Genomic DNA, 54580 nt, shown 5'->3' with positions numbered 1-54580 from the left:
GTGTAGGCTCTGGTGTAGGCTCTGGTGTAGGCTCTGGTGTAGGCTCTGGTGTAGGCTCTGGTGTAGGATTTGAAGAATTTATAAGCTGAAAATCAAATTTGTAATTTCCTGTAGCATTGAATGACAAACGACTTTCATTATTGTTATCTAAAATTAACGTGTAGGTTCCGCTTGTTTCTAACAGAGCCTGAAGTCCTAATGATCGGAGATTTTCTTCGGATTCAACAAAGGTTCCATTAGGGTCGAATAAATGTGCTTCGAGTCGAAAAGGAAATCCCGAGTCAGATCCATTTAGGACAAATAAGTCTCCGGCTTGTGCTTCAAACGTATAAGTATCAATCTCCCCAAACAGATCAATACTCGCAAAATAGTCTTCATTGGGATTGATGGGAATCGCACCGATAGGATCGGGAATACGCTGAGTCATCAATCCATAGCCACCAGTCACCGAGCGATGATCTTGTCCAACTAGAATTGTATATGTACCTCCACTCAGATTAAAAATCGGAAAGCTTTTTCCTTCTTGTTTACCTACAAAATTATTCTCCAATCCTTCACTTATTAAAGTTCCATCAGGTCTAAATATTTCTAGATCTGGATAGATTGAAGGATCTCCAAAGCCAGAGGTATTCAGAAAAATTGTGTCCCCTTGCTGCAATTCCAGAGTGTATGTATCTTCTTCTCCGGAAATACCCAGATTACCGGGTACATAAATACCTACATCAATGGGAGTTGAATTAACTGGGTTATTGGTACGTTGAGCAAAAACAGCATAATCTCCAGTATCGTTATTATCTCTAAAATTGCTGTCTCTAACTAGAAGTTCAATAGTTGTATCTTCTGATGCCGAAATCTGATATTCAGTTTTGTCGTCAATAGATGTAGTAGTACCTTCAGTGCGTTCTAGGGTTGTAGTGGTTGGGTCGAAAAAAACCACAGTTTTGGGTAAGAGGTCATCAGTCTTTCTTGAGTCGGAAACAGCCAAATAAACTTGATCTCCCGCAGCTAGATCTAGTGTGTAAGTATCTTCCTCTCCAGGAACGCTGATTTCTCCAATAATTGGCACACCAAACGAGATTGAAGTCATAAGATTCTCCTGATGTAATTATTTGCAATTGTCAAGTCTAAGTAGATAGTTAACGGTGTTTGAGTAACAAGTTGTGACAAAGTGTTTCTGTATCTCTATCTATGGTGAAAGTTGCTGCTACTGCACCAACTTCATTAGGGGTTCCGGTTTGACTGATTTTAACAGTGGACATAAGCTTTTATCGTTTTTCATTTGAGCGATCGCTACTCCTAATAATAGTCATATTTCTCCCAAAGTTATGCACTTTAGCTATACCACAAATTAAGTCAACTACAACACATATATATCAGGATTTTCTCTATTAAAATATGTGGCTTTTAGGACTTAATATCATGTCCGGATAATCAGTGATAAAAAAGTACATGGTTTGTAGTATTGCTCTAGCCCTACTACGAGCTATAATTATAACTACAGGACTTACACAACACAACGTATTTCCGTCATTGCGACCGATAGGGAAGCAATCTCAAATCCCTGTTTTTCGTACCTTATGCGTAAGTCCTGTCTTTATAGCTTTTCGTTTTTCAAAAAAACCGGGATTTCACCTACTAGCGCGTCCAGACTAAAATTGTGGGTATAATCTCTCCCCTCTCCTTGCAGGAGAGGGGTTGGGGGAGAGGTCTTCATTAACTCGCTCTTTACCGAATTATTAATTATTAATTGTTAATTAAATAATTGTGGTTTAAAGCCTCCCCTTGGATAGGGAAAAAAGCGGTCGAGGGATGGCGAGGTTTCCTCGCCATATCCAATCGACCAAGAGAAAAGTGCTCTTGAATTTCGGGATCTTCAATTCCCGAGCGGTTTTAACCTTCTTGTAATTATCAAGTTCGCCATTATCAATTATCAATTAATGAACCACATTTTAAAGCTAGAGGCGCTACTACCACAAATTGAAGGAGAAATTAAACCTCCAGACTTAAATCGCGGGTAGCGACTCGCCTCAACTCATCCGGTTGTTGCAAACCAATACAACCGGGATATTGCACTCCAGGCAAAACTGTCACATCGTACAACTCAGTAATAATTCCTTCTATCCGCAACCAATGAACAATATCCCCAGTCTGCAAATCAATAATCTGCAATCCACAAAAAGCTTCAGCTCCCTTTTGTGCCAACCTTTCTTCCAGAGCTAAACCAGAAAAAGTCTGTTCTCTGGGTTTAGACAAACCCACCAAAGCATATTTTTGCCAGAAAGTCAACCCCCGCAAATATCCACCACAAAAAGCAACTGGTTGAAATTGCCCTGTTTTTACATCTAAATAGCCAAATTCTCCCATGCCGGAATTTAGCAACCAGAGTTTATCCTGGTAAAAACGGGGAGAGTGAGGCATCGAAAGTCCTGTAGCAATAATTTCTTTACTAGGCACATGGATAATACAGCCTCCATCGTGCCGTTTGTCTCTCCATCCATCCACCACATCCGACTGCCCACAAGCACTAACATAACCAGGTTCTCCGTCAATTATAGCCAACCCATTCAAATGACATCGGTCTTCCGCAGCAAGTTTAGATATAAAAGGAGGTTTCCACAGAGGAGCAAAACTATAGCGATCGCTCAAAGTAGCCAAACAACTAAACAGAGAATTGACAAAAATAATTTTTCTCTCTTTGCTACCCCATCCAGCAACCACAATATCGTGGACATCTATTTGGCCAGTCAGCCAACTGCGACGAGGAACATACATTTTGTCATGGTCTTGAAAAACTTGACCTTTTTCCACCATATTCTCCAACTGCCATACCTGGTAGCGAGTGGCGAGAGTTAGGGTATCGGTGGTGCTATAAAGTCCCATGGGGCGATCGAAAGTCCGCATAGTAGCAGATAAACTACCGTCAGGTTTAATCCCGATTAAAAATAGTCGATTAGATTGATAAGTAGTAAATGCTAAACTTACTTTCTCTACATTCAACCATTGGATAAACTGTTGAGAACCGAGAATTTCAAATGATGATGTTTTTGACATGAGATTTAATAGTCGTATTCCTGCTCTCTTCCTAAAACCTCGTATTAGGCTAAGTTATAGATATTTCTAGGGCTAAAGCCCTACTACAAACAAAAACTTTTTTATCACTTATTATCTGGATATCATATTAGACCTCTGGTGGAAAAGAGGTCGGAGGGAGTAGTAGGGACGTTGCATGCAAGGTCCCTACAGAGTAGGGGGAAATAATTGATGGTTTATACGTATGGGATTGATTTAATTTTTGATTATCACGCCTATGTCTATTAGTCTAGAAAATTCCTAATAAATGTAGTAGCGCGTCTGGCTTTAAAGTTTCAGCAACCCGGAAGACCTCTCCCCCGACCCCTCTCCTGCTTTTGAGAGCGCAGAGATGCTCCCCCTTCCCTACAAGGGAAGGGTGGGGGGTTAGGTTTTACCCACAATTTTAGTCTAGACGCTCTAGTAGTTTGAGCAAATTTCCTGACTCCTGACTCCTGACTCCTTAGACACAGCATCACAGTCAGCTAAATACCAACGCCACGGTAACTCCGTTCCTTTTGTAATACCAATACGAGTTGTTTGTACTATTCGCAAATTTTCTTGAAATTGGGGAGTGCGATGTTCTAACCACATTGGTTGCCCCACTTCTAACGGCAAACCATTCAAACTCAGGTCTATATTAAGTAGACGACAAAGTTTACCAGGTCCGGCAGCTAAATGAGAAATTTTAGATTTTGATTTTTGTTTTGGGATATGCTCCCACAACCAATCTGGCACAGACTCCAATTGTAAAGCTCTAATTAAGACAACACTAGGCACCCCATCTGCATCTGTCACAATATTCAGACAGTGATACATCCCGTAAATGAGAAAAACATAGCTTCTACCTGGAGGGCCAAACATCACCGTATTTCGTGGAGTACGACTACGATAACCGTGACAAGCTGGGTCTCCTGGTGCATAAGCTTCGGTTTCTACTATTGTGCTGCGGATAATTTGGTCATCAGATATTCGTCGCACCAAGGTACAACCTATTAATTCTGGGGCAACTTCGGGGGACGGGCGTTTTAGCCAAGTATTGTCTATAATCTCATTTGTTTGAGTAAAATTCATATAAAGGAGTTTGCAATTATGGATATCAAATTAATTCTAGTGGGATTAACTGTTTTGTTTACTATTGGTTGTCTGTTCTTTGGTACACAAAATGGGTTCTATGATACCGATGATTATCATGGAAATGGTTCCGCTCACTAAGTAGGTTAGGACTTACGCATAGACCATATATGTAGAGTTCAAAAACTATAGCGTTATAGTTTTTTGCACTATATGTAGTACCCATGGGTAAGTTCTGTAGGTATTCACTAAAGCGATGCAGAGCATTCTTGCTCAAATCTTTTACCTTTTCAATTTTTGATAATTTAGTTCTTGGATAGAACACTTGTCTATCCAAGAATTTTTTTTTAAATTAAATCATATAGTATTACCCATTAAAATTAGGACATTTTTCTATTCCCTATTCCCTATATTTGTCAATCAGGTAAATATTCAAAATCGAGACTTTCTGCAAAAGTAAAGGGAGATTGTTCTGGAAAAACATCAATTTTAATTCCTATTTCGTTAGCTGCTTTAAGCCTACTTCTTTGATAGGATTTATCAAATATTTCTGGCAAAAGTGGTTTAAGACTAGGGCTATCTTCCAGGAGTAATTATAGATAAATTCGCTGTTCAATAATGGTATTTTTCCAGCTTTCAGTTCTTTTTTATGGCTGATATTTCCACTTTTTAAGGTGCATTAATACAATAATTAAACGATTTTTTAGCTCTCGTTTTTGACTCCTACCGATACTTTCTATTTCTTGGATTAAATTAGGAATATCTATTTCTGTAAATTTTTCTGCTCTTAATAAATTGGCGGTTGTTTCTACCCACAGGAAAAAATCTTGATCGTAAAGATTTGGGGATGTTGTTTCTGTTAATTTAGTCATAATTATCTCACCAGGTAAAAGGTATAATATTATGTTCGGATAATCACTTATAATAAAGTTTTTGTTTGTAGTATAGCTCTCAGCCCCAACTTTAGATAGGGCTGAGAGCTATACTACGAGCTTTAATTATAATAACTATTTAACCGAAAATAATATAAAGTGTTATTAGGTTTGAGCAAATAATTAACTATGAATATATGTTCTAGAGTATTCATTCTTCTTCATCACTTCTAATACTCCCATCTAGCATAGTTGTATTATCAAAGATTGCGCCATCTAAGTTAGCATTATTGAGGTTAGCATTAGTAAAATTAGCATTAGTTAAATCTGCATCACTCAAGTCAGTATTTTCTAAATTTGCGTTAGTGAAATTTGCATCACTCAAATCTGCAACACTTAAATCTGCACCACTTAAATTAGCATTGCTAAAATTAGCTGAATATAATTCAGATTCAGATAAATCTATATTTCTTAAATCTTTACCACTTAAATCGGTTTCAGGACCAACAAACATTAATCCTGCTTCGTCAGGGTCAATATCTGATGGCAAATCTTCTGGATCTAAATAAAGAGCATCTTGAAAATTTACATCAGTATAGTTGGCGTCGCTCCAACCAGACATGGCTTTAATATGAGCATTACTAAAGTCAGCATTACTAAAATTTGAACCCTGAATATAAACATCATAAAAAGTAGTGTGACTGAGATTAACATTACTCAAATTACAATTGTCAAAATTAACTTCACTTAATTGAGCATGACTAATATTTGCATCAGTCAAATTACAATTATAGAAAGTTGATTGAAATCCACCCATTTGAGTTAAGTTAGCATTAGTCAAATTGGAATTGTCTATGATGCTATGGTCATAACTTGTATCTGTTAAATCTGCATTGCTTAAATCTAGATTTTGCCAGTTTATTCCTTCTAAATTGACCTGACTGAGATTAGCATTTATGAAAGTGGTATTTTCTACTTCTGTACTAACTAACTGAGCATTACTTAAATTAGTATTATTTAAGTTGACATTGTGTAATTTTGCTCCGCTCAGGTTGCAGTCGCTCAGGTTAATTTCTTCTAGAGAAATATTGCTTAATTCAATATATCTGAATTCCACACCAGAAAAATCTCTTTCTCCAACTTGATAACGTTGAATTAATTCATTGGTATCCATATTTTTTTCTCCAAAAGTAACTGATAAAATCATATCATATAGCATTCCTATTTTGGTTGTGAAAAAAAACTTTTGGAATTAGGCAATAGCCATAATAATTTCAGAGTTGTTATGTATTTTTAGATTTTTTACCGAATAATTAAGGTTTAAATCCTCTCCTTTAAAGGAGAAACAAGCGGTCGTTTGCGGAGCATGACCTAGGATGGGATGGCGTTTAGCTAACGCACAACGCGCGTTAACGCTTCGCGACATGAAAAGCCGAGCGGCTCTGCAAGAGTGGGAGACCTCGCCATATCCAATCGACGTTTTGTGGTGGTACAGAATACTGAATTATATCAACAGTAACTGAGTCATCCGTAAAGGAAATATTGGAAATTAGACTTGGATTACCAGATTCTTAGGAATAAATAGAAGAAATATCTAAAACATAAGAGATTGCTTCCTTCAACGATTTCCAGTCGCTGCGGACTTTACAGTTAGTGTTTATTCAGACATAATATAATATTACACAAACGATACAAAAGCACAGGATCTAATCACCTCATAAAAAAATATAGAAATACTAGAAATATTCCTTTAATTTTTAGTATTTATACTAATTTTTGCCAGAATATTTAGGGTATTGTTTTGATAAAAAAAGCATTTGTAGGAATCATTATTCTACTGAACAGCGATGAATTCATGCTATCTGATTCAAAAAGAAAAAACCGTCCGTAATGTACCTGTAAAAATCGTACCATTACTCTTTTGATTACTAGAATCAAAAACGGCTTGGAATACAGGAGAAATCTGAATATTATCATTCACAGCATAATTATAAAAAACTTCTAAATTTGTCTGAGTAGAATTGCCAATTTCATTGACAACAAAAGGCTGCCCAACTGCTACCCCAAAGCGATCGCCTCCTTGCAAAACATCCCACCCAGAAATACCAGCCATCCAATAATTAGGATTAATATCACCAAAATCTGTATCCTGATAACTACTATAACCATAGCGACCAAAGACAGCAAACTTGGAAGCAAAACCCCACTCAAAATTCACTCCTACCGCATCAAAACGGCGAGCAAAAACTCTGCCTCCACTGTAAATCAAACGTAGACTAAACCTAGACGAAGGATTATATTCAAACTCCACCATTCCTTGATGAAAACCGCCAAATATTCCCCGCGATCCCTTCCCGTCAGAATAAAGTAATGGTGTAAACCGAGAGACTGGCAAAGGACCTTGACCATTTTGAGAGGGGTTAGCTGCATCTGGGGCAATATACAAGGCACGAAGGTTAAAATCACTGCCTCCAGGATTCCATTCTAATACTGCCCCACCGCCAATGCCATCGACAGCAAATAAGACGTAGTTATAAATTAGGTTTCCTGTGGAAAAGTCGCGAAAGCTTAGATCGGAGTAGTTGTTATTATCTATATAATCCAAAGCTTCAATTAAAGGTCCTATAGATAGGGATAAATTTTCCACTACCTGAAAGCTGTAGAAGGCTCTGCCAATACCAATCTCATCATCTCGTGGAGGACGTTTGGAGAAGTCTATAATACTACCGAAAGTCGGTTCAAGTACGCCTGTAGCATTATCAAGAATGCCATTACTACCCGTATCGACTCGGACTTTTAATAAATCTGTGCCCCTAAAACTGGTATCAAAATCTAAAGCTACTCGATATAAAAATGTGGCTTGCGGGTTTTCATCTGCCAACTCTATTCCTTTAGGATTAATAATACGATCGCCATCAAACCCTCCAGCATTTACCGCAAAAATTGTCTGACCGTTTAATTTGGTGGTAGTGGAAAACTGCTGTGCTTCCAAAGCATCAACTCGGTTTTCTAACCCATCCGTGCGTGATTTGAGGTTAGCTATTTCTACCTGAAAGTCTTGTATAAGTTTTTCGATAACTATCAAATCGTCTTGTTGAATTAATTCTGCTTGACTTTCTGCCAGAAAACTTTCCAGAGTTTGCCAACAAGCATTTAAAGCTGCTGCAAATTCATATCTAGTTATGGCGCGGTTGCCTCGATAAGTATTGTCAGGATAACCAGATAGACAGTCATAGCGATCGCGCAAACTCAGCAATGCGGAATAGGCCCAATCAGTAGGTGAAACATCATCTAGTTGATAGACAGGTATTTGTTGGGTAATGGGGTCATTTGGTTTCGTCTCACTAAATTCTTCAGCATAGTTTTGAATTTGCCCCATCAACTCCTGGTTATCTTCTGTGGCCAGAGTTTTTCCACTGTTTAAAGATAATAGATTGATTAGTGTCAAACTGATGAGGATGAAACTTTTTTTCCTACCATGACTTTTGAATAATTGCAAGCTATTTCCCCCCTAAAATAGTTGATTCTGAAGTCAGATTTTATCAGAGGAGGAGTAAATTAGATCAAATCCGGTAGCATTGGTGTAATTAGATAAAGAGTGTGGGGAGGGTGGGGAGATTCGGAGATGGGGAGATGGGGAGATCTAGAAAGATTTGGTAATAGCTGAAGATGGAACATTTTTTTGTGGTGGTGCATTGTAATGGTGGTCTCTTGTAATTATTTTGGTCAAGAAACAGTGGGAGCATCCTGCTCCCTTGCTTAGAGTAAGCCATGCTCATATCTGCATCACCCCATCCAAATTTACCATTACTATGCAGGACTACCCATTTTTTTATGCTGAATTAAGCGGATTTCATATTAGACAGGACTTACGCAGTACAACGTATTTTTGTCATTGCGACCGACAGGGAAGCAATCTCAAATCCTAGTTTTTCGTATCTCATGCGTAAGTCCTGTTAGAGAAAAAAAATATAGTTTATCGAACCGAAATTGATATTAGAGAAATATGAAAAAAAGTAGCGACATATATTTTACTATATATTAGGAGTTAAGACTAGCAGAGAAATATTAGTTCTATTGCGTACTTGTTCGTAGGCAATTATTCCTTCCGTAAGTGGGTAAGTAGCGATCGCGACAGCGGACTGGAAGTCTATCGCTTCTGATGGGAGAATACCATTTGTTTCAAACAAGGGAGTTAGTGCTGCCAAAATTTCCCCACATTAAGTCACGTTAAAAGTTTGACTATCTACTCCAAACAAGCGCAACTCCCAGTGATAAAAATCCCGGAGGTCAAAAGAAACTTTCGCTTCTTTTGGTGGGGCACTAATAGCGACTAAACGACCTCTATGACCGAGAGTCCACATACTATTTTCTAACATAGAACCCCCCACTGTATCCAATACCACATCCACACCTTTACCTCCAGTAGCAGCTAATACAGCAGAATTAAGATTTTCCGTCGCCAAATTAATAACGATATCAACACCAGATGTTTCAACTATTGGATAATCTGATTCCCGTCGCACCGTACCTAAAACTTTAGCTCCCTTCCATTTTGCTATTTGAATTGCAGCTTTGCCAACCCCACCTGTTGCTCCCACTACCAAAATAGTTTCTCCTGGTTGTAAATTTGCTGCTTCAATCAAAGATAACCAAGCGGTAATATATCTGACTCCGATAGTTGCTGCTTGTATCATTGATATATTTTTCGGTTTGGGTTGTATTGCTGCCACAGGTAATATAGCGCTACGCATTAAGGTTAGGACATTTATAAATCCTCAAATCCTTTGATAGTCTCCTGTTCCCAGTTAAGTGTTCCCTATTCCCGATTCAAGTAGCGCTATACCAAATGAGAAGCATGAGAACCATCACGGATAAATCCAATATCGCCTCCTGTTCCCCAAACTTCAGTACCAATTAGATTTGGCGCACCCGGGACGACAACTCCTACAAAATCTCGACCGGGTGTGCGTGGGAGAGTTGTGTTTTCCATAACTCCCAAAATATTTTTCACATCACTGGGATTAATAGATGCTGCATGAATTTCAACCAGCACTTCACCAGGTTGCAAAACGGGAGTGGGAAGTTATTCAAGTTTAAGTTGAGTCGTCGGAGATCCGAAATTGTCAAAGCGAAGCGCACGCATAATTAAAATTCCTGTTTATTTTGTTGTATAAAAGTGTAGGTTTAGGGTAGGAGCAAAAATTCCAGAAAATTAACAAAGTAAATCCTCTAAAGAAAAGAAATCTATCACATGGGGACAGGTTTCTTTTTTGATCTGTACATAATTCCGCCACAAATTCAGCTCACTATCACTCAAATAATTTTTCCAATCTCCTACAATTCCTTTGCGTATATGTGCCTTAGATGGAGTATTTTTATCACCAACTTCTTGAGAAACTAAAACATCAGATAAGCTTCCATTTTTCTCAATGTGTCCCTGATTAGATTTTTCTTTCATCTTTGTAAAATTAGTAGCTCTAGATATTTTTTCAGCATCATAGGATTCAACTCCAATAAACTTAGCAAGTTCATGTATAGCGGAAATAGCATTATCTTTTTTCATGTCTTCATACCTTAAAAATAATGCCTCAATTTCTCCTTCTTTAGAAGCTTTCAGAAATTCTTCGTGATAGTCAAACCAATCACCGCACTCAAATTTTCCTTCTAGCGCTACTTTAGAAAAGAAATGATGCCAAGATCCGTTATATTCAAAAACTCCTTTTCCTCTAACATGATGCCATGCAGAAACAAACGTATCTAGAGGATGTCTTAAAGATTGAATTATTCTTGCTGGTTGTTTGATTAAACCTACACTAGCATGGGATTTAAAAAATCGTGGGGATGTCGCCCCCTCAAACTTTGAAAATATTGAACGCCAGTTTTCTGTACTTGCTGCCATATCTAACCAAGGACAAAAAATTTCTGCACAAAAACCTAGTGAAATACCTTTTTCACAAACTTTTTTTACTAAATGTCCAAGTATTGATATAGTCCAAGTTGTACCAGACTTTGGATAAGTTGCTACATAAATATCACCATCTCTAGGCAAAAAATGATTAAATACATTTTCCATCCCACTCTTTGTAATAATAGTGCAGGTATAAAAATTTTCTATTGCATTTACATCAAATGAACGGGGTATACAGTTCATTTTTGGGTCAGAAGCTTGAGATAAATTTGCCGAAATCTGTAGTTCAGAAGTTTGAGATAAATTTACAGACATAGTCAATCGGGATAAGTGAACTTAGTAACTTATATCATGTCCGGTTAAATATTTAGGGTTTGCGCTCAAAAGTCTTTTATAGCACTACTTGAATCGGGAATAGGGAACACTTAACTGGGAACGCTTAACTGGGGAAAGGGAATAGGGAGTAGGGAGTAGTAATTCTCGTTCCGTAGGAATAGATAAAGAAGAAAAACAACTGTACCTCACTAATTTGAGAAACGCTATACCTATTATTACTTCTTTACCACTAGGGAAAAATTATGTTGATAATTAACTACTTTTCTCCAAAAAATGCAGGATAAACAAAAGCAAAAGCAGTGGAACTAGGAATAGTCGTACTATCAAGTTCTTCAACAATAACAGTTTCCATTTGACTATCCCATTTAGCACGAATTTCTCGCCCATTAAACTCTACAACTTTTTCCCCTAGTTGCTTCATTTCTGAATGTAAAAATTGAACACTAATACCAGAGAAATAATTTTGAGGTATTTCTCGATCTGATTCCCAAACATAGCTAATAATAGACTTAGGATGTTCTCTAAGTTGGCGTTGATTTCTCACAGGAAAAATTAACATCTTATCGGTATAGTAGCTACCGTAAGGATAATTAAAATAGTCACGTTTATAACCTGTATCTGTAGAGAGAATTTTACTATTAGGATGTGCTGCTAACCAAGCACTAAGAGTAGTTTTTATAGCAGGAATTCTCTTTAAACTACGATTAACATCTTGACCAATAATACCAATAGCCCAAGGTTGAGCATAAAGAGTATCATTGGCACGGTCATACATTACCAAACAACTTTGATAAAGTTTGCCAGAAACTCCATAAGTTTTACTGCCACGTTCAAATGTTACTATAGTGTCACAGAGAGGGCAATAAGAAACAGTAATATTAACTCCTCCTACTCTATCGTTAACAATTTCGTGCCAGTTCATAATGCCAAAAGGATAAGCAACTGCCTCACCATTTATTTCGATGCCAATCACTGTTTCATTAGCAGAAAAAGCTGTTGTTTTAGCAGTATCAAATTTGGGATTATCAATAGAAGGTATACCATTTTTTGGCGGTCCACCATCTAAAAGTTGAGCTAAATTAATGCGACTATATTTCTGAGGGTCAAGATCGAGATTTTGTGCTTGAACATATTGGTGTTCTCTATTTTGATTATTGAGATATTGTGTGAGATGAAAATATTGAAATTTAAAGTTATCTAAATTACCAGCTTTGGCTAGCATAGCACTCAAACCCAAGCTGGCAAATAAAGCAGTATTAATGATGATTTTAGTTAGTGTTTTCATAAGCTATTTAAATCAGTAATAAACAAGGAAAAATTAGCTATAAATTATGCTATACTTGCAGAATAATTCCGACTTTATGAGTCAGTCTTGGATAGTTAGTAGACACAAATATATTACTCTAAAAATCATGGAAAATATAGCAGATTTAAACTTGATAAAGTAGATAAAGTAAATTAGGGTAGTTGTCCTGGTAATTTAGTTATTAATTATTTATTAAATCAATTCTCTATGAAGTGGTACTTAATGTTTAGATATTCCCAAACCGTGGGTCCGGAAAAAGTATATTTAATACTAAATCAGTTCATAAAATTGACATCCTCCCCTGGTCAAAATACCTGATGGTGTGAAATTCTCATCAATCAATCAAATAAACTAAGCTGCTTGGAATAACTTGAACAGGTTGATACTTCCATCGAGCATGATCTAATAGCAATTTTAAAAAAGAATGTTACGAATAATAAGCACTATTAAAAGACTTTATTGGAAATGTCTATTTGACGAAAAATATAAGTTACAACATAAAAAATGGTATCAAACCTATTCATTCTGAGTCATGACTCCTAACTTATAAGAAATAGCCTAGCTATTTTTAGCCAACATTTATCAATTTGGTATAACTTAATCTGCAAACTGCTATATAGCAATTTCCATCCTGGTGAGGTACAAAATTCCTTTGTTTTAGGGAACAGGGAACACTTAACTGGGAACAGGGAATAGGGAATAGGGAATAGAAAAGAAATAAAAATAGGTGTACCTCAATTAGCCTGAGAAACGCTATATTAAGAAGTTTGATATTTTAACTAGCTATCAGCTAAAAGCATTTCCGTACTGGAATGCTCCGTAAACAGCTAGCCTCCTGGGTCGTAACTTCGGCCTTCAGCTTTTTGAGCGATTGTTAAGATCCCCTGCTTCTATCAGCAGGATTGTTGAGTCGGGGTTTAAATCCCCTTAATAACTGATTAAAAATAATCTTGCTGACTGCTGATTGCTGAGTCCTAACCGCTATTTTAAGCGTGGTCTACATACCTTAAATTAAACTGAGTTCAACATTAACTTAAGATAAATAATTACTATAAAAAAACTGAAACTTTTACCCTTATTTCCTTTTTATAGAATCTTTTATACACAACCAAAATATAAATGCTATAGCGTTTATAAACAAGGATGAAATACACTTTTTTTTCTTATTTATTAGAACTGACTTACCTAATAACGATTTGATTAATGTTTGTTGCAAATGGTAGAAGTAAGGAAGAATAACGAAGGCTTTAGTTATATAGGAGAGAAGGGGAAAATGATAGATATAGCTATCTAAAATGAACTGGAGCAGCTATTTTTCAGCATATATAGCAATCCGCGCATAGGTTGCGGGTAATCAAAAAGTAAATAAAAAAACTGAAGCTTTTACCTGTTAAGAGTTAAGTGTTCCCTGTTCCCTAAAAAGCAGTAAGATTTTTAACACGAATAAAATAGGATTGCTATATGATCGAGATGTACCTTTTTGTAGCATTCTTTTTTCAAAGTAGTATAATCACTTTTTTCAACCGGGGTTAAATCCCCAATTGCTAAAAGTTGGATGGTTAGTATAATACCAATTTGACAAAAGAATGTTATGAATAATTAAGTGTGATTAAAAGACTTTATAAGAGATGTCCCTTTGACAAAACGGTGCGACCCCGCGCCGTCTCACCGCGCAAACGAACCCTCTCTTGGTCAATTGGAGGCTAGCGTTTCGCTGCGCGACATGAAACGCGAAGCGTCCCGGAGGGAACGGAGACCTCGGCATCCCATCCTTCGGAATGCTCCGCAAATGACCGCTTTTTCCCTTTTATTGGGGAGGCTTTAAAGGGTGAATTATTTAATTAATAACTATTAATTATTAATTATTCGGTAAGGATATTGGTTGCTAAATCAATTTCATAGTCAGGAGGTAAAGTGAAAAAATCATTACTTGTTTACCACTAACTAATTTTCTACCTCACCAGTATGATAATTGCTATATATATTCAATGATTAACTTTTTATTTCAAAATAAATTATCTAATCAACTCCCATCCATCTAAACATAGAAGCAATTGCTTTATCAAAGAAATTATTGGGTCTTTCTTGGAGCAATTTATGTTGTGCTAAATCTCTTTCTAACTCCAATTCAGCAATTAATTTTTCTCCTTCCTGTTCCCTAATTAATGGAATTAAATAATCATGGGCTAATTGATAATTATTTTCTGGTAAATCTGGCAGTAGTAAAACAAGTCCCTGGGCAACTAATACATCTAAAACTAAATCTATTTTACTGGTTTGTGTTGACAAATATGATGCTAATTCAACAGAAGTTTTGAGAGGACGAGTACCATTTTCATTGGTTAACAAGTATAAGACGAGTGTGGCTGTTTTTTCATTGAGAAAACCACAATCTTTAATGGCTGTATCTAAAAATTTTTGCCTCAATTTTTGCAGTGGATTATCTCCTAGCTTCTGGTATTTTTTAATATTTAAAATTTCTTCTGTTTGAAGTTGACTACCTACTACTTGTAATTCAATTGGACGTACTGTATTTTCTGTCGCACTCAAATCTTTTACCACTCGCTCAATTAAATCTGATTCCCAATTTAATTGAGTGATTTCAGTTAATTTTTTGATTATTTCTTGAGTATGATTGGCTGGAAAATTATTTATGTAGTAAAGAGTTTCCTTGGATAAAATTTCATGGTTAATTATTACTTCTAAGTTGGTCAGGCGTTCCCACTCTAATAAATAATGTAAATAATCTGTTTGAATGGATAAAATTACTTTGACAGAATTTAAACTTAAACAATTACGCAAAAATTGATAAAGTGGCAATCTTTGAGTTATTTTTGGACAAACAGTAAATAACTCTTCAAACTGGTCTAAAATTAATACTTTTAAATTATTTTTTTGATTGTTTTTAACCAATGTCTCTAGTACATATTCCAGATTCCAAGTTGTGGGGTCAGGATTTCTAATCCAATCAGTATTAACTCGCAGTGGTATGGGTATAATTAGTTGATTATCGTCTAATTTTTCTTGGAGTAAAGCAGGTATTAAGCCCCCATTAAGTAAAGAACTCTTACCCACACCAGATGCACCATATATTACTATTAGTTGATGCTCTTTACTTTTGATTCTTGCTACTAATTTATTGACATCTTCTAAGCGACCGGAAGCTTCAATTTCTCTAGCAACTATGGCGCTACCATTAGAATCTTGTTGTGCTTGTAATGGATTTATACCTACAAAAGTTCTTAACCCATACTCATACTCAATTTTTAATTGTTCTTCTTTAATTCTGGCAGATTTTCCATATTTATCTTGTTCAAAATAAAGCTTTCTTAATGCTTTTAATATGGAAAGATAAGATTGCAAATCATGGTATGGGTTGGTTTGCCGTCGCGCTTTTTCTAGTTGATTAATAGTAGCTTGCCACTCATTCAAATTCTGCTGAGATTCAGTTAAAATTGAGAGGTAAGAATTTTGATCTTGCCCAATTTCTAGAGGGTCTCCCAAAGACTGATTTTGAATGGCAACTGCTAACTCTGCTAATTGACTAGCATGTGCCCATTTTGATTCATGCATTGCAGCTTCAGCTAAAAATCCGTAATCTTGAGCAATTTGCTCTTCTTTACCATAAGTTAGATGTAAATCTAAAGCCTGTTGAGCAAGGTTATATAAATCGCTCCATGCTTCTAATTTTTGTAGAACTTCTCCTTTTTTACCAATAAATTTAGCTACTACCTCTTGCCGATCTATTTGACTAAATAAGTCTAAGCTTTGCTGGAAATTATCTTGTGCTTGCTGCCAATAATAATTTTTTTGTTTTGACTCGGTATTTACAGTGCCTAAATGATAGTAACATAATCCTATATGGAACTGGACTGCACCTAATTTTTCTAGCTGATTATTCCTTTGTTGAGTTGCTATTTCTCCGGGTAAAATTTTTGTACCATTTTGCCATATTGCTTGACTATTTTTAAAATTTGTTAATGCTGGCTCTATTTGACTATTAGCATAATTATATCGACCAAGAATAAAATCTATATTCGCTGTTTGAAGAGGTAATAATTTCTGTCTTTTGTAGTTAATCTGTAAATCTTCAATAGCTGTTGCCAGTAGTTGACTTTCTCTGACACTCAGAATATCTGAGTTATTTTGAAACTGAATAATATTAGGGTCGAAAATATGAGCCAATATTTTATTGGTACAATCTTCAATTATATTAATAGCTGTAAGAGAATTAGATGAAGTTAAATTTTCTGATTTTTCTTGATATGTCATATCTTAAATTATTAATTTTTAGTAATAAGTAAAAGAGTCTCGATCGCTCTACTCCTCCGTCAGACATAGGAAGTCATCCCTCAGAAGTTTTTCAGAAAATTGAAAAGAAAATTTTACTTTCTATTTCCTAGGCGTTGAAATAGAGTTTAAGACCCCTAAAAGCCAAGTCAGAAGGCGCAAAGTTTTCCTAAATGTTCAGTTTTCGGAGTCACTAATTTTCTAACTAATTCTTAATTAGTTCCGACTTTCCTGCGGAATGCGGAGCTAACACACTTCAAACTTCTAACTTCATCTTTCCCCCACTATAAATTTCATTTGAGCGGATTAAAATTAGTGGGAGGTTGAAACTCCCACTAATTTTTATTTCTGACTTCTGAGTGCTGACTTGATCAATCCTCTTTGTCAATTCTGGGAGTTACTTTCAACCTTAATTCATTTTAGCACTTGTGAGCATTATAAGTAAATGTCAAGATTTTTTAAGGGGTTATACAAATCCAATAGTATCAGTTAAATTATAGAAAATTAAACTTGTTGGGTTTCGTTACCTCAACTCAACTTAAAAAATAGTAATATTGTAATTAGGAGTCATATAGAATCCAGTTATATAATATATGTTTATAATTCTATCTATACAATATTTAATCCCCCTACCTCCCTACCTCCCCATCTCCCCATCTCTCCCAACCATATAATAAGTATTCAACCAGATTTGATATTATTCCCTATTGTCAAATCAAATATGAGCTAAAGGTAACAGTAACCGACTTTCTACTAAACCACCTTCGCCCAACTCTAGCTCAAAATTGCCTCCCATTTGTTGCATGACTCGCCGACAGATAATCAAATGTTTGCCTGGGGGTGTAACTAGAGGAGAAGATTCTAATATATCAGGTATAGAACCAGCATTAAATTCAGCAATTAATTGGGGATTAATATTTCCTTCATCAAGAATAGAAATTTCTAGCCATTCTTCATCTAAAGTCTGGCATTTAATATCGATTTTTCCTCCTGTTGTAGAACGACGACAAGCACTAATCAAAAGCTCATATACAACCAATTCTAATTTAATACTATCTCCATAAATAGTTAAATTTCCTTCCCGATGAACTTCTAATTGTAATTGTCTTTTTTTGAGTTGAGAATCAATGCGAGTCAGCGATCGCCTCAACAAATTAGCCACAGATACAACGTCATAATTTGCCTGTAAACGCCATTTTTCTTCTTTCAATAATGAGGTAGTAGATGATAAAACATTTCCAATTTGCCGTAGTAATTGCTGATAACGTAGATTGGCTAGCATATCTTTTTGTTGAGTAGAATTTTCAGCCGGAATATTATTTAGTTCAGTTAACTGTTTAAAACCAGAACCAACAGTACGGTAAAGTTCTTCTAAACGCCTTTGTTTATACCAATTCAACCACTCTAATTCTTCTCGCTGAGATTCCAAAGTAGTCTTGACAATTAAATAGCGACGTGACCAGGCAAACTGAGAAACCAAAGTAGTTAGTAAATTTTTCAAAGTTTTAGCAGGAGAATTTTCTAACTGCAAAACTTCTGTTTTTTGCCATAAAATTCTGTGGGGATCGCCCAATAATAATATACCTGTTGGCTGATGTTCAGCAGCAGTACGCAAAGCAGTTACTACAACCTGACCACTATCAAAAATATTTAGCCACCGCAAAGTTTTAGCTGGCACTTCACTTACATTCAAATGCAACCAATCATTGCTAGAAAGTATTTGTTGAATCCAAACATCGGTGCGAACAGGAATGGAAATTTTGCCAGTGCTAGTAATATTAGAGTCGGCATAACTATAACTCATAATTCTGCCTGTTTGCGACGCAGGATACCAAGCAAGCAAAGCAACTAGGGGAACAGTTTGCGGATTGATCTCTCCTATTTCCATAATTGCTTGAGCAATAAATTGGATAAAACTACGTTCGAGATGATCTAGGGATAAATTTTCTAATACACTTTGTTCTCCGACTGGTGCCAAATTTTTAATTTCTTGCAAAAATGAGGAGTTGGAAGAGTTAATCAATACTTTTGTGGGATTTCCGAGTATTGTGGTGGGTTGCAAAGCAGTTAAACCAGACTGCAAATATTGGATATATTGCTGTTGCTGATTAATTCGCTGATTCATGTCTCTTTGATGCAAAATAAAACCTAACTGTTGACTAGCAATTTGCACCAATTCTCGCTCATTGCGATTCCAACTGCGAGGAGCATCATAACCAATAATTACGATTCCTTCGGGTCGATCGTACTCATTGTCTTGATAGTCTATAGCAGATTCTTCTTCCTCCTGTTTCCTAGTTCCTCTTGTGCTGCACAATAGCAGAGAGCGTACTCCTAGTTTCTCAAAATTTTCCTGCCAAGCAACCAATATATGATTCTCTGACCAATTTTCAATTCCTACTACTTCGGTGTGTCGATCTATCAACGTCATATCTTCTTTGCTAAGAGAGGGTAGAGGAGTTGTAATTATTCGACTTTGAATAGAATGATTTTGATAAATAACTTCAAACTGGTCTTTCTTGCGAATAGCTAACATAAAATATTTGGCACCTAAACGTTGAGATAGTTTTTCCGCCGTTGTTCGGATAGTTTTGTGCCAGCCATCATCACAATAAATAGCCCGAGTTATCCCTGCAGTTAAAGTCTGATCTATTTTGGCTTGGGAAATTTTGTCTTTCATTTCTGATAGGGGAGAAGTTAAAGCTACCAGTTGACCTATTCCATGCAAATAGTTTTTTTCATCATCTTGCCACGGACGGTTGTGTTGTTCTTCTATAGTGATAAACCCTAATAGTTCGTCTTCTAAGATAATAGGTGCTACTAATACACAACGAGCTTTGATTTGTCGGAGCAGTAGTTGAGTAATCTCGTTGTCTACAGAGCTGTAATATTCTCCGACACAAACAATTTTCCCTTTTACTAATATCTGATATAACTCACCTAAATCTTGCAGTGTAATACCAGAAGCAGGACGTTTGAAGTCACTCCATTCTACGATTACTTGGCGATTACTTGCACGACGCCAGAAGTAGCGACCATTTGGATAATACCAGTAAATATTTGTGCGGGATGGCTGCAAAAATTTATGAGTGATTTCTACAACTGCTTCCAGACGTTGGTCTAGGGTTGTTAATTCTCCTAATTGAGAAAGTAATGAGAGTATGGGTTCATCGGGTCGTTTAGTTTGCTTCTGTTGCCATTCTTTTTGTATTTTGTCTAATGTGTACCCCAATTCTCCCCAGATTAAAGATAGTAGTGCTTTTTCTCCTGAGTCTAGAGATATGCCCCTATTTTGTGAAGCCATTAAAACAACGCCAAAAGATGTTTCTTTGTAAGATATGGGAAATAAAATCGTTCCTTTAACGTGATAGGTTTGAGCTATTTTAACCCATCCCCCTACTTGCTTTTCAGCGCTTAAGTCAGCTATTTTAAGTGCTTTACCTTCCATTAATACTTGTTCTAATACATCTCCCTCACTAATTGTAAATTTTTGTTTGAGAATAGAAATTTCACCATTAGGAGTGATTCCTCCTTTGCCAACTATTTTATTTCCTAATCTGTCATATAAACCCACCCAAATCAAACAAAATTCCAACTCTGACTGTAGATAAATGATAATTTTTTTGATGGCAAAATCAATGTCTTCTTCTTCTCTTATTGTCCTAATTATACTTTCTATATCAATCAGATTATTGTCTTTTTTTTCTGATTTATTTTTTTTGAACATATATTGCTTCTCCTAACTTAATTTCAATTGTATAAATAATATTTATTTGAGATTATAAAAGTTTATTTGATTCTTAATTATTTAGATATTCAACCAAGTAAATGATATATTAATAAAACGAACTAACTATTGTTCTCTCATCAGCAAAATCTCAATAACCTCAAGATTATACAATTTAGGGTTTTTGAGTTTTAATTTTGAGTTTTTAATTGTCAACTACTATTCAGAATCAAGTGTTAAATATTTATCGTTCTGTCGTACTTCCGATTCTATTTTCTGGATTAAAAGCCGAGCCAGAATGGGTACATCATCGACTCCTAAATATTCTCAGTTTTATGGATACTCACTCCGACTCTCAAACGATAAGTAGGCTTCAGACAATGATGGAGAAATTCTTCTGTTTTGAAGATACTCGCCTAGAGCAAACTTTATGGGGATTAAACTTTAAAAATCCCGTAGGTTTGGCCGCAGGATATGATAAAGATGGTGTGGCCATTAATGCTTGGCCTCGATTAGGTTTTGGGTTTGCTGAACTTGGTACAGTCACTTTCCATGAACAACCAGGAAATCCTCAACCAAGATTGTTTCGTTTACCAATAGATTGGGCTGTCTTGAATCGAATGGGATTTAATAATCAAGGAGCTGCTGCTCTAGCTATAAGATTACAAGGTCAAGCAAAAAACAATCTAGGGGGTCTAAGCATACAAGAAAATAATTCTTTTATTCCTCCTTCTTTCTTTCCTTATGGTATAAATATTGGTAAATCTAAGATAACATCTTTAGAGGTAGCAGCAACAGATTATTTAGATAGTTTTCGATTGTTAAAAGATTGGGGAGATTATTTTGTTGTTAATGTATCTTCTCCTAATACTCCGGGATTACGTTCTCTACAAAATACCGATAACTTAAGTAAAATTTTATCATTTTTGCAAGGAGAAAATCAAGGAACTAAGCCCCTTTTAGTTAAGATTGCACCTGATTTAGAAACTGAAGCGATCGCCTCAATACTAGACATCATTAAAGAATATCAAATATCTGGTATAATTGCCACTAACACAACTATTAATCGTGAGGGATTAAAAACTAAAATTATTCCCGCAACAGGTAAAGCTGTAACTGAAGAAGCGGGTGGAATTAGTGGGTCACCATTAACCAAAAAATCGACAGAAATAATTAAATTCATCTGGCAAGAAACAGAGGGAAAATTACCAATTATTGGTGTAGGTGGTATATTTACTGCGCAAGATGCCTGGGATAAAATTACTGCAGGTGCAAGTTTAATTCAAGTTTATACAGGCTGGGTGTATCAAGGACCGGGAATTGTCAAAAAAATTCTTCAGGGATTACTACAAAAGTTAGATGAAGAGGAATTAAATTCTATTTCTGAAGCTGTTGGTTTAGCACATCAGAAGTATAGCGCTACGCCCAAGGCAAAAGTCAAAAATAATCTCTGACTGAGTTTGATAATTTATAAATTTCCTAACTTGTGTTTCAATTTCTATAAATTAAAAGTTAAATTAAAGATGAATTTATAATTTTTTATATCGTAATATATTTGACTTTTATTGTAGACTTTCATCACTGAACAAAATCAAAAAAATCAGGAATTTTACCAGATTTTTTTCTAGATAAGTTAATTCTGAAAGTTGAAAAAACTGGATCTGGGAATTTATGAACTGAGAATAGTTAATAACTATTATAGGGATGCAAAAACATCTATTTTCTGTTAAGTAGGGTGTGGAAGAAAAAATGAGGTATATGACAAAGTATAAGAGACTGTTTGTAAAGGAAATATAAAAAGGATATAGGGAACAGGGAACAGGGAACAGGGAATAGGGAATAGGTATGGAGGGAGGAAGAAATCAAGACAACTATTTGTAAGTTAAAAATCTGGGAATATATGTACCTTTAAACCTCTGGTATCTAGGAAATTTCAATCTCTTGAAGTACTACCGCTTTTAGATTTTAGTCATTATTTGCTCTGTTAAGACTTATTTTACAAACAGTCTCTAAAGTAGAGCCAGGAAAAGGATATCGGAGTTATGGCGGCCAGATTGATAGTATTTCTCACGAGACCCAAAACCATCCTTTACCGAATAATTAATAATTATTAATTAAATAATTCACCCTTTAAAGCCTCCCCAATAAAGGGGAAAAAGTGGTCGGAAAGCGGAGCATTCCGAAGGATGGGATGCCGAGGTCTCCGTTCCCTCCGGGACGCTTCGCGTTTCATGTCGCGCAGCGAAACGCTAGCCTCCAATCGACCAAGAGAGCAGTCGGAAAGCGGAGCATGACCTAGGATGGGATGGCGAGGTTTCCCGAAGAGTGCAGAGCCGCTCCACTTTTCATGTCGCTGCGCGTTAACGCCCGTTGTGCGGAGCGCTAAACGCCATATCCAATCACCAATGCGAGAAAAGTGCTAGGATATTTCCTTATATTCAATTCCCGTACGGTTTTAACCAGAGGTAATTATCCATTATCCATTAATGAAATAAATCCCTTTTTTTCTCTTAGACTACTTATCATTCCTTTTACTATTACTTGAAATCCTAATTTTTCATCAATCTTATCCATTTAATTAGTATTATTTTTTTGATTAATTATTGCCTATGTTACCTAAATTATTGTTACTAAATCAACGCTTAATTTTCTCGTTAATAGTATTAACAATACTATTAATTCCTCTGGTTTTAAACTTTTACGTCAAAGTAGCTACAAGCAAATATCGCTACAAAAATCCAGAAGAAGTACCAGCTAAACCTATTGCCATAGTTTTTGGGGCAGGAGTTTGGGAAGATGGTACTCCCACACCAATGTTAGCTGACCGAGTACAAGGAGCAGTTAATTTATACAACATTGGTAGCATTAAAAAAATTTTGATGACTGGCGACAATAGCACCCCTAATTATAATGAGGTAAAAGCCATGCAAGAATATGCTATTAATCATGGTGTATCTGTTGAAGATATTACTCTAGATTATGCTGGTTTTAGCACTTATGAAAGTTGTTATCGAGCAAAAGAAATATTTGGGATTACCCAAGCAGTTTTAGTAACTCAAAACTATCATTTACCTCGTGCAGTTTATACCTGTCGTCAACTAGGAGTAGATGCTCTAGGTTTAGGTACACCAGATTGGGGAAAATTTAGAAATGATTCTATGAAACGTTATTCTCTGCGTGAAGTTTTGGCAGTATTAAAAGCATTATGGGAAGTTCATATTACTCGCCCTAAACCAACTTTTTTAGGACCTTTTGAGGGGATTAGTTAATAATTAATTATTAATAATTAATTATTAATAGACTTGTCGCTTTATAACTCAAAAAAACTGGCAAACTCTTGTCATATAAGGATTTTAGATATTCATGGATAGAAACGCCTGGAATTATTACTGTTTCTTAATTTGAGCGATTTTTTTCATCTATTTAGCGACAACTCTAATATAGCAATGAGCGCTCAGATATTTACAACTTCGAGTTCAAAGTGCAGTAAGCGAAAAGGTCTACAAAAAATAATGTGTAAAGATGCCAGCGCACATTGCTATAATTAATAATTACCTCATTACAATGCAGGACAAACAGAATAATTAACACGCTCCTGGGGTGCTAATTATCAAAAAGGTCATTTTGCCTGTATTAATGACTTAATAATTGAAGTTTCACCATGATATAGCATCATTTTTTACCGAAAGATTGTGGTCTAAAGCCTCCCTTTTTAAGGGGATAAAAAGCGGTCGTTTGCAGAGCATAACCTAGGATGGGATGGCGTTTAGCGTTCCGCACAACGTGCGTTAACGCTTCGCAATTCAAGTCGCGAAGCGGCTCTGCAAGAGCGGGTTTCCTCGCTGGCCTGCAATCGACCAAGAGAAAAGAGAATATTCCTTATGTCAAGCCTCCTTATTGCAGAGGTACTGAATTGCGCAGTTCCGACCATAGGAGGCTAACTGATAACTGATAACTGAAATGACCCTTGGTATAAGAGGCTTTATATCTTAATTTTCCAGTCAGAGAAACTGTGTTTATCTCAAGTTTTCCAGATTAATTTTTTGATAATTTTTAAGAGGAGGAAAAAATGGTTCTTTACCTTGACTCAGCAATAGTAACAGAAGCAAGAGTTGCCAGTAAATTTGGTTGGATATCTGGGGTGACAACTAACCCAACTTTGCTGGCAAAAAGCGATCTGTCTCCAGAAGCAACATTAAAGGAACTTTCAGAAATTGTTTCTGGAGAATTATATTATCAACTTACTGCTACTAACTTTGATGACATGATAGCAGAAGCGAAAGCTGCATCAAAATTAATTGGTCACAAAATAGTTCTGAAAATTCCGGCAACTGCTACTGGTTTTCAAGTTGTATCTCATTTGTCTGAAGATATTAACTGTTCGGTTACCGGGATATATCATCCAGCTCAAGCAGTAGTAGCTGTAGAAGCAGGTGCTAAATATGCGATCGCCTATGTTAACCGAGCGACTAGACTATTGGGGGATGGTTTAAAGTTAGTGCGAGAGATGGCAAAGGTAGTTGAAGGTAGCGCTACAGAAATTTTAGCAGCGAGTGTAAAATCTCCTGATGAAGCTGTGGCAACTTTATTAGCGGGTGCTAATCATCTGACATTACCATTTTCTGTTTTGCAGGCAATGACTACCCAGGAGTTATCAGAACAAACTTTTCAAGAGTTTAATGAAAAAGGACGAGGGATTATGTATTAATTTGCGAGCGTAAAATACCTGTAGGAGGTAGCTTATTATTGAGGATAAATATAGAAATTTAAAAGTTTATGAAAAGCTTGCCCCTAGACTGAAAAATGATAATCCATCCCCTAGTTTTCCATTAGCTAAAATTCCTAATATTACCTAGCTTTTAATAATTTGCAACCTACTGTACAAGAATCGAAATTTAACCCTCGGTCTCAGTCTATGGAGACCAATACCTTATGACAGCTAGTTTTCTAGAAACTAGACCGTTGAGGAAATATCTAGTTCTATTTTTCCTCAACTACCCAACCATTCTCTTGAAATTCAAAACTCCCTTTTCCTCCCATCAATACACCAACTACGCGATCGCCTCTAAAAGGAAGTCGTCCGTGAGCTATTCTCGGATTATCCAAAATTAACACATCATTTTCTTGCCAGTTATTATAGAATATCCGTGCTGATTTAATCGCCTCCTCCATTTCTTGGACTCGCTCCTCCGGATATAACTCCCCATTCTCAAATCTGAGAATCACTTGCGGTTCCTTATCCTTCCATATTTCCCGATACCAATAAGCAGCAACTCCCACAATACTTGAGTGTAAACAAGTTTTGCCATTGTGATTATAAGCAATTGGTCGCTCTATCTGAGTCTCTACAATATCTATTACTTCTCCATTTTCTGATTCCTGATGTAACAAACAAGTATATCCCAATTTAGTCCAATGTGCGATTACCTCTTCCGCAGTCATGTTTTCATCAAACATCTGTTGCCAACTACTATATTTCCCGTGGTTTATTTGTTTAACATATTTTTTGGCAAAAATTATATTCCTTTCTATCGCTTCCTTTTGAAAACTGGGAGATAAATTAGCAAAAGCTTGCTGGCAATCATATATTGTTGTCTCACCTCCATATTCAGCAGGTTGCTTGCAGATGAAACAAACATTCTGAGGAAACTCTGTATGATAAGTTAATTCATTGTGGGGTAGTATATCCATTTCTTTCTGCCAAGGCGTAACATTCAAATAGGTGGAACCAGGAATTTGTTTGCGCTCCTGATTCCCATATCTATAATTCATCAGCTTTTTGCTTCCTCCTATCAACTTAACAATTTCATCGTGATCCAATGGTTTACCTGTTCTAATTAAGATATGACCGTATTCTTTGAGCTGACTTGCTAACTGTTCCGTTGATTCTGGAATTTCATAGCAAATGTTGGCTGTGATCGGGGGAGATATTCTGAGCAATTCCTGTTGAAAATTTCCATCAGCAAGAGTCTTCTGAATGACTTGATATTCTCCAGCAAACATTTTAGCTAATCGACTCAAGGTATTTGTTATCTCTCCAGTTTCTGTCGATATCCTGTCTCCTGGTTTGATTTCTCCTAAGATATGAAGTTCTTTTAACTTTTCCCAAGTTTCTGACTTTTGCAAAGTTTCATTTGAAAACACTAAATTGCTAGAATTATCCTGACTTAAGTTTGTTGATATCATTTTGGCGCTAACTATCTATATATTTACTGTGGAAGACTACTTTTGGAACTATTCGTTTTTAGTTTTATTAGACATCTCCAATAATAAAAAATCAAATCAATTATTCCACAGAAATTATCAATTATTCCCCTCCCAGGAGGGGTAAGGGGTGGGTTCCCTGTTCCCTGTTCCCTGTTCCCTGTTCCCTATTCCCTATTCCCTATTCCCTATTCCCTATTTTCTTATTAATATAAAAGTCATAACTAACGCCATAGTCTGACAGAAGGTATCCCCAAGCTTTAACAAAATTATGCTTGAGTAAGTAATTGTCTATTTCTTCAGGTTTAGGACTATCTTGATAACGAGGTGTCAGATTTTTTTCCAGATAGATTGAATCTAGGTGAGGAAGTGTTTTTTGAGCGCCTTCCAAAGCTTGTAGTTCGCTTCCTTGAATATTCATATATAAAAAATTAAACTCTAATACATCCCCAGAAGATTCTTCTATTAAGCTGTCAACCGTTTTGATCGGTACAACGATCTGATTATCGATACTTACCTTACTCTCAGAATAAATAGTTTCCTCATTGATAACTTCTTCTATTGGTTTGAAGAGTGAACTTAATTGTGATTTTGATGTAATATAAAATTTTGCTTCACTGTTAAGAGCGCCAACCCCACATTGAACAGCCTCAATTAAGGTTATTTGCTCACCATCAATCAGACTGTCATAACTACTGATAAACTCATTTATTAAAGCAACTCTCTCTTGAAGTTGCTCAAACAATTCCGGTTGTGGCTCAACTACTAAAATTTTCTTGAATCCCAATAAAACTAATGTTAACAGCATTTCCCCTTTATGTCCGCCCAGATATAAAGCTCCGCGAGGTTGACAATTATACTTGCGTAATAATCGGTCGTAAACTAGGAAGTCATAGGAGATTTCTGACTCAAAATTTTTCTTGATTTTTGGCTCTGCAAAATACCCTGACCATATCTTCTTTTTTAAATCCAGTATTTTACTAATCACTTCACCTTGGGATTTGAAGTTTTCTAGCATTTCCATTTGCCTTTTTTCTACTTATTTAATTAATCCTCGGTCGCAACCAACTGAGACCGAGACCTTATGAAAGCTAGTTTTCTAGAAACTAGACCGCTTACGACCGACAATAGCTAAATATTCTAGGGGGCGTCCGTCTGTATAAAATCTGTGTCGGTAGGGGTGCATCTGCATAACCTCAAAAACAGCTTTATCTTCTACCCAAGAGTGCTGTTGCCGAAACCCATTCTCAGTATTATCTTCCCAGAAATACTGGGCTACATTGAAGGCAATAAATCCATTAGGGGCAACCTGATTATAAACTACGCTTAAAGCATCAGCCGGAACATGGCCTTGACTAAGAGCTGAACAACAAATTAGGCAGTTAAATTCTCGAGCATTTAATTCCTGCTTAGTCATTTCCGTTAATTTGGTCAAGTCCTCAACATAGTAGTTCTCATAAATTCCAGGATACTGCCTTTGAGCTGCTTGTGCTGCTTCAGGAAGAATATCAATTCCCACAATTGATTTCACTCCTAAGTCAGCTAGAGTTTTGCCTACTAAGCCACTTCCTGCACCGATATCTAGGACTACCATATCTTCAACTGTGCCACCTGCTTGGATAAATTGTTTAACCAATAAAGAAGTCAGGACAGTATGGGATTTGCTGTCCAACTTTTCCATCAGATGCTCATAGAGATAGGGAATTTGGTACACATCTACATAGTCGTGTAACCGCAGTTTGCGTTTTGTGCCATTTTGCTTAAACCAAAAGTATTCTTCATGGATTGGTAAGTTGCGAACCCTTTCAGTTTCTGGTAATTGTATCTCAAAATCGACTTTCTGCATATCTGTTTCTAGTTTTCATAAGTTAATTATGAAAAAGTTGTTCACTTTTCCATAGGAACAAATTGACTCGATCGTTCTACCTTGATATACCACATCAGCCTGATAATTGTGAATGGCAAAATTGGTCAAATTGTGATTAAACTAATAAGCTCCACCTCACATCTTAGATTGAGCCAGATTGAGCCAACTTCTGGCAGATAGTTAAATTAGTATTTCGATTCTAGAGTATAGAGCAATACGGTTCATTTAAGACGAAAACTCCTATGATATGGAACCATTAGATAGGCTTTTCAGACTACAGAACTGTCAAAAAAATCCTTAACTGAACCGTATTGGAGTATAGAGTATTCTGAAATTTATACCCATATTTTGCCAAAGTTTAGCATCTCGAAGCCCAATTTGGCTGAAATTTTACATATATAAAGGTGTTCCGTATTGTTCTGACACTTTGTATTTCCTTATGAGATAAGAATCCATCAAACTTTACTGCCTTTGAAATTATACTTTTTCAAGTATCAATGAGACTTAAAATTTACACTAACCAAAACTATCTAGTCAATACTTAAGAAGTCAATACTTAAGAAAAACTAAGTCGGCTACTCTTACCTAATTTTCTCTACAATTTAGGCTAAGACGCATATTTATCAACAAATCCTTGTAAACCAGAATTATAACCTTGTCCGACAGCTTGGAATCTCCAATCATTATCTTTGCGATAAAGTCTGCCAAATTCCAAGGCGGTTTCTCTAGAAAAATCTTCTTCTAATTCATATTTAGTTACTTCTTCTCCGGTAGTAATATCGTAGATTCTAATAAAAGAATTTCTTACCTGTCCAAAGTTTTGTCTTCTGGCATCTGCTTCATGGATAGTTACTACAAATAGTATTTCTTGAATAGCTTGGTCTACTTTTGTTAAATCAATTTCTATTACTTCATCATCTCCCGAACCTTCTCCTGTTCTACTATCTCCTGAATGTTTAACTGAAGTATCTGGTGATGTTAAGTTATTGTAAAAAACAAAGTATTTTTCTGTAGGAATTTTGCCATTAGTTCCTAACATAAATACAGAAGCATCTAAGTCAAATGCAGAACCTGTATCTGTAGTATTTACATCCCATCCTAATCCAATACCAGCTTGTGTTAAATTAGGAGATTCTTTGGAAAGATTTACTCTTTCACCTTTACTGAGATTAATAGACATAATTTACCTCTTTTCAGTTATCAGTTATCAGTTATTAGTTGTCAAAATAACTTACTGGTAAGTATTCAACCATTAGCTCTCAACTCTCAGCTTCATTAATAGATAATGAAAACTATCTCGAATAGACTTCTCCAAAAATCCCGATTTTTGAATATCAGGGTAAAAGTTTGAGAACCTTTTCTGGAGATGTCTAATAATTAATTAATAATTATTAATTATTAATTATCCATTACTCCTTTATTAACAAACTGTAAAGTAAAAGCTTCTTTATAGTTAGTATCTGGCTTCATTACTCCTGCCTCTACTACACTATCAAAGAATAATTTCCAGCGTTGGTCTGTCATAGCACCGATACCTTTTGTGACAGCATCTCCAGAAATAACAATACCATATTCTTTCATTTTCTCTAAACTATAAGCTAATAAATCATCTTTCATTTCTGGATTATCTTTTTTAATTAATTGATTTGCTGGTTCGGGATTTTCTAAATAACTATACCAACCTTTGATAGAAGCATCGACAAATCTCTGAACTAAATCGGGATTTTTTTCTACCATTTCTTTTGTTGTTTCTATCGTAGTAGCATAAGGTTGATAGCCAGCATCTGCTAATAACATAACTACTGGTTCAAAGCCTCCTTTTTGCTGAATTGTGAAAGGTTCTGATGTTAGATAACCTTGCTGAATTACATTTTTATCTACTAGAAAAGGAGCTACATTAAAATTATAAGGACGTCTCTGTTCGTCTGTATAACCAAACTTAGTTTTGAGAAATTGCCAATAGCCTTTTTCAGCTAAAGATGATATTAAAATCGGCTTGCCTTTTAGTTTTTCTAAAGAGTCATTTCCTACTCCTGGATGAGCAATTAATACTTGGGGATCTTTTTGGAAAATAGCTGCAACTGTAATAGTAGGAATTCCTGCTTCTACAGAACTAATTGCTTCGATACCAAATCCCATATAAAAGTCTATTGCACCTCCTACTAATAGTTGAGTTCCATTCACTTGAGCATTTCCCATTCTAATAGTGACGTCTAAACCATAATCTTCATAAATTCCTGTAGCAATTGCTTGATAAAAACCTCCATGTTCGGCTTGGGCATACCAGTTAGTTCCATAAGTAACTTTGTCAAGATTTTTGTCAGTTTTAGCTACTGAATTGGAGTTATTAGCACTAGCACAACTTGTTAATATACCACTGCCAATAGCTAGGCTACTATACTGAATAAATTGACGACGACTAATATAATTCATCTATTTTAATAGGTTTGTTTGATGTAGAATTTTATGACGAATATTCATTTGAATCCTAATATAAGAAGTAACATAAGATTATTAGATACATGCTTATTTAATTATATAGTTGCTTTCCTCAATTCTCAACCAATAATATTATTAATAGGGCTTGAATATAATGGTAATATCTTCGGTTTATCAAAAGATATTTATTTATTATCTAAGAAAAATTTAGACGTATTTCAACAAACATTAATCCATCTAAATTTCTGAGTATATACGTTCTAATTTCATTAACAAATACATCAAAATTCGTTGGGAAAGCTTAGAAACAAAGGAAATGTGTATTTTAGATGTTAAAATAGTGCTAAAAAAGCTGTTTATTCAACCTAATAAATACAAAGGTATTATAATTTTATATTAGAGTAGGAAATACTACAAAAAGATTATATATTCCTGAAATTTACAATCGTATTTATTTGATTAGATAAAACATATTATTCGTTTCCTACTATTCTGTAAATTGCTCATCATTCCTGACCTGTTTCCTGTTAGCTGCCCCCAATGCTATAACCTCTTGACTACCTGCTATAAAACTATTCTGGGACTCAATTGGTAATAAAATACTTGATGCTTCTTTCACTTCCGAAATTAATGCTTGCCCACTACCATTAAATAAACGAATAACTGCATAGGAAATTAACACTGGTGAAGCTAAAATTAAAGCAGCTATCATTCCCACAGGTGCTACTAATTGATAAACAATTAAAGCAGTAGGTTGAAATTCCTCATATTGGGAAAAAACGCGAGATAACCACCAAACTAATAATGCCATTACCCCAAATCCGAAAAGAGTAACAATTGAAGGTACAATAAAAGATAAAAATACAGCCATCGCTGCAATTAAAGCACCCCAGCCTTTGGCAACAATTTTCTCTGATAAATCAGAAACCATAATTGTTCCATGGACAAACCAAATGATAAATCCAAATACTAATGTAATTGCCGATCCTGCTAAAAAAATGTTAACGCCCTTAATAAAAATTTGCTTAACTTCATCATTGGTTAATATAGGTTGTTTCTGCTTTTCCATTTTTGTATCCCCCTAGCCTTTAACTTTTACTATACCTGATACTTTTGCCAGTAGATTAAAAGCAACTAGACTGATTTCAAGATTAAGAAATAGCACAATTTGATTGAGAAGGTTGATTAACCATTGTTGATTTACTAATATTTGTTAACATAAATTCATATACATTTATTTAGTTATACCGATTAGTTGCATAGATTGTGCTATAATCTATACAGACAGAGTAGTTTGTGGTGAAAAACCAGGCCACTATGTAACCGCTATCCAGATAAGTTACCCCTAGCATGGTCAAGTAATTAAAACTTCTGTTTAGTCGATAACCAAGACGATTTAAGTGTTGAAAAAGCGTCCACAGGTTTTCTTGTAGACTTTGGGAGATAACCCCTCAGCAGGCGATCTTGCTGTGCATTGTTAACATTTGTTAGCAAAATAGTATCGGTATATATGAAATAAATCTTAAAAAAGTGTGGTGGTGTTTTGAGGTTGTCATTAATGGTAGTATTAAGATTGTCAAAAAGAAATTCTCAGGGGAGTTTACCGTTGTTGGCGCATCATTCCCTAGGATGGGAATACTGATCTGTACAGCCAATATTGGTTAATCCAATATCAAGAATTTAGCTGTCAGGATTTTATACAATCTGATGGTGCGTTACATTTCATTAACGCACCCTACTGGACTCTACTTGGTAAATATTATTCTGATTCATAAACAGCTACGAGGCAAGTCGTGACTGTTTTGGAGTTGACTGGAGAAATTTAGGCAGCAGCTTGATAATTAGCAGCTACAAAGTCCCAGTTAACTAAGCTGTCTAAGAAAGTCTGAACGTAATCAGGGCGCTTATTTTGGTAATCTAGATAATAAGCGTGTTCCCATACATCCATTGTTAATAGGGGAGTTTGTCCCTTATGAAGTGGGTTTTCTGCGTTCAAAGTTTTGGTCACTTTCAGAGTGCCATTATCTAATACTAGCCAAGCCCAGCCACTACCAAACTGACCCGTGCCTGCGGTTTTGAATTCTTCTTTGAATTTATCAATGCTACCAAAGTCAGCATTGATTTTATCAGCTAGAGCGCCTGTTGGGGTCCCGCCACCACCAGACTTCATGCAATTCCAGTAAAAGCTGTGATTCCAAGCCTGGGCTGCATTGTTGAAGATGCCAGTTTTTGATGAGTCACCATAGACTGCTTTGATTACTTCTTCAATTGGCTTGCTATCGTATTCTGTGCCTTGGACCATGTTGTTGTACTTGGTCACATAGGAGGCATGATGCTTGCCGTAGTGAAATTCTAATGTTTGCTCTGATATATAAGGTGCGAGAGCGTTCTTTGCGTAAGGTAATGCTGGTTGTTCGTAAGACATGATGTTCTTCCTTTCTTATCTGCTTTTCAGTATTAAAGCCAATTGCAAGCTCTGGCTGGAAAATGATGCCCAGTCTTACCAGTTTGACGTTGCCTTATTTGGCCACACTCTTATATATATTATCATGCTGTAGCTGTTTTAACTGTTTTAAGTTGATGAGTTTATATAGGCTTTTGTTATTGTTTGAATTATTAATTATTTTTTCTGTTTGTTATAAGAATGTCTGATTTTATTTGTCTAGACAAAATTGCCAATTTGAGCATACAACTTGAATTTACTCTATAGTCTGAAAGATATATTTTTTGTAGAATAATTATTATCTCTATCTAGAGGTAGAGATTATTTAAAGTAGAAATTAATTTAACTAATTTTGATTAAATGCTAAGATAGTAAGTTAACTTTCTCTTTAACTAGCTTGAATGGCGATTTCTCTCCGGAAGGCTACCCGATCGCAATTTACATTCGGAACAAGCAATAGTGAAATTATCAACCCGCCCTAATGCATACCCATTAGTTGAAACAGTCCACTACTGGACTACACTTAAGCAATGAGGATGAAAAAATACAGTAGTTAAAGAGCAAAGATTGAAAATTTGGATATGACTCATTCAGTTCTGACTTGTTTTTGCTTAGTTGAATAAAAAGTCATGTGCAAGGGCGAGTTGAACCCACTAAATAAATTGTATCAGAAATTTTTTCTGCTTGCAAGGGGGAAAATCTTTTCCCCGTCGTTTTGGTAGCTCCACAAAATGCAGATTCTCTCATCCGTACATCCGTAGCAAAATTCTTGTTTTGCCCTGACTTCTCTCATAGTTGTTTAGGATTTAGGCAATGGGGAATTTGTCAGGATTATATTGAATCAGGCGATCGCTAAAGTTAAGGAACGATTGGAAAAAAATACAGAGATTAAAGAGGGATGATTTAAAGTTTGGAGATGACTTCCTACTTCTGTCTCTGGAGAACCCATGATAAATCTACCTCCAGGAATTTTTACCATTTCTAGAGAGACTCCATTACCGAGGTTTTCTGTCATTACTTCTGCTTTACCTTTACGGCGACTTATTACTTCTCCTTTCCTGTTAACTGTGAAAGTTGTAAATGTCTGAATGGGAAATTTTGGTTCTGGTTGAGGGGAAGGTGATGGGGTTGGTTCTGAAGTTGCTTGGGAAGTAGAAATATTTTCTAGAGGTGTTCTACTCCAGAAATATTTAGTTAACATTGCTGCGACAAACCCACCTACTGCCAAACCTCCTAATGTTAATAGTGGAAGGGGAGGTTCTGAAGTTGGTTGGGAAGTAGAAATATTTTCTGGAGGTGTTCTATCCGAGAAACGTTTAGTTAACATTGCTGCGACAAACCCACTTCCTGCTAAACCTCCTAAGATCAATATTTGTCTTCTAGTTTTATTCGTTTTATTAGGTTGGGGTTTTACTACTACTTTTTCTGTTTGAGTAGTTGTTGGTTGTTGTGGTGTTGGTTCTAGTGTTAGTTCTGATGATAGAGGTGGAGGAGGTAGTCGAGTTTGAATATTTAATGCTTCTAATACTTCCATCGCATTTTCATAACGCTGTGGAAAATATTCCTGCACCATCCTATCTAATATATTTGCCAGGTAGTCACTCACTTGTGCTTCATTTCGCCAGATAATATTTTCTGTCTTTGAGTCTGTTGGTAAATTTTCTGGATTTTTGCCAGTTAGTGCTTTTATTCCTACCATTCCCACTGCATAGATATCACTACTTAGTTTAGGTTTACCGTTACTTTGTTCGCTTGGCATATACCCAGGTGTTCCGACTGTTACAGTTAAAGTAGTCGTTCCTGGTTGTTGACTTTTAGTTAATACACTTATTTCTTTTACCGCCCCAAAGTCTATCAATACTATTTTGTTATCCGACTTTCGACGCATCAAATTTTCTGGTTTGATGTCTCGATGAATAATATTATTTTGATGAGCTACTGCTAATGCTTCTAATATTCCTGCAAGTAAGGCGATAGTATAAGACTCGCTTAATTTTCTCCCCGACGTAAGTTCCCTACTAATGTCGTGCCCTTCTATATATTCTTGTACTAGGTAAAATTCTCTTCCTTCCTGAAAATGTGCAAATAATTTTGGTATTCGGTATGAGTCTTTCCCTAATTTGTATAGAGTCTTTGCTTCTCTCTCAAATAACTTTTGGGCAATAGCTAAAAGTTCTGGGTCTGAACTTTTGATATTGCTGAACCAAGGGATGAGTCTTTGCAGAAAAGGTAAATCCTTTCTTTTAGTTCCTCTAGGTTTGAGATGCTTAACGACACATTTCGGATTTCCTGGTAAATCTAAATCTTCAGCTAAGTAGGTATCTCCAAAACCTCCACTTCCGAGAGTGTGGATAATTTTGTAGTGGTTTCTCAGGATTTTTCCAGACTGCATGATTTTTTTCAGTTATCAGACTTTACCTTTACCTGGGAAATATGCTGTTTTTGGCAAAATCTAACTTGAGTATATATGAGCGCACCTTCTCCATTATACTTACAGTATCATGTCAAATTTTTGTTTGTCAACCAATCTACTTTAACACTCCCCGGTAATCGCGAGACTGGGATTCTTGGCTCAACGACTCACCTTTACTTGGCAGGTCAAAACCAACCAAGCCAGAGGGCGTGTCTCCATATTCTTGATACTAGGTAAAATTATCTTCCTTCCTGAAAATGTGCGAATAATTTTGGTATTCGGTCTGAGTCTTTGCCTAATTTGTATAGAGTCTGCGCTTCTCTCTCAAATAACTTTTGGGCAATAGCTAAAAGTTCTGGGTCGGAACTTTTGATGTTGCTCAACCAAGGGATGAATCTTTGCAGAAAAGGTAAATCCCATCTTCTACTTCCTCTAGGTTTGAGATGCTTAACGACACATTTCGGATTTCCTGGTAAATCTAAATCTTCAGCTAAGTAGGTATCTCCAAAACCTCCACTTCCGAGAGTGTGGATGAGAGTGTGGATAATTTTGTAGTGGTTTCTCAGGATTTTTCCAGACTGCATGATTTTTTTGAGTTACTCAGAATTTGCTTTGCCTGGGAAATATGCTGTTTTTGGCAAAATCTAATTTGAGTATATATGAGCGCACTTTCTCCATTATACTTACAATATCATGTCAAATTTTTGTTTGTCAACCAAATCTACTATAATTCTCAAAATATAGAATATTTAACTTAAATAACTAAATGACTATAGCCATAGACTTTGGAACAAGTAATACTGTAATCTCCCGTTGGAATCAAACAACTCAACAACCAGAAACTATTAAGTTACCAAACTTATCAATTATTTCTGGGCAAAATCCACCTTTAATTCCTAGCTTAGTCTATGTGGAAAATGCTGCTGAAAAAAAAGTTGTAATAGGGCAAGAAGTTAGAGATAAAGGTTTCGATGTTAATACAGATTCTCGATTTTTTCGGAATTTTAAACGGGGTATTGGTGCAAATATTCAAGGATTTTTACCTGAACTTGATGGTCAGATTATTTCTTTTGAGCAAGTAGGAAGGTTATTTTTACAAGAAGTTGTAGCTGGTATTCTGAATGTGCCTTTACCAGTAGAGTCTTTAATTTTTACTGTTCCAGTTGATAGTTTTGAAGCTTATCGTAATTGGTTGGGGCAAGTTTGTCAGTCTTTAGCAGTTCAACAGGTACAAATGATTGATGAACCTACTGCGGCAGCTTTAGGTTATGGAATGGCAGATGCAAAAATTTTATTAGTGGTTGATTTTGGTGGGGGTACTTTAGATTTATCTTTGGTGCGGTTGGATAATTCGATGCAAAAACAACCTCTGGGTTTTATTTTGAAATGGGGTGAAAAATCTTTTGGTAAAAGTTCAAATCAAAAGCCTAAAACGGCGAGGGTTTTGGCAAAGGCAGGACAGAATTTAGGGGGTTCAGATATTGATAATTGGTTGGTTGATTATTTTGTTAAAAATCAAGGTATTGAAAAGACTCCTTTAACTACTCGTTTGGCAGAAAAGTTAAAGATTCAATTGTCTTTACAGCAAGAGGCGACGGAAGTTTTTTTTGATGATGAAAGTTTGGAAAGTTATGAGTTGGAATTAGGGCGGGATGGCTTTGAGGAAATTCTCACGGAAAATGGTTTTTTTGCTAGTCTTGATAATTCGATTAATCAGGTTTTACAGCAGGCAAAAAGACAAGGAATAGAATTATCAGAAATTGATGCTGTTTTGTTGGTGGGAGGTACGGTACAAATTCCGGCAGTGCAGAGGTGGGTAAAGGAATATTTTGATGCGGGAAAAATTCGTTGTGAAAAACCTTTTGAGGCAATTTCTCAGGGAGCGTTGCAATTAACTCAAGGAGTAGAGGTTAAAGATTTTTTGTATCACAGTTATGGTATCCGCTATTGGGATAGAAGGAAAAATGCTCATAATTGGCATCCATTAATAAAATCTGGTCAACCATATCCAATGACTAATTCTGTGGAATTAGTTTTAGGTGCCTCGGTAAATAGTCAGCCCAGTATAGAATTAATTTTAGGAGAATTAGGTGCTGAATCTGGAGGTACAGAAGTTTACTTTGACGGCGATCGCCTGATTACTAGAAAAATATCTGGAGAACAAACTTCAGTACAACCTTTAAATGATAGAGAAGGAGGTCGTAATATTGCTCAATTAAATCCTCCAGGTAATCCAGGAAGCGATCGAATTAAGGTTTTATTTTGGGTGGATGAGTCTAGGTTTTTGAGAATAACTGTGGAGGATTTATTGACAAATGAAACTTTGTTAAATGAGCAAGCTGTTGTGCAATTGAGTTAGTTTATTAGACCTCTCCGGAAAGGAGGGATTCATTAATGGATAATGGATAATACCATTTTGATAAATGTTTGCTACAAATAAGTAGGGAATTTTTTAGGAGTCAGAAGTCAGGAGTCAGGAGTCGCATGGGAATACCTTTAATACCATGTTTTACAGCGGAAATTATCTTTTTCTCTTGGTGCGGTACCAAGTGCGCCTTGAGACGGCGCGGGGTCGCACCGCTTTGTCAAAGGGAAATCTTCTGAAAAATATTTTTATCCTCCTTACTATTCGTAACATTCTTTTTTCACGCTTGGTATAATTACCTCTGGTTGAAACCGTTCTTGATTGAATACAAGGAAATACTGTTTCTTCTCTTGGTCGATTGGAGGCTCGCGTTTTGCTGGCGCATAACTTCGTTAACGGCTAAGAGCCGACATGAAAAGCGGAGCGGCTCTGTAAGAGCGGGAGACCTCGCCATCTCTCAACCGCTTTTTTTTCCCTTGAAAGAGGAGGCTTTTAACCTGAATTATTTAATTAATAATTATTAATAATTAATAATTCGGTAAGGGGAAATAATTAATCATTAATCTACGATAATCGATTTTATTTTTTATTATTATAAATGTCTATTTGTTTATAGGATAGGTATGTTTAATTATTGTTTAGTATCTACTTCTAGAGAAAATTTAGATAGAAAGAAAAAATATGTTATCTTTGGAGACTCACATTCTAAGTTTTTTACTAGCCAAAACCATAAAGATATAGAAATTAATTTATATCAAATAAACGGAGCTTCAATGGCAGGTTTTGGCAAGAGACAATCTACCCTAAAGGTTGCCGATAAAATCAGACAAACAATTTATGAGTATCAAGATGTAGATTTACTAAGACACACAAAAGTCAAAGGTGAAGTTAGTCCATACAACGGTGACTGGAAATATTGGAGCAAGCGTCGAGGGGAATACCCTGGCACACCAACAAGGGTAGCCAAGCTTATAAAGAAGCAAAAAGGAAAATGCCCCCACTGCGGTCTACATTTTACAAGTGAAGACCTACTAGAAGTTGACCACATAGTACCTAAAATCAAGGGTGGAAAGGATACATACAATAACCTACAACTTCTACATAGACACTGCCACCACACTAAGACAGCATCAGATGGTTCCTTCGACAAGAATCAGTTTGATGAGATCTCAACGTATCCATGACAAGGATGGAGTTATTGAGGAGCTGGATGAGATGAAAGTCTCACGTCCGGTTCTGAAGGAGAGGTAGAGGTGGGAACGCCTCTATCGACTCTAACAAGGCCGTGTTCGAGATGCTTATAAAGATGGAAGACGTTGGATGATTCCATTAAACAAGCGGGGAATGCCAGAAATTACACCAGGTCGCCGTGGTCCTGAAGGCTCTTGGAATAAAAATAGGCGTACAGCTAATACTTTTGTTCATGTTCTACGAAAGACTATAGATTACAACCGAGATAATGGAACTTCTCATCCAGCAGTTGCTGTCAAGGTAGGAGATAAAAAGGATTATTGCCACGCTCTGAAAATTCATGGACCTTGCCAAATCATTTATCAACCTCATCAACCTAATAATAGTCAAGCTGGAGGTGCCCGTTTGTGGATTGAAGTAGAACCGGAAAATATAGTAGAGCGAGTATACTTTAGTGATGGAGATTATGGTCTGCCACCGGAAGTAGTTCAGCAGCGAGCAAAAAATCAAAAGAACAAATCAAAGAATCAGAAGAAAAAGTCAAAATTTAACAGAAAAAGGAAATAAATAATAGAACCAGTTAGATAAATAATCATATCATGTCCGGATGATTAAGTAGAATAAAACTCTATAGCAATTGCCATCTTTTTTGGAGGTAGTAATGCCAAAATCAGATCAAATCCCTTGCTTCAATCATTTTTAAACCAACCAATTTCTCAACTTTGCAGATAATAAATCAATTATGGAAGTTGCCAAAATTAAGATTATTAAAATTGCACAGACTTTTTGATATTGAAACGATCCAAAACTTTGATAAAGAGAAACACCAATTCCACCCGCACCAACTATTCCTAAAACAGAAGCAGAACGAACATTTGACTCAAAGCGATATAAAACAAAGGAAGTCCATAAAGGCATGACTTGAGGAATTACTCCAAATATAATCTCTTGAATTTTACTCGCACCAGTAGCACGAATTCCTTCAACCGGACCTAGTTCAATTGACTCAACTGCCTCAGAAAAAAGTTTTCCTAAAGTACCCGCCGTATGAATAAATAAAGCTAAAACACCAGCAAACGGACCCAACCCAACAGCCACTACAAATATCAAAGCAAACACCATTTCATTAATCGCCCGCATGGCATCTAAAATTCGACGAATAGGTTGTACAATCCAAACTGGACTAATATTTTCTGATGCCAATAGAGAAAAAGGAACAGCAGCGACCGCTGCCAAAACAGTTCCCCAAAGACCCATAGAAATAGTAATTATTGTATCTTCTAAATAAATTTTCCAATCGGAAAAATCAGGTGGAAAATAAGATTGAATATACTCAACCATATTACCGCTACTTTGAAATAAAGCTAGAAAATTTATTTCACTTTGTCGGTAAGAAAAAATCAGAATAATCAAAGCACCCAAGACAAATATTATGCGAGTATTAGTTACTCGTTTTTTTTCCTGGGATAACATTTCGATAACTTCTGGAGTAGCCAGAAAATTTTTATCAGTATTGTCAAGATTATTTGAGATTTTTGTCATGATTCTGGTTACTTCAATAGGGCAAACGCATCTAAATTCTGGAAACTTCTGCTGTTAAGCCTTAGAAAAGTAATGAGTATGAATACTCAGAGGCCCGACATCCTTGCCCTGTCAGAACTTCAAAATTAAGATGCGTTTGCCCTGGTTACTTAATTATCTTAGAATAAACAACAATGATAGTTAGTCCTATATTTTTCCAATCAATAATATTAATTTTTGTAAAAAGTATTCGTACTATGTGTAAATTTGCCATCTTTTCTTAGTGAATAATATAGTATGATGCTTTATTTTCTTAATTTTTACTTCTCGTCAGACTAGATTTTGCATAATCTCGAAACTATGATGAAGCGCGAAGAGATCTTGGTTTTGCTCTTTTGCTAAATCAAGACAGTAATGAAAAGGAAAATAAACAAGAATATAAAAAGGCTCTGTATGAATTTACAGAAGCAATAAGAGTTAGAAAAGATAATGAAGAGTCGCCAAATTATCCTGCATACATTGGCAAGGGAATAACACTATATTTTCTTGGAGATGTTAACCAGGCAAAAAATAATCTAGAGGAAGTTCCTGAGAGTAGTCCATATAGCGATACTGCGAAAAGATATCTCAAGAAAATAAATACTTGTGAGTCATCTAATCAAAAGCAGTGTGTTAAGAATGTGAACGACATTAAGGAAGATATTAGTGACGTAATTTTGGTTCCAATTTTGACTTCTAAAGGCATTTCTAGTATGTTTGGAAATGTGACCGTCCATGAATCAAACAAGCTAGATAAAGTTCTTGAGCTTGAACACAATGCTTTGTACAAAGGACTATGTAAGTAATAGTTAATAGTACAAGGGAATAAAGGTAATTTTTCCTTGGTAAAGGCATCTCACAGAATGTCTTGATTTTTTCCATTAGGAGAAAACTTTTGCTAGTTGCGTATAAATATAATAATCCTGAATAGGTTGTAATATTTTATCGTAGGGGTTTGGTTTCCAAACTTAAGAGTGAATGGGATTTGGAGACCAAACTCCTACAGTTTTCTTTGACAAATCATTTACGATTGCTATAGTAGCTTTGTTGATGTAGCCATATTTTACATAGTTAGTTAGATGCAAAAGAAAACAAAGTATCAAATAGTAAAATTGTGCAAAAAAGTTTTCTTTTCTGCCTTCTATCTTAACCGTTAGGATAAAATTTAACTCCAACTAATTTAGATTGCTAGTTCCTGACATTAATTGCAAAATACTAACAAAATTTTTGTGGTAGGAATTTTCTTAACTTTCTCATACTAACTAAAGACAAAAATTATTTTATGCTCTACCATTCAAAATTTTACCTTATACATCTGAAATAATTCTCCTGGTTGTCGTTTTACTATTTTTCCACCCCTACCTTTAATCATTTTTTCCCAATTTTCTAAGGGTTCCAAAAATACTTCTGCGCCTAAATAAGTTTCTAAAATTGCCCAATTTTCTGCCATTGGTTGTTCTGGGTTAACCACATCAAAAACAAATTGACATTCTGATTTAAGAACCCGTTTTACTTCCTGAAGTACCTCTTCCCAATAATCTAGAGGATAATAACAACTGAAGCCTGTAGCGATCGCCAAGTCAAACTCATTTGCTTCATATTTTAATTGATGAGCTGGTCCTAATTCTACTCCTTTAAACAGTTTATAATTGAGTAGAGAACCTCGTTGATTGAGATTATCCCTAGCAATGGTACTAATTTCTTGACCATAAAAAAAAGCCTCCCAATCTCGCCAAGGATAAATCAAAAAACTCACCCCACAACCAATATCCAAACACTTTTGATTTTTCTTAGGTTTAGCTATTTCCCAAAAAGGAGAAACGATTTTTGTTGTGAGATTACCAGAGGCATAATCGTGAAATATTGGCATTGCTTCGACTTCCGAGGGTAACTCAAAAGATTCTCCACGGTACTCTTGATCAAAGCGAGCTTGTACTGCCATGATTTGAGTGTGCCAGTTATCTAAATTTTGTTGAGCAAACCAGGAAGATTTTTCCTGATTTAAGGATAAGGCAGACTTTTTTTCAGACATTTTTCTCTCTATCGTCTATAACCTTTAAGAGCTTTTGTAAAGTTCTTACGATAAGATTTGTTACCAATTAACAAAACAGGCCACAATATAGATAATAATAAACGGTTCTGAAAGCTTCGAGAAAAGTTTGTTTGTTCAAATCCATTCCAGAACTTCCAGACTCCACCTCCGTATACAACTAGCAATAATAAGCTAATTAAGGTACTCATGGCACAAAAACTCTTACAAGGTTAGTTATTTTGGACACAGCTCAATCAAATTATTGAATTAATCTTAAATTGGGCTTTAGTTTGAATATTTCTAGGATTATTATAACTCTATTATAACTAAATACACTTATGATTACTAAATTAAAATTAGATGATCATAAAACAAGACTTCGCACCCTGTTGTCACCGAACAGGAAAGATAAAAAAAGTAAGCATTCAGCTCTTAGCAGTCAGCTATCAGCAATTAATAATCAATAATTACTGCTAGAGTTAAGGAAGAGTAATTTGGCAATAACTTTTTATTCTCTCTCAATTTATCAATTGCTTTTACCTCCTCTCATTAAGAACTTATAATGCAGTTCCTCTGCAAGAGGCCAGCTAATAGCTGATAACTGTTTTGCAGTATTCCGTAGGAAATGCTTACTAAAAAAAGCCATGAAAACAGATTTATTTGTTACTTTTGCAAACAGTCTATTGACTTTGCTGGGGGTGTTATACCAATTCCCAAAAGCATTGCTATACTTAGGTCACACTTCAGTTATTAAGTAATTAACACAGGGGAAATTACTTTTTTGCTCTTTATTAGCCCATTTAATGTTTATTATTCTTATGTTTATTCCTCCCTACACGGAACACACAGACCACACTTCCCCACCCGATCGGGTATAGCATTCTTTTTGAGAAATGGTATTATATATTTTAAAATCCCACCATTAAGGGGGAATTTTAATAAATTTTGGGAAAATTTTTGTCAAAATAAATGGGGATAAAAAAAAAATAAAATTCAGTGTTTCAAGCTTTCTAGTTTAGAGACTGTTTGTCAAAAAAAACTTTAAAGTGGATCTATCCCGATCCTGGATTGGGAGAACAAAGCAATAGAACTTCCTTCCGCTTCACGATCAAACTACGTTTCGCTCCGCGACCGGCAAAAATTTTTCTTTCAGGAAGACAATTTCCTGAATTCCTCGCCAGAAAAGTTTCCCAAACTTCTTAAAATTTGCTTGACAAATAGTCTATCAGTAGGAGGTACTGTTAACTCATAACTGTTAACTGAAATGACTATAGTACATAATTAAGTTAAAGAGAGTCTCAATTAGTCTAAATGAATTATAGATATAGAGAAAAATTGAACAAAGGAGTAAATTATGCGTGCAGTGTTAATGGCTGGAGGTTCAGGAACGCGACTCAGACCACTGACCTGCGACATTCCTAAACCAATGGTCCCAATTTTAAATCGCCCTATAGCTGAACATATTATTAATCTGTTAAAAAGACATCAAATTACGGAGATTATTGCGACTCTACATTATCTGCCTGATGTGATGCGTGAATATTTTCAAGATGGCAGTAAATTTGGAGTTCAGATGACATACTCTGTGGAAGAAGAGCAACCTCTAGGAACTGCTGGTTGTGTGAAAAATATTGCACAACTTTTAGATGAAACATTCTTAGTAATTAGTGGAGATACAATTACAGATTTTGATTTAAGTGCAGCTATAGAATTCCATAAAAAAAATAAGTCAAAAGCTACGTTAGTATTGACACGAGTTAACAACCCAATTGAATTTGGAGTAGTAATTACAGATGAAGAACAGAGGATAAAAAGATTTCTAGAAAAACCTTCTACAAGTGAAATATTTTCTGATACTGTCAATACAGGAACTTACATTTTAGAACCAGAAGTTTTAGATTATTTACCAGCAAATCAAGAATGTGATTTCTCTAAAGAATTATTTCCTGTATTGTTAGATAAAAATGAGCCAATGTATGGCTATGTGGCAGAAGGTTATTGGTGCGATGTTGGACATTTAGATGCTTATAGAGAAGCTCAATATGATGCACTTCAACATAAAGTAAAACTTGATTTGGCTTATGAAGAGCGATCGCCCAATTTCTGGATAGGAGAAAATACTTCTATTGACCCAACAGCTAAAATTGAGACACCAGTTTTAATTGGAGACAACTGTAGAATTGGTCCGAGAGTTCAGATTGAAGCAGGTAGTATTATTGGAGATAATGTAACAATTGCTGCAGATGCTGATGTAAAGCGCCCCATTGTTTGGAATGGCGCACTGGTGGGAGAAGATACAAATTTACGAGCTTGTGTAATTTGTCGAGGTACAAGGATAGATCGTCGTGCTCAAATATTGGAAGGTGCTGTAGTTGGTTCTTTATCTAGCGTGGGAGAGGAAGCTCAGATTAGTCCTAATGTCAGAGTATGGCCTAGTAAAAAAGTTGAATCTGGGGCGACTCTGAATATTAACTTGATTTGGGGTACAACTGCCCAGAGAAATTTGTTTGGGCAACGTGGGGTTCAGGGATTAGCAAATATTGATATTACTCCAGAATTTGCAGTTAAGTTAGGAGCTGCTTATGGTTCTATCTTAAAATTAGGTTCTACAGTATCAGTTTCTCGCGACCAACGTAATATATCTCGGATGGTTTCTCGATCTTTAATTGCTGGTTTAATGTCGGTGGGAATTAATGTAATAAATTTAGAATCTGCTGCTATTCCCATTGCCAGAACAATTTTACCTACTATGCATTTAGCAGGTGGCGTTCATGTTCGTCTTTCTCCTAATCGTTCCGATCAGATATTAATTGAAATCTTTGATTATCAAGGAATTAATATTTCTAAAGCGAAAGAAAAAAAGATAGAAGGAGCATATTTTAAAGAAGATTTACGCCGAGTACAAATATCAGAAATTGGCAATATGGTTTATCGCCATGAAGTATTAGATGCTTATAGCAAAGGGTTTGAAAATCTTCTCAATTCTGAGGCAATTCGCTATAGTAAATCTAAGGTAGTAATTGACTATTGTTATGGTGTTTCGGGAGCAGTATTACCACAATTATTAACTAAATTTGGTTGTGATGCGGTAGTTCTAAATGCTAGTTTAAAGGAAACTTCTTTAGGAATAGAAGAAAGAGAAAATTTACTAGATCAATTAGGTAGGGTGGTAGAAGCTTTGCAAGCTAATGTTGGAGTTCAGGTAACGGCAAATGGAGAACAACTAATATTAGTAGATGAAGCTGGTTCTCCTATTCGTGGTGAAATGTTAACTGCACTAATGGTAAATCTAATGTTAACAGCTCATCCACGGAGTACAGTGGTAGTACCAATAAATGCTTCTGCAGCAGTAGAACAAATTGCTCGTCGTCATGATAGCCATGTGATTCGGACAAAAGCTAATCCTACAGCATTAATGGAAGCTTGCCAAATTAATCATAATGTGGTAATAGGAGGAAGTGGTGATATGGGATTTATTTTCCCGAAATTACATCCTGGCTTTGATGCAATGTTTTGCATTGCTAAAGTAATAGAAATGCTGACTATTCAAGAGCGATCGCTAGGACAAATAACTGCGGATATTCCTCCTGTTACTCATCGCTATTATACAGTACGTTGTCCTTGGAAAGTAAAGGGAGCATTAATGCGGTATTTCGTAGAAACTAACCCGCCAGAAAAATTAGAGTTAACTGATGGGGTAAAGATTATTAATCATCAAGGTGATAATTGGGTGTTAATTTTACCTGACGCGGAAGAACCATTAGTGCATATTTATGCAGATAGTAATGATCGAGATTGGGTTGATAAAACTTTAAGAGATTATCGCAATATTATCCATGATTTTGTCAACCTATTTATGACAGGAAATCAGTTAGATGATTTATGATATTAAATAACAATATTATTTGAGTTGTGAGATATTGTAAATTTTCAGCAAATAGAAAACAGAAAGTAATAAATTGATCGCGAATTATTTAGGATAGCTATCTATAGTTATATTTAGGTTATGTCTAAAATATCCGCATAATTAGGGAAAAGGTAACAGGAAAAAGCAGTATAAATTTGATAATTTTATCTATCATTTAGGATTAATTACAAATTATTTGATTTGAGATATCCTCTATCTGGGAATAAGCCGAGATGAATATTCATAAAATCAAACTTTATCTTCCTTTTTCCTTTGTTCAAAACAAATTAGTATTAGTCAAAAATCAAAATGAATAGCTGTATATTAATGGTACAAATTATCAAAGACCCAGAACTTCGCTACACAGCAGATGCTCAATTACCAGTAGTAGAAATGATGGTAGAATTTCCTAATATAGGAGTTGATAATAAACCTGGGGTACTAAAAGTAGTAGCGTGGCGAGATTTAGCTCAACAAATCAACGAAAAATATCACGAAGGAGATTTCATAATTGTTGAAGGTCGCTTGAATATGAATACTATTGACCGACCAGAAGGTTTTAAAGAAAAACGAGCTGAATTAACTGCCTCCAGAATTTATCCTATTAGCCCTGAAGCTATGACTGAAGATGGGAATAAAACATATACAAAAAGATCCAATAATAACACTGTAACTCAACAAGAACCCGAAGAACAAAACTATAATAATGTTGTAAATTTACAGTCTCGTCGTAGTTCCGCTGTTAATCAAGAATCAACTCCAAATTTTCGAGAGGAAGACTCACTACCCGACGATTCCGATCCTATACCTTTTTAATTTTTAACTGGTTATTTCAGTTATCATTTATCACTTACCAGTACCTATGGCTGAACCCAGAGGCTTCACATCAGGAATATTCTCTTTTTTTCTCCCCTATCCAAGGGGAGGCTTTAGACCTTTTTTTTTTGGGGTTGCACATTAAAGAATGATAATAGATTTTAAACTTTACATATTATTGAAGAAACACTTATCCAAAAATCATAGTCATTTAACTTTAGATTGACACAAAGCTTTCTTGCTATGAGGGAGTTTCAGACGAAAAAACGTCTCATCTTTAAGTTAAACTACTGTATCTACTTTTGGATTTAATCATTTCTGATTGTGCAACGCCTTTTTTTTTGGTAAATAATTGGGGCTTGGTGAATAATCATAAAAGCATTGATATATAAAGGTTTGAGTCTTTTTTTATCTAAAAAACTACCAGTTTTGAGCTTTATCAAGCTCAAAAAGTTAGCATAAAAGGCAGACAACGGCAGAAAAACCAAGAGAAAATTCTGACTCCTACCTCGTCTATAATTCCCGTTCCTCCTAAATCCTGAGGACTGACTCCTACCCTTACCAAAAGAATTTTTTCAGCAAACCCTAATTGAACTTAACTCCAAATACTTGAGCAAAAGCATTAGCTAATTGGGGTAGCACTTCATCTGTAGTAATTCTAGGTAAAAATTCAGCCAGACTACCTACAGGTTTATCAGAAATACCGCAAGGTACAATCCTGTAGAAACCAGTCAAATCTGGACAAATGTTGATAGAGAAGCCGTGCATAGTTATCCAACGGCTGACTTTAATTCCAATTGCTCCTACTTTTCGACCCTCCAACCAAACCCCTGTTAACCCTGGATATCTCTCACCTTGAAGACCATAGAAATCTAAGACTTTTAGCAATACTTCTTCTAATTGTCGTAGATACCAATGTAAGTCTTGCTGATAATGCTTTAAGTTAAGGATTGGATAACCTACCAGTTGGCCTGGGCAATGGTATGTCACTTCCCCACCACGTTCCACACGGTAGAGTTCGTATTCATTTTGACCAGGATCGAATTTGAGAAAATCTAATTTTGCTCCTTGTCCCAATGTATAAACTGGTGGATGTTCTAATAATATTAGGACATCGGCCAACTCTGGACAATGACGACGTTGTTGGACAAGCGATTGCTGCCATTCCCAGGCCACCGAATACTTTGTTAGTCCTGGACAAATTAAGTGGCAAGTTTGAGAAGTCATTTTAGAGTAGGGGAGTAGGGAAGTGAGGGAATGAGAGAGTGAGGAAGTGAGAGAGTGGGGGAGTGAGGGAGTGGGCGAATATAAAATAGAAAAGTAATTATACCTCAGTAACTTGAGAAACGCTATCTCCGTAACATTCTTTTTTTATTACAGCAGTTTTCAGGTCAATGAACTAAATAAAAAAAATGATAATCCTGTAGGGACTTTGCTTGCAACTACTTTGTGGTTTATTCAAATGGATTTTTGCCTTCTCAAATATAACTACTGTCTTTTTTGATCGCAAATTAAGAAAAGATAAAAGCTAAAATATAACTATTCATTATTCATACTACTAACCAAATACTGCTAATTATCCAAAAAATCAACGAAAAATTTCGTGAAATTAAGGAAAAAAAAGTCAAGAATTGTCAAGGGATGCAAAGGATTTTAAAGATAGGATGTTTGGGAGAATACAAAGTGCTATTCTATATAATAATAGTAAGCCCAAACATTAGCGGAGGGAGCTTATGAAGCTTGTAATCCAGGGTAAAAATATAGAAATAACCGATTCTATTCACGAGTATGTCAATCAAAAAATTGAAAAAGCAGTTAATCATTTTCAACAACTCACCACAGAAGTAGATGTACATCTGTCAGTAGCTAAAAATCCACGCATAAATCCTAAGCAAACAGCAGAAGTAACTATCTACGCAAATGGTACAGTCATTCGTGCCCAGGAAAGTAGCGAGAACTTGTATGCCAGTATTGACTTAGTAGCAGATAAAATTGCACGCCAACTCAGGAAGTATAAAGAAAAGCGTCAATCCAAGGTAAGTAAAGCTAAGACTGTTGAAGTGATTCAATCACAGCCAGTAGTAGAGAATTTAATTGGCGATCGCCAACCAGAGCTACCAAATGAAGTAGTACGGACTAAATATTTTGCTATGCCTCCTATGACTGTAGAAGAAGCTCTAGAGCAGCTACAATTTATTGACCATGATTTCTATATGTTTTCCAATTCGGCCACTGGTGAAATTAATGTTATTTACAAACGTTATCATCATGGTGGTTATGGTTTAATTCAACCACGACCTAACAATAATGGTAATGGTAATAATGGGAAAGTAGCCAATAGTATTGATGAGGCAGCGGGTCTTAAATCTACTTAGGTTTAATTATCTTAATATCGTGTCTGGTTGAATAGTTAGAATTAGAGCTTCGTAGTAGGGCTAGATCAATAAGATAGATATTTCAGTGGCTCAAGCCCTGCTACAAACAAAAACTTTTTTATTACTTATTATCCGGACATCATAATAACTTATTGCCATAATTATAGTTGTAGTTGGCTTCAGTAGAGACTTATTTTTAAGTTTAAAGTCATGTCTTTATTAAAGCTAAGTGGCTTATACTTAAAAAATTATCCCAAAATATTTTGTGGGCAAAATGCTCGTCAAATCTTGTGGGATAATTTATTTCTTGGCGTTTATTAAGAAGAGTTTAAAGAAGCGGTTAGCACTCAACAATTAGAAAGCTTATAACTAGTTAAGCAGGTATGGCTTTTAAGGCTTTTAAAGCTTCTTTAACATGAGCTTCAAACTCAAGCATAGAGTCAAAGATATGACGGATAATTCCTTCTTTGTCTATGACGTAAGTGACTCTACCTGGAAGTATCCAGAGTGTGGCAGGTACATCGTATAATTCTCTAACTTTGTTGCTCTCATCACATAAGAGAGTAAAGGGTAAATTATATTTAGTCGCAAATTGTTTGTGAGATTTTTTCGAGTCTCCACTAATGCCAATCACTTCAGCATCGGTATCTGTAAATACCTGATATTTGTCTCTAAATGCACAAGCTTCCTTGGTACATCCAGGTGTATCGTCTTTGGGATAAAAGTAAACAACAACATTTTTCTTACTCCGGAAGTCAGAGAGAGAAACTTTAGTTCCATCTTGGGATGGTAAGGTAAATTCGGGTGCTTTATCTCCTACTTTAATTGTCATAGTTAATATTTTGGGTTAAAGATTATTGTACATAATGTTAACTTTTGTTATATATATTAGCTTAAAAATCTCTATTTCACTTATCAGCACTTCCTGCTTAAGTAGGGGGCTTGAAATATAGAACTCCTAACTGTATCTTTTAGATTGATTTTCCTTTCTACAATATTCCCTTTGAAGTGAGGAACTATACTATGTTTAGTTGAATAAAAAGTCATGTACAGGGATAAAGTTAGCGAAGTTAATCTTGATGATATCACAAAAATTGTCACGAAGCAAAGAAAAATCTTTTGACACGCGATTTTTTAGGTAGCTCTCAGAGAATGACAATGTTTGTGGTTTTCGACTGAGGAGGGATAGATGGAAAAATTTGATGAACGGAAAAAGCGGGTTTTACCATTCTTGACCACTGAAGCATGAATTGTATGATGGACAGGGTGGCTTGGGGTCTGACATTAAAATGCACCTCTCTACTACTGTTACCCTATATTTTCCTGTATCCTTTCCTTCTTTAGCACTACCAAAAAAATTATCCTACTGATGCTGTGATTACTGAGTGCTGACCGCTTCTTTAACTCCATTCTTCAGTTTCTTGAGCTTGTGCTTGGATGATACGATGGCGTAACTTAACCCAATCAACTTTACTATTAGGGGAATCTTCAATTAATTCTCCTTGTTCTAGATGTAGTAGCTTTGAACAAAACTGTTCAGCTAAATCTATTTGATGAGTGACCATAATTACTGTTACTTCACTTTCTGCTAAGGTTGCCAATACCTGTATAAATCGATTAGCAGTACCAATATCTAGAGCTGAGGTAGGTTCATCCAACAAAAGAATTTTAGGTTGAATTACAGCAGCACGAGCGATCGCTACTAATTGTTTTTGTCCCATGGAAAGTTGTAATTCTGACCTAGATAACCAAGATTCAGGAATATTTAACTGCTGTATCCAATATTCGCACCTTTGCTGAATTTCGGGTTGTCTTAGTCCTCTAAGTTTTAAAGGGTAAGCGATCGCTTCTGCTACAGACATTCCCAAAAGTTTTGACTCCTGTAATACTAGAGTCACTTCTTTTCGCAGTTGAGTCACAGGAATTTTGCCGTACTCTTGGTCATCTAAATATATATAACCAGAAGTAGGAGAATTTAATCTATTTAATAGTCGTAACAAAGATGTCTTACCAGATCCAGAAGGACCTACTACAGCAACCCTAGCACCTTTTTCTACAGTAAAAGAAATATCTTTCAGTAAATATTGGGAGCTAACTGGGGTAGTTAAACTTACTTGGTCTAAATATATTTGAAACTGCTGCTCTTCCATTTTTTAGTTAGGAAATGGCAACTGCATTGGAAATAGTCCAAGCATCTACTAATAATAACAGTATGGTAGAACCGAATAAAATCAAATACATCCAAGGTTGTGATAAAGGACGTACATCAGTTGTATCTATACCTGTCTTTGCCTCTACTATCCGAACCAACTTGGCAAAACCCACGACTCGCATTGGTAACAAATAACCTTCTCCAGAATTATTCAGAAAATAGTAGACTAGACCACCTTGACCTGTAGTCCGAGGTTTAAGAGCTTTTATTTCTGCCCAAGGTAAGTACCAACCTTTGCGAAAGAGGTCTGGTATCCAAGCTGGATAGGATAGTTGAATTCCTTTGTCATTAATTATGACTCGTTCTGTTAGAGCTGCGTATAATGCTATTGCTCCTAGTGTTAGTCCTACTCCTAAAATAACAGGAGGTACTGGCGCATTTGTGGCTTGGGATAAAAAAGGTAATGGTAAGGTTAATGCAATATACAAAGTTAAAAGGGTTAATTTAATCAGAGGAGAAATTCTAAATATAAACGTTTCTGAGTGTTGATTTTCAATCATACTAAGTCTGGTTAATTAAGAGAGTGTTTATAAAGCAAAGATTAAGACAGCCTATTGGTTTAATCTCCGGTATGTTCGGTGGGTTATGGTGGACAGTTAAAAGTTGGGTAATTCAGCATAAGTATTGCCGCCAATTTAAGTCGGCGACTTCAAGTCGGCGACAGCCATTTTGCTTCATTTTTGCATGTTGCGAAGCTTTGCGTTAGCAAAACCCAGCCCACGCCTAGATTTAATATTCCTTTAACAAACAGTTTCTCAACATAATGAAATTATACCTGTTTGATAAATTTTTGCTACAAATAATTAGGCTACGACTTAGGAGTAAGTAGGGGTAATTCATTAATTGCCCCATTCCCCCTACTGTAGTCAGGAAGAATAAAATTTAATTATTTTTTGTGGTTATCCTCTATTTTTAGTCAACAAGATATTAAAATCAAGACTTTTTCATTCAAGCTTATTTATAACATTTTTTTCAAATTATTATTATAGCTTTTTGAAAAATTATTTAAAACTGCTATATTAAAGATTGTTTTTCAAATAAATCTAAAAAACGAGATAGGGAATAGGAAATAAGCAAGAGGGGAAGACAAAACTATTTTTCACCATAAATTTAGTAGTCTGAATACTGATTTTAATCCCTGAATTTATTCAAGCTTTAATACTTATTTTACAAACAGTCTCTAAAGTAAATCAACATATTATTCTTAGAGTAATATTCTAGTTTATTAAAGAAAATGAAAAATATTAAAAAAGATTTTGAGAGGTTTGGGGATTTTAATTACAGTAGTTTTGGTTTTAGGTATATCTGTAGTCTATTACTTCAAACCTAATCAAGAATTAGTTGGAAATTTTCTCCAAGACAATCCTGATAGGTCTTCAATCAAACTTGTGATAAATAATACAATAATTGCTGATTTAAACTCAAATAGAATGATGCCTTTGGCAAGTACAGTTAAAATCATTTTAGCGATTGAATATGCGGAATAAGTCGCTGTAGATTTAGTCAATCCAAATGAATAAATTGAACTATCAAAATTGGATAAATTATATGTAGAAAATACGGATGGAAATGCACATCCAAATTGGCTGAAATCAGTGCAGGATCAAATTAAAAATGACAATATTTCAATATGAAAAATTGTCAAAGGAATTTTAAAATACAGTTCTAATGCAAATACAGAATAGTTGATTCAAAGACTTGGATTAGATAATATTAAGAATAGACTTAATAGTTGGGAAATTCAAAAACATTCAGAAATTTATTAGACATCTGGTGAAAAAGATATATATTTTTTGCGGCTAGTAGGGAACACTTAACACTTAACACTTAACAGGGAATATATTTTCATGAAAAAGATACGAAAAATGATTTCGGAGAGTTAATTTTACAACTCTAGCTTGTCTTAAATAAAGAGCAAGTTTATTTTCTGGAGAGGTCTATTATATTTTTTCTGCTTTATTCGTCGGGAAGTAGAAATACCCGAATCTTGAAGGTAATGAGTTAGAGAAAAATCTCAGGGAATTAAAAATTGATGATGAGATTAAAACAACTGGGAAAATTCTCCAGAAATTGTTAACCAATACAACCTACTAAAGATAATATTGGAGATTTAGGTCTGAGAGATTGTTTGTAAAGGAAATATAAAAAGGAGATAGGGAACAGGGAACAGG

The 54580-nt window shown here is 35.6% G+C and carries 40 protein-coding genes and 2 pseudogenes; 12 read left to right on the top strand and 30 right to left on the bottom strand.

Annotation, left to right across the window (positions count from 1 at the left end; translation table 11 throughout):
* The 4 genes and pseudogenes from ACP6PM_RS25630 to ACP6PM_RS25615 all read right to left on the bottom strand — a co-directional run.
* Nucleotides 1–1087 (bottom strand): annotated as a pseudogene (locus ACP6PM_RS25630) (hypothetical protein); the annotation flags it as partial.
* Nucleotides 1088–1136: 49 nt separating this feature from the next.
* On the bottom strand, nt 1137–1259 hold the full coding sequence (locus ACP6PM_RS25625; RefSeq protein WP_426589680.1) for a hypothetical protein: 123 nt from the start codon (nt 1257–1259) through the stop codon (nt 1137–1139).
* 730 nt (nt 1260–1989) lie between these two features.
* Nucleotides 1990–3051, bottom strand: coding sequence for a TIGR03032 family protein (locus tag ACP6PM_RS25620; protein WP_426589678.1), 1062 nt, complete (start codon nt 3049–3051; stop codon nt 1990–1992).
* Nucleotides 3052–3489: 438 nt separating this feature from the next.
* Nucleotides 3490–4143, bottom strand: a complete 654-nt coding sequence (locus ACP6PM_RS25615; RefSeq protein ID WP_426589676.1) for a DNA-3-methyladenine glycosylase — start codon at nt 4141–4143, stop codon at nt 3490–3492.
* Between the two features lie 18 nt (nt 4144–4161).
* Between ACP6PM_RS25615 and ACP6PM_RS25610 the strand changes: the two genes are divergently transcribed.
* Nucleotides 4162–4284: a hypothetical protein gene (locus tag ACP6PM_RS25610; protein WP_293110764.1), complete on the top strand. Its 123-nt coding sequence runs from the start codon at nt 4162–4164 to the stop codon at nt 4282–4284.
* A gap of 275 nt (nt 4285–4559) precedes the next feature.
* Here ACP6PM_RS25610 and ACP6PM_RS25605 read toward each other — a convergent pair.
* The 10 genes and pseudogenes from ACP6PM_RS25605 to ACP6PM_RS25560 form a co-directional block, all read right to left on the bottom strand.
* Nucleotides 4560–5015 (bottom strand): annotated as a pseudogene (locus ACP6PM_RS25605) (DUF29 domain-containing protein).
* Nucleotides 5016–5226: 211 nt separating this feature from the next.
* A complete protein-coding gene (locus tag ACP6PM_RS25600) occupies nt 5227–6189 on the bottom strand; it encodes a pentapeptide repeat-containing protein (protein ID WP_426589674.1) in 963 nt (320 codons plus the stop codon).
* A gap of 693 nt (nt 6190–6882) precedes the next feature.
* Nucleotides 6883–8514: an iron uptake porin gene (locus ACP6PM_RS25595; protein ID WP_426589672.1), complete on the bottom strand. Its 1632-nt coding sequence runs from the start codon at nt 8512–8514 to the stop codon at nt 6883–6885.
* A gap of 535 nt (nt 8515–9049) precedes the next feature.
* Nucleotides 9050–9223, bottom strand: a complete 174-nt coding sequence (locus ACP6PM_RS25590; RefSeq protein WP_426589670.1) for a hypothetical protein — start codon at nt 9221–9223, stop codon at nt 9050–9052.
* 12 nt (nt 9224–9235) lie between these two features.
* Nucleotides 9236–9769: a quinone oxidoreductase family protein gene (locus ACP6PM_RS25585; RefSeq protein WP_426589669.1), complete on the bottom strand. Its 534-nt coding sequence runs from the start codon at nt 9767–9769 to the stop codon at nt 9236–9238.
* Between the two features lie 86 nt (nt 9770–9855).
* Nucleotides 9856–10071, bottom strand: coding sequence for an alcohol dehydrogenase catalytic domain-containing protein (locus ACP6PM_RS25580; RefSeq protein WP_426589667.1), 216 nt, complete (start codon nt 10069–10071; stop codon nt 9856–9858).
* 159 nt (nt 10072–10230) lie between these two features.
* Nucleotides 10231–11241 carry a sulfotransferase domain-containing protein gene (locus tag ACP6PM_RS25575; protein WP_426589665.1) on the bottom strand — a complete coding sequence of 337 codons (1011 nt, stop codon included), beginning with the start codon at nt 11239–11241 and terminating at the stop codon, nt 10231–10233.
* A gap of 277 nt (nt 11242–11518) precedes the next feature.
* Nucleotides 11519–12547 (bottom strand): DUF3179 domain-containing protein, encoded by a 1029-nt coding sequence (locus ACP6PM_RS25570; protein ID WP_426589663.1) that lies wholly within the window; start codon nt 12545–12547, stop codon nt 11519–11521.
* A gap of 2040 nt (nt 12548–14587) precedes the next feature.
* Nucleotides 14588–16840, bottom strand: a complete 2253-nt coding sequence (locus tag ACP6PM_RS25565) for an nSTAND1 domain-containing NTPase (RefSeq protein ID WP_426589659.1) — start codon at nt 16838–16840, stop codon at nt 14588–14590.
* A gap of 733 nt (nt 16841–17573) precedes the next feature.
* Nucleotides 17574–20585 carry a GAF domain-containing sensor histidine kinase gene (locus tag ACP6PM_RS25560; RefSeq protein ID WP_426589657.1) on the bottom strand — a complete coding sequence of 1004 codons (3012 nt, stop codon included), beginning with the start codon at nt 20583–20585 and terminating at the stop codon, nt 17574–17576.
* Between the two features lie 209 nt (nt 20586–20794).
* Here ACP6PM_RS25560 and ACP6PM_RS25555 point away from each other — a divergent pair, with 209 nt between their 5' ends.
* The 3 genes from ACP6PM_RS25555 (at nt 20795) to ACP6PM_RS25545 (ending at nt 25293) form a co-directional block, all read left to right on the top strand.
* Nucleotides 20795–22039, top strand: a complete 1245-nt coding sequence (locus ACP6PM_RS25555) for a quinone-dependent dihydroorotate dehydrogenase (protein WP_426589655.1) — start codon at nt 20795–20797, stop codon at nt 22037–22039.
* Nucleotides 22040–23194: 1155 nt separating this feature from the next.
* A complete protein-coding gene (locus ACP6PM_RS25550) occupies nt 23195–23854 on the top strand; it encodes a SanA/YdcF family protein (RefSeq protein WP_426589653.1) in 660 nt (219 codons plus the stop codon).
* Between the two features lie 800 nt (nt 23855–24654).
* Entirely contained in the window at nt 24655–25293 is a 639-nt protein-coding gene (locus ACP6PM_RS25545) for a transaldolase family protein (RefSeq protein WP_426589651.1), read from the top strand.
* Between the two features lie 272 nt (nt 25294–25565).
* Here the strand turns inward: ACP6PM_RS25545 and ACP6PM_RS25540 are convergent, their stop codons facing one another.
* The 9 genes from ACP6PM_RS25540 to ACP6PM_RS25500 form a co-directional block, all read right to left on the bottom strand.
* The gene (locus tag ACP6PM_RS25540) at nt 25566–26771 is read right to left on the bottom strand and encodes a TauD/TfdA family dioxygenase (RefSeq protein ID WP_426589649.1); all 1206 of its coding nucleotides are present in this window, start codon (nt 26769–26771) and stop codon (nt 25566–25568) included.
* A 199-nt stretch (nt 26772–26970) separates the two neighbouring features.
* Nucleotides 26971–27807: an FkbM family methyltransferase gene (locus ACP6PM_RS25535; RefSeq protein WP_426589647.1), complete on the bottom strand. Its 837-nt coding sequence runs from the start codon at nt 27805–27807 to the stop codon at nt 26971–26973.
* An 81-nt stretch (nt 27808–27888) separates the two neighbouring features.
* Complete coding sequence (locus ACP6PM_RS25530) at nt 27889–28635, bottom strand: class I SAM-dependent DNA methyltransferase (protein ID WP_426589645.1); 747 nt, start codon at nt 28633–28635, stop codon at nt 27889–27891.
* Between the two features lie 628 nt (nt 28636–29263).
* Nucleotides 29264–29836, bottom strand: a complete 573-nt coding sequence (locus ACP6PM_RS25525) for a TerD family protein (RefSeq protein ID WP_426589643.1) — start codon at nt 29834–29836, stop codon at nt 29264–29266.
* A gap of 218 nt (nt 29837–30054) precedes the next feature.
* Nucleotides 30055–31089 (bottom strand): ABC transporter substrate-binding protein, encoded by a 1035-nt coding sequence (locus tag ACP6PM_RS25520; protein WP_426589641.1) that lies wholly within the window; start codon nt 31087–31089, stop codon nt 30055–30057.
* A gap of 493 nt (nt 31090–31582) precedes the next feature.
* Nucleotides 31583–32164: a hypothetical protein gene (locus ACP6PM_RS25515; RefSeq protein WP_426589639.1), complete on the bottom strand. Its 582-nt coding sequence runs from the start codon at nt 32162–32164 to the stop codon at nt 31583–31585.
* A 753-nt stretch (nt 32165–32917) separates the two neighbouring features.
* Complete coding sequence (locus ACP6PM_RS25510) at nt 32918–33520, bottom strand: superoxide dismutase (protein WP_426589637.1); 603 nt, start codon at nt 33518–33520, stop codon at nt 32918–32920.
* 859 nt (nt 33521–34379) lie between these two features.
* Nucleotides 34380–35930, bottom strand: a complete 1551-nt coding sequence (locus ACP6PM_RS25505) for a protein kinase domain-containing protein (protein WP_426589635.1) — start codon at nt 35928–35930, stop codon at nt 34380–34382.
* A 260-nt stretch (nt 35931–36190) separates the two neighbouring features.
* Nucleotides 36191–36535: a hypothetical protein gene (locus tag ACP6PM_RS25500; RefSeq protein ID WP_426589633.1), complete on the bottom strand. Its 345-nt coding sequence runs from the start codon at nt 36533–36535 to the stop codon at nt 36191–36193.
* Nucleotides 36536–36717: 182 nt separating this feature from the next.
* Between ACP6PM_RS25500 and ACP6PM_RS25495 the strand changes: the two genes are divergently transcribed.
* From ACP6PM_RS25495 to ACP6PM_RS25485, 3 genes are all read left to right on the top strand, one after another.
* Entirely contained in the window at nt 36718–38310 is a 1593-nt protein-coding gene (locus ACP6PM_RS25495; protein WP_426589631.1) for an Hsp70 family protein, read from the top strand.
* Between the two features lie 629 nt (nt 38311–38939).
* Complete coding sequence (locus ACP6PM_RS25490; protein ID WP_426589629.1) at nt 38940–39500, top strand: HNH endonuclease; 561 nt, start codon at nt 38940–38942, stop codon at nt 39498–39500.
* Between the two features lie 136 nt (nt 39501–39636).
* Nucleotides 39637–40074, top strand: a complete 438-nt coding sequence (locus ACP6PM_RS25485; RefSeq protein ID WP_426589627.1) for a hypothetical protein — start codon at nt 39637–39639, stop codon at nt 40072–40074.
* A gap of 132 nt (nt 40075–40206) precedes the next feature.
* On the opposite strand, the gene phnE is transcribed toward ACP6PM_RS25485, so the two are convergent.
* On the bottom strand, nt 40207–41049 hold the full coding sequence (gene phnE, locus ACP6PM_RS25480) for a phosphonate ABC transporter, permease protein PhnE (protein ID WP_426589625.1): 843 nt from the start codon (nt 41047–41049) through the stop codon (nt 40207–40209).
* A gap of 374 nt (nt 41050–41423) precedes the next feature.
* Here phnE and ACP6PM_RS25475 point away from each other — a divergent pair, with 374 nt between their 5' ends.
* Nucleotides 41424–41873: a tetratricopeptide repeat protein gene (locus ACP6PM_RS25475; RefSeq protein WP_426589623.1), complete on the top strand. Its 450-nt coding sequence runs from the start codon at nt 41424–41426 to the stop codon at nt 41871–41873.
* 488 nt (nt 41874–42361) lie between these two features.
* On the opposite strand, the gene ACP6PM_RS25470 is transcribed toward ACP6PM_RS25475, so the two are convergent.
* Both ACP6PM_RS25470 and ACP6PM_RS25465 read right to left on the bottom strand, forming a co-directional pair.
* Nucleotides 42362–43099, bottom strand: coding sequence for a class I SAM-dependent methyltransferase (locus tag ACP6PM_RS25470; RefSeq protein ID WP_426589621.1), 738 nt, complete (start codon nt 43097–43099; stop codon nt 42362–42364).
* Between the two features lie 8 nt (nt 43100–43107).
* Nucleotides 43108–43308, bottom strand: coding sequence for a hypothetical protein (locus tag ACP6PM_RS25465; RefSeq protein WP_426589620.1), 201 nt, complete (start codon nt 43306–43308; stop codon nt 43108–43110).
* A gap of 1145 nt (nt 43309–44453) precedes the next feature.
* Between ACP6PM_RS25465 and ACP6PM_RS25460 the strand changes: the two genes are divergently transcribed.
* Both ACP6PM_RS25460 and ACP6PM_RS25455 read left to right on the top strand, forming a co-directional pair.
* Nucleotides 44454–46985 carry a sugar phosphate nucleotidyltransferase gene (locus ACP6PM_RS25460; RefSeq protein WP_426589618.1) on the top strand — a complete coding sequence of 844 codons (2532 nt, stop codon included), beginning with the start codon at nt 44454–44456 and terminating at the stop codon, nt 46983–46985.
* 330 nt (nt 46986–47315) lie between these two features.
* A complete protein-coding gene (locus ACP6PM_RS25455) occupies nt 47316–47822 on the top strand; it encodes a single-stranded DNA-binding protein (RefSeq protein ID WP_426589616.1) in 507 nt (168 codons plus the stop codon).
* Between the two features lie 585 nt (nt 47823–48407).
* Here ACP6PM_RS25455 and lipB read toward each other — a convergent pair.
* The gene (gene lipB, locus ACP6PM_RS25450; protein ID WP_426589614.1) at nt 48408–49049 is read right to left on the bottom strand and encodes a lipoyl(octanoyl) transferase LipB; all 642 of its coding nucleotides are present in this window, start codon (nt 49047–49049) and stop codon (nt 48408–48410) included.
* 506 nt (nt 49050–49555) lie between these two features.
* Here lipB and hpf point away from each other — a divergent pair.
* Nucleotides 49556–50197 carry a ribosome hibernation-promoting factor, HPF/YfiA family gene (hpf, locus tag ACP6PM_RS25445; RefSeq protein WP_426589612.1) on the top strand — a complete coding sequence of 214 codons (642 nt, stop codon included), beginning with the start codon at nt 49556–49558 and terminating at the stop codon, nt 50195–50197.
* Between the two features lie 373 nt (nt 50198–50570).
* On the opposite strand, the gene ACP6PM_RS25440 is transcribed toward hpf, so the two are convergent.
* The 3 genes from ACP6PM_RS25440 to ACP6PM_RS25430 all read right to left on the bottom strand — a co-directional run bounded on the left by ACP6PM_RS25440 (nt 50571) and on the right by ACP6PM_RS25430 (nt 52909).
* Complete coding sequence (locus ACP6PM_RS25440) at nt 50571–51029, bottom strand: peroxiredoxin (RefSeq protein WP_426589611.1); 459 nt, start codon at nt 51027–51029, stop codon at nt 50571–50573.
* A gap of 568 nt (nt 51030–51597) precedes the next feature.
* Nucleotides 51598–52347: an ABC transporter ATP-binding protein gene (locus tag ACP6PM_RS25435; RefSeq protein ID WP_426589609.1), complete on the bottom strand. Its 750-nt coding sequence runs from the start codon at nt 52345–52347 to the stop codon at nt 51598–51600.
* Nucleotides 52348–52354: 7 nt separating this feature from the next.
* Entirely contained in the window at nt 52355–52909 is a 555-nt protein-coding gene (locus ACP6PM_RS25430; RefSeq protein WP_426589607.1) for a hypothetical protein, read from the bottom strand.
* 756 nt (nt 52910–53665) lie between these two features.
* On the opposite strand from ACP6PM_RS25430, the gene ACP6PM_RS25425 reads away from it, so the two are divergent.
* A complete protein-coding gene (locus ACP6PM_RS25425) occupies nt 53666–53896 on the top strand; it encodes a hypothetical protein (RefSeq protein ID WP_426589605.1) in 231 nt (76 codons plus the stop codon).
* Nucleotides 53897–54580: the final 684 nt, after the last annotated feature.

The organism is Dapis brunnea BLCC-M229 (assembly GCF_050015995.1).
Lineage (GTDB): Bacteria > Cyanobacteriota > Cyanobacteriia > Cyanobacteriales > Microcoleaceae > Trichodesmium.
Note: the sequence above shows the minus strand (reverse complement) of the source record. Positions and strands in the feature narration are given on the sequence as shown.

What these genes read in the sequence shown, in the direction of transcription:
- ACP6PM_RS25625 (WP_426589680.1), bottom strand. Translation starts at nt 1,259, where the DNA reads ATGTCCACTGTTAAAATCAGTCAAACCGGAACCCCTAATGAAGTTGGT.
- ACP6PM_RS25620 (WP_426589678.1), bottom strand. Translation starts at nt 3,051, where the DNA reads ATGTCAAAAACATCATCATTTGAAATTCTCGGTTCTCAACAGTTTATC.
- ACP6PM_RS25615 (WP_426589676.1), bottom strand. Translation starts at nt 4,143, where the DNA reads ATGAATTTTACTCAAACAAATGAGATTATAGACAATACTTGGCTAAAA.
- ACP6PM_RS25610 (WP_293110764.1), top strand. Translation starts at nt 4,162, where the DNA reads ATGGATATCAAATTAATTCTAGTGGGATTAACTGTTTTGTTTACTATT.
- ACP6PM_RS25600 (WP_426589674.1), bottom strand. Translation starts at nt 6,189, where the DNA reads ATGGATACCAATGAATTAATTCAACGTTATCAAGTTGGAGAAAGAGAT.
- ACP6PM_RS25585 (WP_426589669.1), bottom strand. Translation starts at nt 9,769, where the DNA reads ATGCGTAGCGCTATATTACCTGTGGCAGCAATACAACCCAAACCGAAA.
- ACP6PM_RS25575 (WP_426589665.1), bottom strand. Translation starts at nt 11,241, where the DNA reads ATGTCTGTAAATTTATCTCAAACTTCTGAACTACAGATTTCGGCAAAT.
- ACP6PM_RS25570 (WP_426589663.1), bottom strand. Translation starts at nt 12,547, where the DNA reads ATGAAAACACTAACTAAAATCATCATTAATACTGCTTTATTTGCCAGC.
- ACP6PM_RS25565 (WP_426589659.1), bottom strand. Translation starts at nt 16,840, where the DNA reads ATGACATATCAAGAAAAATCAGAAAATTTAACTTCATCTAATTCTCTT.
- ACP6PM_RS25560 (WP_426589657.1), bottom strand. Translation starts at nt 20,585, where the DNA reads ATGTTCAAAAAAAATAAATCAGAAAAAAAAGACAATAATCTGATTGAT.
- ACP6PM_RS25550 (WP_426589653.1), top strand. Translation starts at nt 23,195, where the DNA reads ATGTTACCTAAATTATTGTTACTAAATCAACGCTTAATTTTCTCGTTA.
- ACP6PM_RS25545 (WP_426589651.1), top strand. Translation starts at nt 24,655, where the DNA reads ATGGTTCTTTACCTTGACTCAGCAATAGTAACAGAAGCAAGAGTTGCC.
- ACP6PM_RS25540 (WP_426589649.1), bottom strand. Translation starts at nt 26,771, where the DNA reads ATGATATCAACAAACTTAAGTCAGGATAATTCTAGCAATTTAGTGTTT.
- ACP6PM_RS25535 (WP_426589647.1), bottom strand. Translation starts at nt 27,807, where the DNA reads ATGCTAGAAAACTTCAAATCCCAAGGTGAAGTGATTAGTAAAATACTG.
- ACP6PM_RS25530 (WP_426589645.1), bottom strand. Translation starts at nt 28,635, where the DNA reads ATGCAGAAAGTCGATTTTGAGATACAATTACCAGAAACTGAAAGGGTT.
- ACP6PM_RS25525 (WP_426589643.1), bottom strand. Translation starts at nt 29,836, where the DNA reads ATGTCTATTAATCTCAGTAAAGGTGAAAGAGTAAATCTTTCCAAAGAA.
- ACP6PM_RS25520 (WP_426589641.1), bottom strand. Translation starts at nt 31,089, where the DNA reads ATGAATTATATTAGTCGTCGTCAATTTATTCAGTATAGTAGCCTAGCT.
- ACP6PM_RS25515 (WP_426589639.1), bottom strand. Translation starts at nt 32,164, where the DNA reads ATGGAAAAGCAGAAACAACCTATATTAACCAATGATGAAGTTAAGCAA.
- ACP6PM_RS25510 (WP_426589637.1), bottom strand. Translation starts at nt 33,520, where the DNA reads ATGTCTTACGAACAACCAGCATTACCTTACGCAAAGAACGCTCTCGCA.
- ACP6PM_RS25505 (WP_426589635.1), bottom strand. Translation starts at nt 35,930, where the DNA reads ATGCAGTCTGGAAAAATCCTGAGAAACCACTACAAAATTATCCACACT.
- ACP6PM_RS25500 (WP_426589633.1), bottom strand. Translation starts at nt 36,535, where the DNA reads ATGCAGTCTGGAAAAATCCTGAGAAACCACTACAAAATTATCCACACT.
- ACP6PM_RS25495 (WP_426589631.1), top strand. Translation starts at nt 36,718, where the DNA reads ATGACTATAGCCATAGACTTTGGAACAAGTAATACTGTAATCTCCCGT.
- ACP6PM_RS25490 (WP_426589629.1), top strand. Translation starts at nt 38,940, where the DNA reads ATGTTTAATTATTGTTTAGTATCTACTTCTAGAGAAAATTTAGATAGA.
- ACP6PM_RS25485 (WP_426589627.1), top strand. Translation starts at nt 39,637, where the DNA reads ATGATTCCATTAAACAAGCGGGGAATGCCAGAAATTACACCAGGTCGC.
- phnE (WP_426589625.1), bottom strand. Translation starts at nt 41,049, where the DNA reads ATGACAAAAATCTCAAATAATCTTGACAATACTGATAAAAATTTTCTG.
- ACP6PM_RS25470 (WP_426589621.1), bottom strand. Translation starts at nt 43,099, where the DNA reads ATGTCTGAAAAAAAGTCTGCCTTATCCTTAAATCAGGAAAAATCTTCC.
- ACP6PM_RS25465 (WP_426589620.1), bottom strand. Translation starts at nt 43,308, where the DNA reads ATGAGTACCTTAATTAGCTTATTATTGCTAGTTGTATACGGAGGTGGA.
- ACP6PM_RS25460 (WP_426589618.1), top strand. Translation starts at nt 44,454, where the DNA reads ATGCGTGCAGTGTTAATGGCTGGAGGTTCAGGAACGCGACTCAGACCA.
- ACP6PM_RS25455 (WP_426589616.1), top strand. Translation starts at nt 47,316, where the DNA reads ATGAATAGCTGTATATTAATGGTACAAATTATCAAAGACCCAGAACTT.
- lipB (WP_426589614.1), bottom strand. Translation starts at nt 49,049, where the DNA reads ATGACTTCTCAAACTTGCCACTTAATTTGTCCAGGACTAACAAAGTAT.
- hpf (WP_426589612.1), top strand. Translation starts at nt 49,556, where the DNA reads ATGAAGCTTGTAATCCAGGGTAAAAATATAGAAATAACCGATTCTATT.
- ACP6PM_RS25440 (WP_426589611.1), bottom strand. Translation starts at nt 51,029, where the DNA reads ATGACAATTAAAGTAGGAGATAAAGCACCCGAATTTACCTTACCATCC.
- ACP6PM_RS25435 (WP_426589609.1), bottom strand. Translation starts at nt 52,347, where the DNA reads ATGGAAGAGCAGCAGTTTCAAATATATTTAGACCAAGTAAGTTTAACT.
- ACP6PM_RS25430 (WP_426589607.1), bottom strand. Translation starts at nt 52,909, where the DNA reads ATGATTGAAAATCAACACTCAGAAACGTTTATATTTAGAATTTCTCCT.